Source organism: Agrobacterium vacciniicorymbosi (genome assembly GCF_040427045.1).
Lineage (GTDB): Bacteria > Pseudomonadota > Alphaproteobacteria > Rhizobiales > Rhizobiaceae > Agrobacterium.
The window spans coordinates 1-56,457 of sequence record NZ_JBETMF010000015.1 but is presented as its reverse complement, the minus strand read 5'-3'; the positions used below and the strand labels follow the sequence as shown (position 1 = coordinate 56,457).

General features: G+C 54.4%; 56 protein-coding genes and 1 pseudogene. 23 read left to right on the top strand and 34 right to left on the bottom strand.

Annotated features, from left to right (window positions below):
* Positions 1–20 precede the first annotated feature (20 nt).
* Positions 21–1,028 carry an inositol 2-dehydrogenase gene (iolG, locus tag ABUK73_RS20500; RefSeq protein WP_353578904.1) on the bottom strand — a complete coding sequence of 336 codons (1,008 nt, stop codon included), beginning with the start codon at positions 1,026–1,028 and terminating at the stop codon, positions 21–23.
* A 122-nt stretch (positions 1,029–1,150) separates the two neighbouring features.
* Between iolG and ABUK73_RS20495 the strand changes: the two genes are divergently transcribed.
* Positions 1,151–2,164, top strand: a complete 1,014-nt coding sequence (locus tag ABUK73_RS20495) for a LacI family DNA-binding transcriptional regulator (protein WP_312807500.1) — start codon at positions 1,151–1,153, stop codon at positions 2,162–2,164.
* Positions 2,165–2,181: 17 nt separating this feature from the next.
* On the opposite strand, the gene ABUK73_RS20490 is transcribed toward ABUK73_RS20495, so the two are convergent.
* Positions 2,182–2,936, bottom strand: a protein-coding gene (locus tag ABUK73_RS20490; protein ID WP_233137172.1) for an IS5 family transposase whose coding sequence is annotated in 2 segments (ribosomal slippage) — positions 2,182–2,603 and positions 2,603–2,936 — 756 coding nt in all. Because the reading frame shifts where the segments join, the coding sequence is not laid out codon by codon here.
* A gap of 508 nt (positions 2,937–3,444) precedes the next feature.
* On the opposite strand from ABUK73_RS20490, the gene ABUK73_RS20485 reads away from it, so the two are divergent.
* On the top strand, positions 3,445–4,377 hold the full coding sequence (locus ABUK73_RS20485; protein WP_353578903.1) for a substrate-binding domain-containing protein: 933 nt from the start codon (positions 3,445–3,447) through the stop codon (positions 4,375–4,377).
* 33 nt (positions 4,378–4,410) lie between these two features.
* Positions 4,411–6,540 (top strand): methyl-accepting chemotaxis protein, encoded by a 2,130-nt coding sequence (locus ABUK73_RS20480; RefSeq protein ID WP_353578902.1) that lies wholly within the window; start codon positions 4,411–4,413, stop codon positions 6,538–6,540.
* 588 nt (positions 6,541–7,128) lie between these two features.
* Here the strand turns inward: ABUK73_RS20480 and ABUK73_RS20475 are convergent.
* Both ABUK73_RS20475 and ABUK73_RS20470 read right to left on the bottom strand, forming a co-directional pair.
* A complete protein-coding gene (locus ABUK73_RS20475) occupies positions 7,129–7,917 on the bottom strand; it encodes an HpcH/HpaI aldolase family protein (RefSeq protein ID WP_353578901.1) in 789 nt (262 codons plus the stop codon).
* An 844-nt stretch (positions 7,918–8,761) separates the two neighbouring features.
* Positions 8,762–8,971: a cold-shock protein gene (locus tag ABUK73_RS20470; protein ID WP_067652490.1), complete on the bottom strand. Its 210-nt coding sequence runs from the start codon at positions 8,969–8,971 to the stop codon at positions 8,762–8,764.
* 255 nt (positions 8,972–9,226) lie between these two features.
* Between ABUK73_RS20470 and ABUK73_RS20465 the strand changes: the two genes are divergently transcribed.
* On the top strand, positions 9,227–9,730 hold the full coding sequence (locus ABUK73_RS20465) for a PAS domain-containing protein (protein ID WP_353578900.1): 504 nt from the start codon (positions 9,227–9,229) through the stop codon (positions 9,728–9,730).
* A 16-nt stretch (positions 9,731–9,746) separates the two neighbouring features.
* Here the strand turns inward: ABUK73_RS20465 and ABUK73_RS20460 are convergent, their stop codons facing one another.
* Together ABUK73_RS20460 and ABUK73_RS20455 are read right to left on the bottom strand one after the other, a co-directional pair.
* Positions 9,747–9,992, bottom strand: coding sequence for a hypothetical protein (locus tag ABUK73_RS20460; protein WP_353578899.1), 246 nt, complete (start codon positions 9,990–9,992; stop codon positions 9,747–9,749).
* 193 nt (positions 9,993–10,185) lie between these two features.
* Positions 10,186–10,620 (bottom strand): hypothetical protein, encoded by a 435-nt coding sequence (locus ABUK73_RS20455; protein WP_353578898.1) that lies wholly within the window; start codon positions 10,618–10,620, stop codon positions 10,186–10,188.
* A gap of 280 nt (positions 10,621–10,900) precedes the next feature.
* On the opposite strand from ABUK73_RS20455, the gene ABUK73_RS20450 reads away from it, so the two are divergent.
* Positions 10,901–11,245 (top strand): hypothetical protein, encoded by a 345-nt coding sequence (locus ABUK73_RS20450; protein WP_233125073.1) that lies wholly within the window; start codon positions 10,901–10,903, stop codon positions 11,243–11,245.
* A 446-nt stretch (positions 11,246–11,691) separates the two neighbouring features.
* Complete coding sequence (locus tag ABUK73_RS20445; RefSeq protein WP_353578897.1) at positions 11,692–12,837, top strand: hypothetical protein; 1,146 nt, start codon at positions 11,692–11,694, stop codon at positions 12,835–12,837.
* Positions 12,838–12,980: 143 nt separating this feature from the next.
* Here ABUK73_RS20445 and ABUK73_RS20440 read toward each other — a convergent pair whose 3' ends face one another.
* Entirely contained in the window at positions 12,981–13,220 is a 240-nt protein-coding gene (locus tag ABUK73_RS20440; protein ID WP_233125071.1) for a hypothetical protein, read from the bottom strand.
* A gap of 218 nt (positions 13,221–13,438) precedes the next feature.
* Here ABUK73_RS20440 and ABUK73_RS20435 point away from each other — a divergent pair, with 218 nt between their 5' ends.
* Together ABUK73_RS20435 and ABUK73_RS20430 are read left to right on the top strand one after the other, a co-directional pair.
* Positions 13,439–15,187, top strand: a complete 1,749-nt coding sequence (locus ABUK73_RS20435; RefSeq protein ID WP_353578896.1) for an AAA family ATPase — start codon at positions 13,439–13,441, stop codon at positions 15,185–15,187.
* Positions 15,188–15,189: 2 nt separating this feature from the next.
* Positions 15,190–15,996, top strand: coding sequence for an FtsH/Yme1/Tma family ATP-dependent metallopeptidase (locus tag ABUK73_RS20430; RefSeq protein WP_353578895.1), 807 nt, complete (start codon positions 15,190–15,192; stop codon positions 15,994–15,996).
* A 263-nt stretch (positions 15,997–16,259) separates the two neighbouring features.
* Here the strand turns inward: ABUK73_RS20430 and ABUK73_RS20425 are convergent, their stop codons facing one another.
* Entirely contained in the window at positions 16,260–17,369 is a 1,110-nt protein-coding gene (locus tag ABUK73_RS20425; RefSeq protein WP_353578894.1) for a hypothetical protein, read from the bottom strand.
* Positions 17,370–18,416: 1,047 nt separating this feature from the next.
* Between ABUK73_RS20425 and ABUK73_RS20420 the strand changes: the two genes are divergently transcribed.
* The gene (locus ABUK73_RS20420; protein ID WP_353578893.1) at positions 18,417–20,129 is read left to right on the top strand and encodes a flagellin N-terminal helical domain-containing protein; all 1,713 of its coding nucleotides are present in this window, start codon (positions 18,417–18,419) and stop codon (positions 20,127–20,129) included.
* Positions 20,130–20,387: 258 nt separating this feature from the next.
* On the opposite strand, the gene ABUK73_RS20415 is transcribed toward ABUK73_RS20420, so the two are convergent.
* A complete protein-coding gene (locus ABUK73_RS20415; RefSeq protein ID WP_353578892.1) occupies positions 20,388–21,092 on the bottom strand; it encodes a hypothetical protein in 705 nt (234 codons plus the stop codon).
* Positions 21,089–21,811 carry a hypothetical protein gene (locus ABUK73_RS20410; RefSeq protein ID WP_353578891.1) on the bottom strand — a complete coding sequence of 241 codons (723 nt, stop codon included), beginning with the start codon at positions 21,809–21,811 and terminating at the stop codon, positions 21,089–21,091. Before ABUK73_RS20410 ends, ABUK73_RS20415 begins: the two co-directional genes overlap by 4 nt.
* A 225-nt stretch (positions 21,812–22,036) precedes the next feature.
* On the opposite strand from ABUK73_RS20410, the gene ABUK73_RS20405 reads away from it, so the two are divergent.
* The gene (locus ABUK73_RS20405; RefSeq protein ID WP_353578890.1) at positions 22,037–22,480 is read left to right on the top strand and encodes an ATP-dependent metallopeptidase FtsH/Yme1/Tma family protein; all 444 of its coding nucleotides are present in this window, start codon (positions 22,037–22,039) and stop codon (positions 22,478–22,480) included.
* A 953-nt stretch (positions 22,481–23,433) separates the two neighbouring features.
* Positions 23,434–23,616, top strand: coding sequence for a hypothetical protein (locus tag ABUK73_RS20400; RefSeq protein ID WP_353578889.1), 183 nt, complete (start codon positions 23,434–23,436; stop codon positions 23,614–23,616).
* Positions 23,617–23,934: 318 nt separating this feature from the next.
* Here the strand turns inward: ABUK73_RS20400 and ABUK73_RS20395 are convergent, their stop codons facing one another.
* The 11 genes and pseudogenes from ABUK73_RS20395 to ABUK73_RS20345 all read right to left on the bottom strand — a co-directional run bounded on the left by ABUK73_RS20395 (position 23,935) and on the right by ABUK73_RS20345 (position 34,917).
* Positions 23,935–24,201 carry a WGR domain-containing protein gene (locus ABUK73_RS20395; RefSeq protein WP_353578888.1) on the bottom strand — a complete coding sequence of 89 codons (267 nt, stop codon included), beginning with the start codon at positions 24,199–24,201 and terminating at the stop codon, positions 23,935–23,937.
* A 179-nt stretch (positions 24,202–24,380) separates the two neighbouring features.
* Positions 24,381–25,064: a hypothetical protein gene (locus tag ABUK73_RS20390; protein ID WP_353578887.1), complete on the bottom strand. Its 684-nt coding sequence runs from the start codon at positions 25,062–25,064 to the stop codon at positions 24,381–24,383.
* Positions 25,065–25,783: 719 nt separating this feature from the next.
* The gene (locus ABUK73_RS20385; RefSeq protein WP_353578886.1) at positions 25,784–26,731 is read right to left on the bottom strand and encodes a YiiG family protein; all 948 of its coding nucleotides are present in this window, start codon (positions 26,729–26,731) and stop codon (positions 25,784–25,786) included.
* A 257-nt stretch (positions 26,732–26,988) separates the two neighbouring features.
* On the bottom strand, positions 26,989–27,294 hold the full coding sequence (locus ABUK73_RS20380; protein ID WP_353578885.1) for a helix-turn-helix domain-containing protein: 306 nt from the start codon (positions 27,292–27,294) through the stop codon (positions 26,989–26,991).
* Positions 27,295–27,686: 392 nt separating this feature from the next.
* Positions 27,687–28,901, bottom strand: coding sequence for a plasmid replication protein RepC (gene repC, locus ABUK73_RS20375; protein ID WP_353578884.1), 1,215 nt, complete (start codon positions 28,899–28,901; stop codon positions 27,687–27,689).
* A 153-nt stretch (positions 28,902–29,054) separates the two neighbouring features.
* Entirely contained in the window at positions 29,055–30,098 is a 1,044-nt protein-coding gene (repB, locus tag ABUK73_RS20370; RefSeq protein ID WP_233125064.1) for a plasmid partitioning protein RepB, read from the bottom strand.
* Positions 30,099–30,143: 45 nt separating this feature from the next.
* Positions 30,144–31,358, bottom strand: coding sequence for a plasmid partitioning protein RepA (gene repA / locus ABUK73_RS20365; RefSeq protein ID WP_233125063.1), 1,215 nt, complete (start codon positions 31,356–31,358; stop codon positions 30,144–30,146).
* Between the two features lie 805 nt (positions 31,359–32,163).
* Entirely contained in the window at positions 32,164–33,051 is an 888-nt protein-coding gene (locus tag ABUK73_RS20360; RefSeq protein WP_353578883.1) for a leucine-rich repeat domain-containing protein, read from the bottom strand.
* A gap of 53 nt (positions 33,052–33,104) precedes the next feature.
* Positions 33,105–33,630 (bottom strand): annotated as a pseudogene (locus ABUK73_RS20355) (integrase); the annotation flags it as partial.
* A gap of 128 nt (positions 33,631–33,758) precedes the next feature.
* A complete protein-coding gene (locus tag ABUK73_RS20350) occupies positions 33,759–34,331 on the bottom strand; it encodes a hypothetical protein (RefSeq protein WP_353578882.1) in 573 nt (190 codons plus the stop codon).
* Positions 34,332–34,344: 13 nt separating this feature from the next.
* Positions 34,345–34,917, bottom strand: coding sequence for a DNA/RNA non-specific endonuclease (locus ABUK73_RS20345; RefSeq protein ID WP_353578948.1), 573 nt, complete (start codon positions 34,915–34,917; stop codon positions 34,345–34,347).
* Between the two features lie 245 nt (positions 34,918–35,162).
* Here ABUK73_RS20345 and ABUK73_RS20340 point away from each other — a divergent pair, with 245 nt between their 5' ends.
* Both ABUK73_RS20340 and ABUK73_RS20335 read left to right on the top strand, forming a co-directional pair.
* Positions 35,163–36,071, top strand: coding sequence for a DUF6985 domain-containing protein (locus tag ABUK73_RS20340; RefSeq protein ID WP_233125059.1), 909 nt, complete (start codon positions 35,163–35,165; stop codon positions 36,069–36,071).
* 122 nt (positions 36,072–36,193) lie between these two features.
* Complete coding sequence (locus ABUK73_RS20335) at positions 36,194–36,415, top strand: tetratricopeptide repeat protein (RefSeq protein WP_233125058.1); 222 nt, start codon at positions 36,194–36,196, stop codon at positions 36,413–36,415.
* A gap of 447 nt (positions 36,416–36,862) precedes the next feature.
* Here ABUK73_RS20335 and ABUK73_RS20330 read toward each other — a convergent pair whose 3' ends face one another.
* The 3 genes from ABUK73_RS20330 to ABUK73_RS20320 all read right to left on the bottom strand — a co-directional run bounded on the left by ABUK73_RS20330 (position 36,863) and on the right by ABUK73_RS20320 (position 38,584).
* Complete coding sequence (locus ABUK73_RS20330) at positions 36,863–37,414, bottom strand: hypothetical protein (RefSeq protein ID WP_233125057.1); 552 nt, start codon at positions 37,412–37,414, stop codon at positions 36,863–36,865.
* 13 nt (positions 37,415–37,427) lie between these two features.
* Positions 37,428–38,048: an RHS repeat-associated core domain-containing protein gene (locus tag ABUK73_RS20325; protein ID WP_353578881.1), complete on the bottom strand. Its 621-nt coding sequence runs from the start codon at positions 38,046–38,048 to the stop codon at positions 37,428–37,430.
* 80 nt (positions 38,049–38,128) lie between these two features.
* Positions 38,129–38,584 (bottom strand): hypothetical protein, encoded by a 456-nt coding sequence (locus ABUK73_RS20320; RefSeq protein ID WP_353578880.1) that lies wholly within the window; start codon positions 38,582–38,584, stop codon positions 38,129–38,131.
* Here ABUK73_RS20320 and ABUK73_RS20315 point away from each other — a divergent pair.
* Positions 38,571–38,750 carry a hypothetical protein gene (locus ABUK73_RS20315; RefSeq protein WP_233125055.1) on the top strand — a complete coding sequence of 60 codons (180 nt, stop codon included), beginning with the start codon at positions 38,571–38,573 and terminating at the stop codon, positions 38,748–38,750. The two genes, ABUK73_RS20320 and ABUK73_RS20315, sit on opposite strands and share 14 nt — an antisense overlap.
* Before the next feature lie 132 nt (positions 38,751–38,882).
* Here ABUK73_RS20315 and ABUK73_RS20310 read toward each other — a convergent pair whose 3' ends face one another.
* From ABUK73_RS20310 to ABUK73_RS20295, 4 genes are read right to left on the bottom strand one after another with little or no spacing between them, the layout of a single operon-like run.
* Positions 38,883–39,329 carry a hypothetical protein gene (locus tag ABUK73_RS20310; RefSeq protein WP_233125054.1) on the bottom strand — a complete coding sequence of 149 codons (447 nt, stop codon included), beginning with the start codon at positions 39,327–39,329 and terminating at the stop codon, positions 38,883–38,885.
* Positions 39,330–39,352: 23 nt separating this feature from the next.
* Positions 39,353–40,495, bottom strand: coding sequence for a tyrosine-type recombinase/integrase (locus tag ABUK73_RS20305; protein ID WP_233125053.1), 1,143 nt, complete (start codon positions 40,493–40,495; stop codon positions 39,353–39,355).
* The gene (locus ABUK73_RS20300; protein ID WP_233125052.1) at positions 40,492–40,896 is read right to left on the bottom strand and encodes a type II toxin-antitoxin system VapC family toxin; all 405 of its coding nucleotides are present in this window, start codon (positions 40,894–40,896) and stop codon (positions 40,492–40,494) included. The genes ABUK73_RS20305 and ABUK73_RS20300 overlap by 4 nt, the downstream gene beginning before the upstream one ends.
* Entirely contained in the window at positions 40,893–41,150 is a 258-nt protein-coding gene (locus tag ABUK73_RS20295) for a type II toxin-antitoxin system VapB family antitoxin (RefSeq protein WP_233125051.1), read from the bottom strand. Before ABUK73_RS20295 ends, ABUK73_RS20300 begins: the two co-directional genes overlap by 4 nt.
* Positions 41,151–41,340: 190 nt before the next feature.
* Here ABUK73_RS20295 and ABUK73_RS20290 point away from each other — a divergent pair, with 190 nt between their 5' ends.
* Complete coding sequence (locus tag ABUK73_RS20290) at positions 41,341–42,462, top strand: RHE_PE00001 family protein (protein ID WP_353578879.1); 1,122 nt, start codon at positions 41,341–41,343, stop codon at positions 42,460–42,462.
* Positions 42,463–42,597: 135 nt separating this feature from the next.
* Here ABUK73_RS20290 and ABUK73_RS20285 read toward each other — a convergent pair whose 3' ends face one another.
* Positions 42,598–43,203 (bottom strand): DUF3732 domain-containing protein, encoded by a 606-nt coding sequence (locus ABUK73_RS20285; protein WP_353578878.1) that lies wholly within the window; start codon positions 43,201–43,203, stop codon positions 42,598–42,600.
* Between ABUK73_RS20285 and istB the strand changes: the two genes are divergently transcribed.
* The 6 genes from istB (at position 43,139) to ABUK73_RS20255 (ending at position 48,963) form a co-directional block, all read left to right on the top strand.
* Positions 43,139–43,924: an IS21-like element helper ATPase IstB gene (istB, locus tag ABUK73_RS20280; protein ID WP_353578877.1), complete on the top strand. Its 786-nt coding sequence runs from the start codon at positions 43,139–43,141 to the stop codon at positions 43,922–43,924. The two genes, ABUK73_RS20285 and istB, sit on opposite strands and share 65 nt — an antisense overlap.
* A gap of 779 nt (positions 43,925–44,703) precedes the next feature.
* Positions 44,704–45,108: a hypothetical protein gene (locus ABUK73_RS20275; protein WP_353578876.1), complete on the top strand. Its 405-nt coding sequence runs from the start codon at positions 44,704–44,706 to the stop codon at positions 45,106–45,108.
* A 198-nt stretch (positions 45,109–45,306) separates the two neighbouring features.
* Positions 45,307–46,230: a siderophore ABC transporter substrate-binding protein gene (locus ABUK73_RS20270; RefSeq protein WP_353578875.1), complete on the top strand. Its 924-nt coding sequence runs from the start codon at positions 45,307–45,309 to the stop codon at positions 46,228–46,230.
* A gap of 27 nt (positions 46,231–46,257) precedes the next feature.
* Positions 46,258–47,217 (top strand): ABC transporter permease, encoded by a 960-nt coding sequence (locus tag ABUK73_RS20265; RefSeq protein ID WP_353578874.1) that lies wholly within the window; start codon positions 46,258–46,260, stop codon positions 47,215–47,217.
* Positions 47,210–48,175: an iron chelate uptake ABC transporter family permease subunit gene (locus tag ABUK73_RS20260; protein ID WP_353578873.1), complete on the top strand. Its 966-nt coding sequence runs from the start codon at positions 47,210–47,212 to the stop codon at positions 48,173–48,175. The genes ABUK73_RS20265 and ABUK73_RS20260 overlap by 8 nt, the downstream gene beginning before the upstream one ends.
* Complete coding sequence (locus ABUK73_RS20255) at positions 48,172–48,963, top strand: iron ABC transporter ATP-binding protein (protein WP_353578872.1); 792 nt, start codon at positions 48,172–48,174, stop codon at positions 48,961–48,963. Before ABUK73_RS20260 ends, ABUK73_RS20255 begins: the two co-directional genes overlap by 4 nt.
* Before the next feature lie 16 nt (positions 48,964–48,979).
* Here ABUK73_RS20255 and ABUK73_RS20250 read toward each other — a convergent pair whose 3' ends face one another.
* From ABUK73_RS20250 to ABUK73_RS20235, 4 genes are all read right to left on the bottom strand, one after another.
* Positions 48,980–49,795, bottom strand: coding sequence for an AraC family transcriptional regulator (locus ABUK73_RS20250; protein ID WP_353578871.1), 816 nt, complete (start codon positions 49,793–49,795; stop codon positions 48,980–48,982).
* A 77-nt stretch (positions 49,796–49,872) separates the two neighbouring features.
* Complete coding sequence (locus tag ABUK73_RS20245; RefSeq protein ID WP_353578870.1) at positions 49,873–52,032, bottom strand: TonB-dependent receptor; 2,160 nt, start codon at positions 52,030–52,032, stop codon at positions 49,873–49,875.
* Between the two features lie 316 nt (positions 52,033–52,348).
* The gene (locus ABUK73_RS20240; RefSeq protein WP_353578869.1) at positions 52,349–52,876 is read right to left on the bottom strand and encodes a chromate transporter; all 528 of its coding nucleotides are present in this window, start codon (positions 52,874–52,876) and stop codon (positions 52,349–52,351) included.
* On the bottom strand, positions 52,876–53,442 hold the full coding sequence (locus ABUK73_RS20235; protein WP_353578868.1) for a chromate transporter: 567 nt from the start codon (positions 53,440–53,442) through the stop codon (positions 52,876–52,878). The genes ABUK73_RS20240 and ABUK73_RS20235 overlap by 1 nt, the downstream gene beginning before the upstream one ends.
* A 105-nt stretch (positions 53,443–53,547) precedes the next feature.
* Here ABUK73_RS20235 and ABUK73_RS20230 point away from each other — a divergent pair, with 105 nt between their 5' ends.
* On the top strand, positions 53,548–54,456 hold the full coding sequence (locus ABUK73_RS20230; protein ID WP_353578867.1) for a LysR family transcriptional regulator: 909 nt from the start codon (positions 53,548–53,550) through the stop codon (positions 54,454–54,456).
* 211 nt (positions 54,457–54,667) lie between these two features.
* On the opposite strand, the gene ABUK73_RS20225 is transcribed toward ABUK73_RS20230, so the two are convergent.
* Positions 54,668–55,555: a LysR family transcriptional regulator gene (locus ABUK73_RS20225; RefSeq protein WP_353578866.1), complete on the bottom strand. Its 888-nt coding sequence runs from the start codon at positions 55,553–55,555 to the stop codon at positions 54,668–54,670.
* Positions 55,556–55,678: 123 nt separating this feature from the next.
* Between ABUK73_RS20225 and ABUK73_RS20220 the strand changes: the two genes are divergently transcribed.
* Positions 55,679–56,457 (top strand): CapA family protein (locus ABUK73_RS20220; protein ID WP_353578865.1); only part of this gene is annotated, 779 nt, incomplete at its 3' end.

Genomic DNA, 56,457 nt, shown 5'->3' with positions numbered 1-56,457 from the left:
TCCTCCGCAAAACGCTGCAACTAAGGTCGCCAGTCTGGTCCGATGTGAATGGGCATGCCGGTCTGCATGGAAACAATCGCCGCCTCTGCAATCCTCTGCGCTTCAAGTCCGTCTCGAATGCCGGCAAGAGGTTCGCGCCCCGTCTCGATCATATCAACGAAGGCCACCATCTCGTCGCGGTAGGCAGCCGCAAAACGTTCGATGAAATAATTCATCGGTGGCGAGGCGCGAAAGCCGCTCACGTCTGCAATCGTGACGCCACGCTGCGGGCGGTTCTCCACATACAGCACCTCTTTCGAGCAAAGCACCTCTAGCCGCTGATCGTAGCCGAAGGGTGCGCGGCGGCAGTTTATCATCTGCACAAACCGGCCAGATGCAGATGTCAGCGTCACCATGGCCGTATCGATATCTCCGGCATCGCCGATCTCCTTGTCGATCAGGCAATTGCCGACCGCATAAACGGTGACGATCTCCTCGCCGAGAAGATAACGTGCCATGTCGAAATCGTGGATCGCCTGATCACGGAACATGCCGCCGGAATGGCTGATATACGCTACAGATGGTGGCGATGGATCGCGGGTATGCATGACGATATGTTCGAGAGTACCTGCGTCGCCACTCACGACGCGATCACGCACAAAGCGAAAGTCGGGGTCATAGCGGCGCTGGAAAGCAAGAAAGCAGGCCACGCCGGATACCTCTACAGCATTGGTGACCGCCTCCACTGTCGCAAAATTCAGGCTGACAGGCTTTTCGCAAAAGATGGCCTTGCCGGATTTAGCCGCTTTCAGTAGCAGTTCGGCATGTGTATCGGTCGAACTGGCGATGATGACACCGTCGATTGACGAGTCTGAGAACACCGTGTCTGCCGAAACGCTTTCTGCACCGAGCCGAGCCGCAAGAAGCGCCTGATGCTCACCAGCAATTGGGTCGACAAGATATTTGATCTGCACCGAGCCCAGGCCGCCCGCATTTATCGCGTGCACATGCCCAATACGACCCGCGCCGAAGACAGCGAGATTGATCATTGATAGCCTCCCATTCCTTCCCGGTGCTGTTATGGCTTCATCCGGGTTGTGGGAAGACTAGCCTGGTGTTACTGATGGAAAACGTCAATTTTTGAAGAGATATCTTCAAATGGAGATGAACGATGAGCAAACCTACTGCTCAGGATCTAGCATCTGCAGCAGGCGTGTCGCTGTCGACCGTCGACCGTGTTCTTAACAATCGTGGCGGCGTGAGCGAGGACAGAGAACGCCGTGTGCTCGAGCATGCGCGCAAGCTCAAGATCGACAGGGCGCTGAACCAGCGGGCAGCACGCACCCTTCGCATCGCGGTTCTGCTCCAGCCGAGATCAAACCCTTTTCATGCCTTGGTTCAAGATCATTTTGAGGCAGCAAACCGGAATTTCGCTTTCTATAATCTTCAGTTCCAAGTGCATCACATCAACCCCCTCCGTCCTGCTGTGACGGCACAGTTGATAAATTCCCTATCTTCACGCTGCGATGCACTTGCCATAATCAGTCCGCAAAATGCGGCAGTCGCGGCGGCGTTGAGGGCATTTGGTCAAGGTGGAAAGCCCGTCGTCACCATGGTAACCGATCTTCGCGATGCTGAAAGATATGCCTATGTCGGACCAGACAACAGGAAAGCGGGCCGTGTCGCGGGCGATTTAATGGGACGTTTGCTCGGCAGGGACGGCGGGGAAATTGTCGTCATCGCGGGTCTGATCAGCATGATAGGCCATGAGGAGCGCGAGATGGGGTTCCGGACCGTTCTGCGTGAGCGCTATCCCCAGTGCAAGGTGACCGAGGTGCTCGAAAGCATGGAGCGCGGAGATATGGCAGGTGACCTCGTCTTCAACGCGTTGAGAAAAAATCCAGCTATACGAGGCATCTATAATGCGTCTGCGGGCGCTCAAACGGTGGTCAACGCCATGACGAAGCTTGGTAAGAACAAAGACGTGATTTTTATCACCCATGAGCTCACGAAAGATCGCCGTCATTTGATGCGAGATGGAATGATTGACGCAATCATCGATCAGGATCCAGAGACTGAGGTGCGGACTGCGGTAGAAGCGCTCGCCGCCTATTTTGGGAGAACGGAAAAACGCCTTCTTTCCCTTATCACTCCAATTCAGATACATATGATTGAGAACTGCTAGGCTCAGGACTCGTTAAATCAGAGCCAGAAGATGACGGTTGCTGCGATGCATATGCTTGAGAAGAATGTGTGAGCGCAGCGATCGTATCGTGTGTGAATTCGCCGCCAGTCCTTGAGTCTGCCGAACATGTTTTCGATCTTGTGGCGCTTTTTGTAGAGCACCTGATCATGTGGAATAAAGACCTTGCGGTTTGCCCGAGATGGAATACAGGCGGTTATCTTGCGGGCAGCTAGCGCGTCTCGAAACCAGTCGGCATCATAGCCCTTGTCGGCTAGCAGCGTCTTTGCCTTGGGAAAGGCGTCGATCATTTTCGCTGCCCCTTTGTAGTCGCTCATCTGCCCCTCGCTCAAAAGCAGGATGAGAGGACGGCCGTGGCCATCGCAAACAGCGTGCAGCTTGGAGTTCAGGCCGCCCTTGGTTCGTCCGATACGTCGGGGAACATCCCCTTTTTTAGCAGACTGGCTGCGGTGCGATGGGCTTTCAAATGGGTAGCATCGATCATCAATTGCTCGGGCTTGCCGCGTTTGGCAATCAGTTCAGCCAAAATCCGGTTGAAGACGCCGAGCCTGCTCCAGCGGATGAAGCGGTTGTAGATCGTCTTGTGCGGGCCGTATTCCCTCGGCGCGTCGCGCCATCGCAGCCCATTGCGCAAGACGAAGATGATGCCACTCAGGATCAGCCGGTCATCAACGCGAGGAACACCGTGGGACAGCGGAAAGTAGGGCTCGATCCGGCGCATCTGCGCCTCGGATAACAGCAGCAAATCACTCATCGTTCCTCCCTCCGTTCAACACAGTGAATCAAACGAAGAACGCAATCGCAAGCTATTTAATAGGTCCTGAGCCTAGACGCATTCGTTTAGAGTAATAACCTTGACTTAGGTGCAGATCAACACCGCTAAGACCTCTCTTCTACCTCGCCAAAATGACGGTCTGCTCGGCCGATGTTTCTAAATGAGAGCAAACAGAAAATCGCTAAAGTGCCGTTTTCGTCGTTTATCAATGTGCGTCACAATTCTCCAAATCCCTATATATGTTGCTGGAGAGTAGACCGTGCTTGCCGTCCGAGCAGATTAGGACTTCATTACTTGTCACCAAAATATATTATTGGGCACTTCGGCGGAATAATAATTCTCCTAAATAAAATATCGGCATTATTATTCCGAAATATCATGATATATTCAATTTATTGTTCCTGGTAATGATTATCCTCGTGAAATTATAAGAGGAAATTAACCATGCATAGCCTAAATTACCCTTGAATAAAGGGGGCTTACATAAATGCGATTATCTGTAGTTGTTACATCAATCTTATTGTTGGGGACGAGCTATGTTGAGGCAAAGACACTCGGGGTGTCGATCGCCAACGCGAATGACGCTTTTCTTCACAGCCTGCTAGGTGGCATCAAGAATGCCGCCGATAAGATTCCAGACATGAAATTGCATGTCGAAGACGCTGGTGGCGATCCTTCGCGTCAAATGGAGCAGATCAATAAGCTGGCGGCCGACCGCGTCGATGCAATGATCGTAATCCTTTCGGACGGCGACCTTGGAGCAAAGATTTCGCAGATTGGCACCACCGCCAGCATACCCGTTGTCTATGTCAACAACGTTCCAGTCAATTCCGCCGAGCTTCCCGCTCATCAAACCGTGGTCGCCTCAGATGAAGTTGAAAGCGGAACGATGGAAACCCAGGAGGTTTGTCGCCTTCTAGGAGGCAAAGGCAAAGCTGTCGTTTTGATCGGAGAGTATTTCCATCCTGCGGCACGCACACGCACGAAGGACATCGATAGCGTTTTGTCCACCGATGCATGCAAGGGAATTTCCATACTAGAGAGGCAATCGGCGAACTGGTCACGTGACCAGGCTGACAATCTGATGCAAGAATGGCTGACCGCTGGCGTAAAGTTCGATGCCGTTATCGCAAATAACGATGAAATGGCTCTTGGTGCGATCCGGGCCATGAAGCGAAACAACATGCAAATGGATAAGGTTGTGGTGAGCGGCATCGATGCGACGTCGGATGCGCTTGACGCGATGGCTGCGGGCGACCTCGATGTCAGTGTCCTTCAAAATGCCCCTCAACAGGGTTCCAAGGGCGTCGAGGCGGCCATTAAGCTTATGGATGGCGGAACCGTACCTGCTTTTATTAAAGTGCCTTTCGAGCTGGTTACTCCGGTCAATCTGAAATCCTACCTGGTTAAAAGCCAGTGATCCGCGCAAACAAAGATATTGGAAGGGACTAAGATGACATTCTGGAAAAAATCAGGAATCAGGACGCAAATCACCCTCGGCTTTCTGCCGCTCATCTTGCTCATGAGCGCTCTCACCTTCGTGGGAAATGATGGACTGGGACGCTTGTCGAACGTGTTCTCCAGCTTCCGCTACACAGCAGCGCAGAGCCTGGCCATTTTTGACTATAACGTACAGCTGCAACGTATCCGTCTCGCGGCAGAAGCTTATCGCTCTAATCCGTCCGACTCAATCGCATCGCAGCTCCAGGACGCCGTGAAAGCGTTTGCGGTAGACGACCCGCGCATGGCGTCTGACGCTGACCTTCAGTCTGGTTTGAATGTAGTGCGTCGCGATGTTGCAGATTACAACACTGCCTTCGGAAAGCTGGTCGATCTCCAGAAGAAAAAAGAAGTTCTTCTTGGCAAGGTCACCGAATTCGGCCCGTGGACCATCATCGCGCTGAAAGATATCCAGCGTTCGGCGTGGCGCAAGAACGACACGAACGCGCTTTATAAAACCGGCGAGGTCATCAACCTTATGAACCAGAGCCTGTATTATTCCGAACGATTTGTTCACTCCGGTGATCTCTCGGCATATGGCTCGGCCCAGACTACCCTGAATGACGCGCTCAAGGGCGCGGATGCCGTGGTGGCGTCCAGCTCAGATAAGTCTCAGGCAGGGCGTGCTGATGCCGCACGACGTTTGATGCGCAACTACACCAATCGCCTTGATGAAGTTCGCGATGCCTGGCTTCAGAGCAACGAGATACGATCGAAACAGATAGACGTTCTGGGTCCGAAGATTGCATCGTCATTCGATGCCCTGCTTGCCAAGGTGACGGGCAATCAGAACAGTTTGGGTGAAACAGCGAAGGTGACCGCAAGTGATACTGCGTCCAAGACCTTCATAATATCGGCAATTCTCATCGTCATCGGCCTTGTACTAGCGTATGTTATCGGCCGTCTTATATCCGCCGCCGTAAGCCGGATGGCCGTCACCATGGAGCAACTCGCCCACGGGAATGACAATGTGTCGATCGAAGGAACCGAATACCGGCATGAACTTGGTGCCATGGCGCGTTCATTGCTCGTGTTCCAGGACACGGGCCGCGGCAAGGTCGCAGCCGAGCTGGCAGCTGAAAGAACGCGGCTTGCTGCTGAAAACGAGCGCTTGGCGCAGGAGCGTGACAAGGCAGAAGAGGCTGTGCGAATGGCACACGCGTTCGAACAGATATCGCTTGGTCTCGATGCCCTCTCGCGCGGCGATCTTACAGTACGTATTGGAACCGTTGACGAGCGGTACGAGCAAATACGCAACCACTTCAATACGTCGGTTGCCTCGTTGGAAGAAACCATCGGTACGGTAGCGACAGCCGTCAGCACGATCCGTTCCGGTCTTGAAGAAATCTCGTCTGCCTCCAACGATCTGGCTCGTCGTACAGAACAGCAGGCTGCATCTTTGGAAGAAACTGTCGCAGCTCTGGGTGACGTATCGCATCGCGTCCATGGAACAGCAGAGGGGGCTGGACTTGCGCAACAGACAGTTGCTGCTGCCCGTGACAACGCGACCAAGGGAGGCGATATCGTGGCACGTGCCGTGCAGGCGATGACCGCGATCCAAGACTCTTCCACGAAGATCGGCAACATCATCGGTGTCATCGATGAAATCGCCTTCCAGACCAACCTTCTGGCTTTGAACGCTGGTGTCGAGGCCGCGCGTGCAGGTGAGGCAGGCAAGGGCTTTGCTGTTGTCGCGCAAGAAGTGCGCGAACTGGCGCAGCGCTCCGCAAACGCAGCCAAGGAGATCAAAACATTGATCTCTACGTCAAGTGCGCAGGTACAGACAGGTGTTGATCTGGTTAGCGCCACTGGCTCTTCATTGAGCGACATTGTTGACCAAGTTGTGAAGATGAGTTCGACAATCACCGAAATCGCGGACTCAGCCCGCGAGCAGGCAATGAGCCTGAAAGAGGTCACCGGTGCCGCCGATCAAATGGACAAGGTAACCCAACAGAACGCCGCGATGGTGGAAGAGACGACAGCCGCGGCACAAAACTTGACTCAGGAAACGGAAAGTCTATCCGAAATGATGCGCCGTTTCCGGACTAGCAAAGGTAATCAACGGCATAAGTTCGCTGCGTGATGTTTTGCACAAACAGCCACTGATCGACAGTGGCTGTTTATCTTCTTAGAATAAACTCACTTCTACCGCAGCCACACCTCTCGAGATCTGTCTGTTTTGTTCTGATTGGATAGCTGGCCGTGGAAACCGGACCAATCCTTCACCGGCAGGCGTCCCATCGAGCCTGCTTCGACGCGCTGGAATGAGTGACGAACGCGACATAATCAACGCGGAATTTGACTTAGCGAAATGCCACAAACTGTTCAGGCAAACATAGGCAACTGCGCTTGCAGACCTTCGTTACCCTATCATAAGCCAACTAATTTCTGAAAAAACATGCTGCCGCCATCATCTCACTTGCTGTTTACGCAGTTTAATCTAGTGGCCTACAAATATAGAGATTGCCATTTGAAGCTGTCGCGTGAGGCATCGCGTTTCTTTGATGCTTTCATATCATTTTACTTAAGGAACACATTCCAAATCTGTTAGTATCGAGCAAGTCCCATCCAAATATTCGTCAGGTGCCGGACGGCCAAAAGACCAACAGTACTTCCTATATGCAGACTAGCAGTTTCGTGGCACTTTCTCCTCCACCGCGGATACCCTACGTCAAGGCTTAGGCTTTCGGGCCGGAAAACCCGACCGGCAGCTCTCCAACAAAGCACTCGTTTCGCGCGCCAGTATCCATGTGTCTGCGCCTACAGCGACAAAAGCCGCTCCTTGGCCAATGGCTATAGTCGCCGCCGCGTGGCCGTAGGCAAGCACGCCAGAACCTTTGCCTGCGTTGTTTATGCGCGTTATCGCTTCGCTGATCGCGCGCTGGACGGGCTCTGCATTGGTCTGGCCGAGATAGCCCATTGATGCAGCCAAATCGCCGGGTCCGATGAAGATCGCGTCAATTCCCTCAACCGCAGCAATCTCCTCAATGTTTTCCAAGGCCAGCAGCGTCTCAGCCTGCACTATCACGCATATTTCTGTAGATGTACGCCCAACATAGCCCGTGTCTCGACCATAATTTGAGGCTCGGACCACACTCGAGATGCCCCTTTTCCCTTCCGGAGGATATCGAGTCCAACTTACCGCTGCACGGGCCTGCGCTGCGGTATCTATCATAGGAAACATCAACGTTTTAACGCCTATATCTAACAAACGCTTTGTAATTACAGGTTCTGAGGTCGGTGGGCGAACTATGACAGAGGCGGCTTCACCAACTGCGCGTAACTGATCCGCAACAGTCGAGATCTCGTTCGGCGCGTGCTCCATATCAACTAGAAGCCAGTCTGCCCCGGACCCGGCCGCGATTTCCGCCGAGGCTGCGTTGCACAGGCTTACCCACAGGCCTAGTTGCGGATCACTCCTGCTAAGTCCTTCTTTAAAACGGTTACCAATTTTAATCATCCTAAAACACTCTCTTGCAGTCTATGACGCCCTTTATACGCCGACGCACGTAAGTCGTAAATCTGCTCATCCGCTGACTTCGATAGAGCAGACATCCTATAAGCAATCTCGGTAGCCTGTTTCTCAACACAACGGATTTCTGGGGACTAAAAAGTTGGGCAGATTTGCGCGGTAATCCACGCAGGTCGCACTTGGAATTAGAATGTACCCCCGTTACATACAAAGATCGCGTAATCTATCTTATGGAACTTTAACATTGATTCGAGTTTCGTTGATCGCTGCTTGTTACAGCCGACACACATGATTTGCCGTATTCAGCATCATGCGATCAGCGTTACGGGCGCCCAGCAAGGACAGCGAGAATTGCATGCCATGGCTTGAAGCTGGGAAAGGAAGTTGCGGATATCCACCTGCCATATCCACAGCGCCACCCCCGCCGCTTCGAGAGCCCCGCGAAGCTCGCCGGAGGAACAATCGGAATGGTCGAAGGCTGTGGTCTCTGGTCATGGGTCAGGCCTTTTTGCGGGTTTTGACCGCGGGCTTGGTGGCCGCTATCAAACGGTCTTCTTCCTCTTTTGCAAGCCGCGCTTCACGCAGGCGGGAGGTTTTTTCCTCACGCGATCTGGTCACGTGGTCGATCTCTTCGACTGCATTTCCGCGACCGAAAAACTGGGATTGCACATGGCTGAAGGCGAGTTCGGCGTCTTGGAGAGATTTGCTCTAGGACATCAAGCCCTCCATAGATTTATGCAAACTGAAAAAGGCCGGACAATCGTCCGGCCTTTCAAAAATGGTGCTCCTGCGATGCCAGGACATCCGTGGTCAAAGCGGAAGCAGTCAAAAATTATGCGGACTGAAGGTTCGTCGCCGACATCTTGCCCGACTTCTTGTCACGCTCGAGCTCGTAGCTCAGCTTCTGTCCTTCGACGATTTCGCGCATTCCTGCGCGTTCGACCGCCGAGATATGGACGAAGGCATCTTCGCCGCCGTTGTCCGGCTGAATAAAGCCGAAGCCCTTGGTGGCGTTAAACCATTTTACTGTGCCTGTGGCCATAATGAACCCTTTCAATGCATCGTTGTCAGTGCGCAAGGCCTGAGGCCTCGCGAGAAGCATAACGATAGTTTGAAAGAAAAGTTCGCCGAGATGCAGTAGAAGCGCGGTAACCGGAGTTCAACAAGCAAAAGATCGATCCGCAATCATTAGAGGAAACGAATAAATGCGTCAACTTTTAGCTTTGTGTCTTGTTTTTCGGATTTTCAGATTCTAGCTTTTGTCAGGGTGAAGGAAACGTGCGGGACGTGGGGCTGTATGCAGACAGAAGTTAAAGAAACAAAGCTGTTAAACCGCTTGATGCGAAAAGTAGCGTTTTACTCGTGGTCGATCCCTGAGAATATGATTACCGCCGACAAGACATTTGGGGAGTTTTACGAGATAAGTGACGATGACCTCGTCAAAGGGGTCGCGGTGGAACACATCCTCTCGCTTATCGTCGAAGATGATCGCGCGCGCCTGGCTGAGCGCATCCACAGTGTTCTGCTCGGCGGCCCACCCGCCGTTACGCCTTATCGTATTCGTAGCCCTAGCGGAAAGTATAAGTCCCTCGTCAGCATCGGTTCCTGTTCACGCGATGAGGACGGTTTGCCTGTCACTTACTCCGGGATTGTGATGCCTGCTGAGGACATGGAAATCCACGAGACAGAAGCAGGGATCGAAGGCCATATTTCCGCAGCCATCGCGCTCGCCCAGCAGAGTGGTAATGCACTTACGGAGCGTTACCTGAAATCTGCGCTGCAAACTGTCGTAAAGACCTGACCCTGAGAACGGAAGTCTAACGCTTCCGCTGCTGTGCGCTGACCGCGACATGGACGAGAACCGCCGTTGAAAGCAAGATCGACGAGACCATCGCGGCGATCGATATTAGCCCACCGTTCGTGATTTCAGTTTTCGCTCGAAAGCCGCTATCCCTCGTGATCATCAACGACACCTCAGCGCGGTGGACTCCGCGCAAAGGCGTTTTTTCAGCGCCTTGATGTCTCGTGTTTTGGGAAAGGCTGTCGGAACCGCTGTCTTTCATTTCTTCAGTTTATCCTCAACCTTGCTACGGCTGTTGCCAGCGGTCTTGATTGCGTCCGCGAGTAGTCTTTGCCATCTGAGCCTCCTGGGTTTAAAATCACCGATAACTCGCCCAGAACACAACTCGTCGGTTTCTCGTTGGGAACTTGGATAGTGCTTTTTATACCATGTTCATCCCACCTTATCCGTGATCATCAGTCTACGACGCCTGTCTCCTCGGGGAAGAATTTCATTGCGTACTCTGGATAGTCACCGTCGAACAAGACTTTCTTGCTGTACCGATCCGTGATCGTCAGATGCAATTCATCTGCGTCTGTGGCGACGTGCTGGAACAGATAGAGGTATTCGCTGTCGTCGGATATGCCGTCGGCGATACGAAATTCACGTTGAGCGTCTGCCAACATTAAGCCCATCAACGCCTGACAGAGCGATATTTGTGGATGATGACGATAGGAATTCATGTCACCGGCAATCTGCTGGCGAGCCGTTTTCCAATGATGTAGCACCGTGGACTGAAGCAAATAGGGTTCGGTGTCATCGTGCTTATAGAGATGGAACCTCACCATCGGTGGATTATCGCGGCCTGGGTAGGGCGAGATTTCGAATACGAACGTTGAACGGGTGGACAATCCTTATCTCCTTTTTGCAAATCGCGCAGAACCTATGGGCAAACGACTAACAAAACATGATGGAGTTCAATGCAGGATAAACGGAAGCTAACTCGACAGCATAGCAAGCCGAGTTCATTGGCAATTGAAACAAATCGGCCCGAACGTTAATCCAAGCGCCGGAGACTTGAGTCAAATTGCGCTCAAACGATTCGATACTTGAGGGGTTCGTTTCCCTTTCTGAGATTTTCGTTTCAAGCCTTCAGATTTCCGATTCACGATCGACAGGACGACCAAGGATATGCCGAGGGACACGCTGACAGAGCGCAATCGCAAACAGCGTGAACGCCAACGCGACCTTAGAGCGCGGCAACGAGCGGCCAAGCGGCCCGACCGTGACGACGTCGCGCGCGTCATGCTGCAATGGTTCATCGTGGGCGCAGTTGCCAAGGGACGACAGAAGGAACTCGAACAGAGTGAGGATGTCATCGTGAAGCGTCTGGTCGCCCAGGGTTTTGACGAGGCTGCTTGCTACGACGTCTTCGACCGTCTGGTCGAGAAGTATTCAGGCGAGCACTGGGACTTTCGCCGCAAACCGCATCTGCTGTTTCCCGACGGGGCACCGGATGACGACATGTCAGACTGAGGCTTGAGTCTGATCGTGAACGGATCGCGCTCGTTCCGCTTGGCTTCGGTTTTGTGCAAACGGTGTTTCCATTCTGGGATGTCTTCTCCCCGTGACTTCTTCAAACGCCGTTTGCAGATGAATCGATTCATTGGAGCTTTTGACGGTTGGCTGGCAGACTTGGCTCCGCTCCGCTCCGCTTGGCTTGGCTGACGGGCTGCTCACCAGTCTCCGGGCGTTCGCAATTCGTTAACCACGATGACGCACCTGCGCTGGCCCCTCCCCTTTGTGAGCGCCGCGTTAACCGCGTTCCGGTCCTGTTCTCTTTTTTGACGGGGGGACCTTGAGATCCGTTTCGGGTCCTGCCAGGAATGAGCGGCTCCCTGATCGGAGCAGACGGCCCAAGCCGGTGCTGATAACACCGACAAGGGCCTGACCCTCAAGCCTTCTGTGAAAGGAATCGGGCTATGACCAACCTACACACTTCCTCGCCTATGGCGAAAGCTCCGCGTGCCGCATCTGCGGCGTCATCCACCGCCAATGGCACAACAATGTTGCCCGTCCAGCAGCTTTTCGCGGACCGCGTGCCTCAACGGATCGAACCAGAGGGCATCGAGCCACCGGCGCTGCGCCGCCACGCCCATCTCGTCCGTTACCCTGACGTCGAAGCGGATTTCGACGTCCTCATCGACAAAGCGATCGCCGCGATTGCCGAGGGCGCGCCAGTCAAGGACGAGATCCTCGGCCACTATGTGAACATCGCCTCACTGGTGCGGGCCGTCAGTTTCCGCGAAGGCAAGTTGCTGGAGCAGGCTGTCGAGCGGCTGGCCAGGGTCAACCCGGATCTGGTCGTGCTCATGCAGTCGATCAAGCTGCCCTTGGTCAAAGCCGCCATCGAAGCGGTCGCGGGCAACGACTGGAAGCACCTCGATGGCGTGCGGCTGGATTGCGATGCACCAGCAAAAGGCAGCTACACACCAGACCTCATCGTCGTCAACCTCGCCAAGCGGGCCGCTTTTGTCCTCGACCTCAAGCGGTCCCTGGCGTCGTACGGTGACACCAGTCGGCTCGAAGAGTTGAAGCTGAAGATGCTGGCGTCGGCGATGGTGTTGCCGGACTGGCTTTACAAGACGCAGAAGAGGATGATGGTCGAAACGGTCGGTGTTGCCATCATCGACGGTGCCAGCCGTCCAAGCGATCATGCAGCGGGCGTCTGGGCCTTGTCCGAGATCGACGACCTGCTCGAGATTGAAGGAGCAGCCCTTTGCATGGCGCAATTGCGTCTGCGCTTTGGGGTGCGGGTCCAGCAACTGCTCGAAGCGGAGGCACGACGCGCGATCGAGATCGCACAGCCCCCCTTGGCAACACCCGCACCGGCGATTTTGACATCAGGGCGACGCTTTGGGATTTTGCGTTCCACCTCCCCTGCACTCGTCTGCCAGGATGTTGCCGATTGTGGTGACCACTCCACGGTCTGCAACTGCACCCGGTGCCATGACGACGTTGACGGTGACGATGGTCGCGATGATCCCGAGGCGCTTGCGCACGAACCTAACGCCTGGCCACCTCAACATATCCGCGTCGGGTTTGCGCGGCGTCTCCTCGACGCCTAAGGCAACCGCCCGTTTACAGTGAGGCAGTTGGCTGCGGCTCTGACGCACGCAGCCAGCCTTTTCCATGTCCCTGTTTTGAACACGCCGTCCACCCAAGCTGGACCGGCGAGGAGATCTTTGTGGCTACAGACATCGTTTCCGAGTTACCACCACCCCACACACGCCAGCGTTCCGAGGCGTCGTCGGCGCCGTGCCGCACGCGTTTGCCCGCCTCCCGCGATGATCCAGCGGTGCCCGATGATCCAGCCGTGATTGTCGGCCTTGCCCTCGCCGTCGCGCGACAAGCAAATGGCGGTATGACGTCGATGCCGTCCGTGCTGCTTGATCGGCTTGATCAGCATGCGCGCCAGGGAAACGCCGCCTGCAGAACCGTTCTCGATCATGTGACCAGGAATACCAATGGATATTGCCACTCCCTAGGCCGCGATGGCGTTCAATGTGCCTTGGGTCAGGAAACCTGCGTGGCAATTATTGCCGCGCCCAGTTTACCGACGTCGGAGGGCAATTGATGGATCGTTTGTCTTCCTTCTTGCTGCGGCGCCTCCGGCATGTTCAACGCAAAAAAATCCGTCGTCAGGCGGTGTGCACTGGGCTGTTGTCGATGGCCACCACTGTGATCAACGGGCATGTCGTTGGGTGCTACCGGCCTCTGTTCGACCCCCGCCATCTGGCGGGTGACGTCGAGCGCGACCGGCACTGGCTGCAGGACAACCTTGCTGCCTTCCTGGTGGAGCCACCAAGCGATACTGCATCGCGTACTGGTCAACCCGACGTCACGCCAGACTGGCCCGTGCAGATCAGGCGAGGTGGTCCGTCTGTCGCTTTTGATGCAAGCGCCGCCGCCTACGCCGTCCGCATGGTGGCCAAGGCTGGTGACGTGCCAAACCTCAAGCACATGGCAACCGTGTTATCGCTGGCCGCCGCACTGCAAGGGTCGCACGTTTCGGTGCGTGATCTGGTCATGCACCTTCGGCAACCGGCATCCGTCTTCTCGGTAGAGGTTCCAGTCGAGGGCTTTGAGCGCTCCTTCACGCGCCTCATCGAGGAAACAGACTTTATGCCGTTCGGACCCTATGTCGGTATGGCTGCCAATTTTGCCTTCGTCGATGACCTCTGGTGTTGGGTCGGCGGCGAGACCAAGCGCGTCTTTCTTCAGGTCGCTGCCGAACGTCCGAGCCGCTCATCGATGCGCGAGCAAATCCTGTGGGCGCTGGCGCACGCAGTTCCGGTTCTCGGGCTGACCGAGACTGCCTCAGGCATTCCGGAACAGATCAATTTGACCTGCGACGTCCGTATTACGGGATCGGAGCTGGATGGCAGATTGATCACCGATATCCTTGAAGCGATCTTTGGCCGTGAGGTGGTGACGCGCAACGATAGCGCTATTGCCGAGATCGATGCTGGCACCTTGACACTTGACGACCTCGCCATCGCGATCCGGCCGGGCCGACCGTTTCAAGCGTGTCTCGATGCGCTGGTCGGGCTCGCGACGTTAAACCGTGAACAGGAGAGCGATGAGGATGGCGACCGCAAAGGCGATGGCGCGCCGAAGCGACGTATCGCCAGCCAGAGCAGCAGCCAGTTGCGCGATAAGTTGGATGGCAAGGCAGGCGAAGACGCCTCGTCATCGCAAGGCAGGAGAAAGCAGGGAGCAGACAGGCGCCCGACCGAGGTTGAGGTCATTCACCCGGAGTGCGTCGGTGAGACAGCAAACGCTGCACAACCGTCGTTGCGGGTCGAGACCCTGACCGGTTATGGTCCAGCCCAGGATTGGGCGCTCGGTCTCAGACAAGATCTTGCGGACTACCACGCCAAAACACTGGCGTGGTCGCAGATGAGCACCAAGCTTCTTCTGTCCGGACCACCGGGAACCGGTAAGACCATCTTTGCAAGGGCACTGTGCAACACGCTGCAGGTTCCCCTGGTGGTAACCTCTGTCTCGACCTGGCTTCAGGGGGAATATCTCCATGATGTGCTGAACCGGATGGCGGATACCTTTGCGCAAGCCAGATCCCAGGCGCCGTGCATCCTCTTCATCGACGAGATCGACGGCATTGGATCACGCGTCTCGACGTCGCGCGAATACGGTGACTACTGGAATGCCTGCGTCAACAAGATGCTCGAACTGCTGGACGGTGCAGTCAAAAGCGAGGGCGTGATCGTTGTCGGCGCGACCAACCGACCTGACACCATCGATGAGGCGTTGCGCCGGTCAGGACGGCTGGAGACCCATGTCGCAATTCCAAAGCCGGACATTTCGGCGCTGGTGGGTATCCTCGCGCATCATCTTGGCGATGATCTCGACACCATCACACGTGATGTGCGCCGCAACGCAGATGAGGTCCAATGACAATGATGGAGACGACGGAACTGAAGACCCGCCTGAAGAGTGACACCGAGGCATCAGGAAGCCAAGACGTCGAAGGGGGAGATCCGCAGGGAACGACCGACGCGGTACTGGCGGCACTTAAACGCCTTGCGACGCGCGCCATGGGTCTGACCGGTGCTGACGTCGAACGCATCGTGCGCGAAGCAAGACTGAGAGCGCGGCGCGAGAAGCGACCCCTCACCTACGCCGATCTCGAGGACGGGGTTCGGGGTCATCGGCCGCCACTTCCCCATGATGTGCGGTGGCGACTTGCTATGCATGAGGCCGGCCACGCCGTCGTCCATCACGCGTTGCGTCTCGGATCGATCAAGGCTCTGACGATCGACAGCACGGACGGCGGTCGCAACGACCTTTCGTTTACCGGGAACGGCCCAGACACCTCGGCCTGGTATGAACGTCTACTGGCACTGCTCCTGGCGGGCAGAGCGGCAGAACTCATCAGTCTCAAGTCTGCCTCTGCTGGATCGGGCGGCGCCGAACAAAGCGACCTTGCCCGCGCCACTCGGATCGCCTTGGAAATGGAGCAGACGCTAGGGTTCGGAAGAAGGCACCCCCTCCTCTACCTTGAGCACAAAGATCCAACCGCGATCCTCAGCCTTGACGCCGATCTGGCAAACCGCGTCCATCAGCGCCTCGAATTCGCTCAGGCACGCGCGACCGAGGTGATCCTTGAAAACCGTGCCGCCTTCGAAACGCTGGCGCGCGCCTTGTTCGATGCCCAGGCGCTTGAGGGCCAGGCCGTGATGGACATCCTGATGAGCCCCAACTGAGATCCAGCCAACGGCTACTTCCGACGCTGGCTGGGCAAACACGTGTGGGGAGTGACGCGGGCGGCAAGCGCACCGGTTTGATCAAACCCGGTTTGCCGCACGTCGCCAGTTCGGGAAAGCGACCTCGAAAAAACAGCCGTGACGTCGGCGACGGTCAAGGCCGCCGAAGGGCTGCCAAAAACCAAACAACCAAAAGGGCCGACAAGCGGCCCTTTTGGTGGTCCGAGACGGCCGGACAATCCGGCCGCTCTTCCTGGTGACGCTTACACCAACATCGGCAAAGCGAGCGATGCATCATCGAGGTCGGCAAGTCCGACGTCCGGGACAAGTGCTGGCACGTTGCCAACAGCCTGCCGTTTCGATGCCGAACCGTCGGCCGCGATCTCGTTCACCACGGCTTGGTCATAGCCGACGTCTGACACCGCGACATTGCTCAGGACGGTGTACTCGACTGCCTCGATCATCGGCCTAGTCAATGGCCACTTGGGCTTCCGATCTTTTGAGACGCTCCATTCCAGAACCGGCACTACTTCGGTATCCAGCCACGCCTTGACCAGAGCAGCCTTTGGCCACTCCTCGATGCTTCCAAGAATGAAAAGCGTCTTTGTGACATGGGCCCACTCGCTACCAGCCGGGAAGGCCGCCAGTCGCGTATTGCGACCGAACTCGAGATCGGCCTCAATGAAGAGGGCCAGACTTTCCAGCTCCTGCCGTGCAACACGGGCGAGTTCCTGGACAGATCGCGACAGCGCTTCCTTGATGACCCGTTTTTTAGCAAGTGCCGCGCGGATGATCTCAAGGATGTCACGGACATGCGCAATGAACGCCTTCAAGCCGGTGCGTGTCTTCTGGGAGATGAGGGCCTTCAGACCGCTTGCGCCGCCAGTTGAGAACAGTTGGGCTTCAGGACCATCTTGCCCATCCTCGTCCCTTTTGCCACCCTCGATAATGGATTTGACATCCGCAACTTTCAAACCGCCGTTGTCGTCAGCGAACGCGATGGCTTCTTGAATCTGATCTGCGCTTGCAGCACTCAGATGGAAGAGAACGGTTGATCCGATCGAGAGATCAACGAGCTCATCGCGGTAGTCGGACAGATTGCGGAAAACCGACATGTAGTTGCGAGCACTACGGGCTTTGATGCCGCAACGTTTGTCGACCCATGTATCGAACGCGCCTTCCGGCACGAGCGCTGCAGCCTGCTGCAAGCGATCGCCGAGCTCGAAAGTCTGTTCTGTGGAGCGGCGCCCGATGTCGATGATGTGGACAGCGGCGTCCTCTAGTCGCGTGGCGACCTCAGCGCCGAGATTGAGAGTGGTGTAGAGAGCGGTAGACGTCTGAGAACCGCGGGCAGTCAAAGAAAGGTTGGCCAAGTGTGCCTCCTAAAGAGTTGAAACAACGTTCAGCACTGATCGTATTGAACAACCCTATAATCATGTATATATAGAAACGTGTCAAATTACAGTATATCCAACTATAAGTATAAATTGGATAATAAACTTCAAAATCGATAACTTTCTGATTTTTAATCATAGATAATGGGAAATAAAAACATGTATATAAAATATTTGACGCTTTTATGAACTTTTTTTGCTACCGCACAGCTCAGATATACATTTGAAGATAGATCAAACTTTTCGTCAACAATGCCCCCAATCCCAAAACAGAGCCTTCCTAAAATATCATTTGCTCGCAGAAATATCGATCAATGTAAAAAACGCTCGCTGGTGACCGCCGCGATTATGTTGCGGCCGAAGAGGGGTTTCGCATGGAAAAAAGATACGGGGTGGTCGTCCATTAGGGTAAGCCAGTCGGGGTGTTCTTTCATCTGTTTGCGGTACCGGAGGACACCAGAACTCGCAAACTCTGCTGCTCTCGTTAGATATCCTTCACGTCGATATCTCTCACTTGCTCGCGCGAACAACGAGGACAAAAATGCCATATCAGCGCTTACCAAAAGCTGTCAAAATCCGTCGCGATAAGACTGTCCGCGACTTTGTGAAACCACTGCCCCTGACTTAATGAAATCGCTGCCCGCTACTTGCTGAAATAACTGGTCGTGACTTTGCGAAACCCGCAGTAACGGCCATAAGTTGAAGAATTGCGTTGAGTTGAAGTGCGCCGCGTCTGTGACGGCATTGGCCACCGACGTCAAACATTCATTTACTGGTTGCATTTTAAAAGAAGTTGAGCATATATTTACTTCGTCTTAACCAAGGGCTTGGCAAGAAGATTACACGATTATTCCGATCCGTTCGGAAAGCCAAACCGAAATTGAAAATTTCTCGGTGGGCGCGGTCCAGGCATTATGACTGGCACCCTATCTGGGTTAACCGTTTGAATGTTTAGTTAAATTTTTCTGCTTTCTATCGGCTCCTCGCTTCGGGCTGGTCGCTAGCGTGTGCCTTCGGACGATTAACATGACCAGCATATTGACGAATACCGGCGCAATGACAGCACTTCAAACGCTTCGATCCGTGGGATCGAATCTATCAGGTGTACAGGAGCAAGTCAGTTCTGGGCTGCGCGTTAAAAGTGCTTCTGATAATGTAGCTTATTGGTCTATCAGTACGACGATGCGTTCCGATAACAAGGCACTTTCCGCTGCAAGCGACGCGCTTGGTGTCGGCGCTGCAAAGGTCGACACTGCTTATGCCGGAACGGAGGCAATAGTCGATATCCTAACAGAGTTCAAAGCTACCCTTGTCACGGCAAAGGAAACTAGCACGGACGAAGCTCAGATTCAAAATGCACTTGCTCAGCTAAACGCTCAGGCGGAAGCCATTGTCGTCTCGTCCAGCTTCAGTGGCGTGAACTGGCTGCAAACCTCGGCAAGCGAACATATCAACGATGTTAACGTGCTTTCCGATCATGTCGTGGAAGGCTTCATCCGAGACAGCAATGGCGGAACAAAAATCACGCAGATGGAAGCCGATCTCAGAAAAACCAGTATGCTAAACACGGGAGGTGGCGGCATCCTGCAAAAAGATGTGTTAGATTATTATATGCCCCTTTCCGGCATGTACACGAATAGCTTTTATCATGAAGGTCATGAAGACCATTATTTCAAAGGTCCGGTTACCTTCAGCAATACAGACAACGTCAACTTCAAGTTAACGATTGATCAAAGCCCCGAAAGTGCTGGGGAAACCTTCACGATCAACATTGACAAGTCGGTAGTAGATACTGCGTTAAGCACAACTGACGGCGTAATTAGAAACGTCGGCGACCTACGGCTCGTCATGCAGAAGGCGTTCAATGACGCCGGAGCGGGTGCCTATGCCGATGTGTACGGGCATACGGCCACCGCGCCAAATGATCCCAGCAGCTATGAGATCCGGTCCCTTGAGACAAGCCCTCATGTCGGGTCGAGCATATTTATTAGCGATGTTTTGACGTCATTTCCATCGACTGCGACTGAGGGAACCCTTGGTCTGAAGACGACGCCACGTGTTGATCACGACAACATGATCACAAGCTCAAGAATGAGCTATGTGCAGCCTTTCAAGGTCATGCTTGATGCGACGATATCTTTCGATCTAAGCATCGACAATAACCCGGTCAAAACTTATACCATTGACCGCGCCTCTGTCGATGCTGCGCTTGGTACGACTGACGGCATGATCAGTAGCGCCGCAGACCTGAAAACTATTGTAGACCACCTAACAGCCGGAGCTGGCATGTCCGTTACGGTCTCTGGCGGGCAATTGACCTTCCAGGCAGATCAGAATGTTTATCCGGGGTACGGTAACAAGGCTGTCGAGTTTAACATAAGCTCTTTTCGACCAAACCCGCCGTTTACTTTGCGGTTTGATCTGGCCGAAATTGACATAACAACCAGTAATTTCACAGTTGACGAATATGTTGAGGGTGTCGAATTCATGCTTAATCAAGCCATTGACAGTGCTGCCACTCTTGGCTCCTTACAACAACGTATCGATTTGCAGGAAGAATATTCCCACAAGCTCATGGACGGTATCGAAAGCGGCGTTAGCCGACTGGTTGACACCGATGTGGAGGAAGCATCGGCAAAGCTTGCTGCTTTGAAAACCCAACAACAATTAGCCATTCAAGGATTGCAAATTGCGAACGGCGCACCAGGTATCTTGTTACAACTATTTTCCAATCCTTAAGACGCTGGTCAGAACTGTGTCGAAGCATTTAACAATCTCATATGATATCGCGGCGTAATCGTCGGCATTGTAGGCCACGGTCATGAATTACACTGGCAACTGGTATCAGCGTATGAGTCGATGTATTTGACACACTTCGTTGTACACAGTTTGGTATCGACCTCTTTGGCGTCTCCATGATCAGCAATGATCCAGCGCTGGGCCGATTTGCTTCCGCCAACGAACAGACTGGACCGAGGCTTCGTCCACCTCAAAAGATCAGGCAACAAGCCTCGCGTTGCGGCGGGCTATTTCCTCTAATTGAGGGATGGTCAGGCCGAGCGCAGCGGATGCAATGCCGTAATACGCTTCTTTGGCATTATCCGTGTGAAAACAAATGCCATCGTCGCCCTTTGACAGATCGAAGCCAAGGAACCTCTTGTTGTCGTCGATCAACATATGCAGACCAAAAAACACCTGCGAGAAATCCTTTGACTTGATCTGGTAGATATCGCCCTTGCCAGACGTGTTGATCTCGGCGTTAAAATTGCCGATGAAAAACTGCTGGACGGAGCTAATGCCGGCTTTGCGTTCTCCCCACACTTCACCAATCTTGCAGGATCCAAGCCATGGAGCGACGTTTTTGGCAATGAGGGAGGCGTGAATGTGCTTTTTCAACTTGTGTCCGGCTGGTAGTCTCGTCGTGAACAAATCCCAGTTTTCATCGCCAAGGATGCTTAGGTTTGACACCGTCACACCGGCAATCTCCTCTGCGGCCATACGAGCGATATCGATAGGCCTGATCTTAGGTTTTGAAACACGCCCGCCGGATTGATTTTCCTCACCGAAAAACCAACTCGAGTATTTGGTGGCCCCAACAGGGACGTCTCGAGCTGCTGCTGCGTTTACGCGAGCCTGAGCGGCAATGTTGGATACATTTGCGCCGAAGCGCGCGTTATAGTCAAGATTGCTCACTGTGCTCATCTGCGAGGCCCTCGGGTTTCAGATCCTGTGAAATGTTTATGCTTGGGTTGTCCTAAATGGCGTCCTTTGACGCTGTTATTTTCGTTGCGATCAATCTCCATGAGTTGCTCGATGGACATCCCGGTGCTGATGGAGGCAATGGCGTAAATAGCCCTGGCCAGATCTTTAGTCTGAAAATAGACGCCGTCCTTGCCATGATTGAGATCAAACCGCTTCGCACGTCCGGTCTTGTCGATAACAACACCCACGCCGAAGAACATTCCGCTCGCGCCATCAATTGGCGTATAAAAATTGCGCAACGACGTGTCAAGTTTTGCGTCGAAGTTCGTCACGTAGAATTCTGCCGCCGTAAACTCGTCGTCCTGACGATCAAGGATGACCCGACCGACCCTGCATACACCATGCAACGGAGACGCAGTTGGTGTGCGAGCTTCTATCGATCTCCTAAGCCGACTTCCTTGCGGCATCCTGACTGATACCGAGCCGTAGGTTTTGGTTCCGATTTGCTCCATGACGGCACATGTGAGCTTCCGGGTCGCCTCGTGAAGGTCCAGTGGTGCACCAGGAAGGAACGTGCGCGGGAATTGCTGTACGGCATCTCCATCGAACCAGTTGAGATAGCGTGGCTGGTCGGGGTCTTCCGCACCCAGATGCGGGCGCCGATCCAGCATCTTTGCACGAACGGGATCTGTCTTTTTTGCTATCATGAGTTCACGCATACTGCCCCCCTCAAGGGTCACGCATTGGCTCCCTTTCGTCGAAGTGCAGATAAACCCGTTTCTATTTTCGACTCTGCTAATGAATGCACTAAAATTTTAGCGAAATGAGCGATTATTGCACAAAGTGACACCGAGGCATCGGGAAGCCAAGACGTCGAAGGGGGAAACCATCAGGGAAAGACCGACGCGGCACTGGCGGCACTTCAACGCCTTGCGACGCGCTCCATGGGTCTGACCGGTGCTGACGTCGAACGCATCTTGCGCGAAGCAAGACTGACAGCGCGGCGTGGCAAGCGACCTCTCACCTATGCCGATCTCGAGGAGGGTGTAAGAGGTCATCGGCCGCCCCTTCCCCATGATGTGCGGTGGCGACTTGCGATCCATGAGACCGGCCACGCCGTTGTCCATCACGCCCTGCGCCTCGGATCGATCAAGGCCCTGACGATCGACACCTCGGATGGCGGCCGCAACGATCTGTCCTTTGCCAGTAGCGGTCCAGACACTTGCGCCTGGTATGATCGAGTGCTGGCATTGCTCATGGCGGGCAGAGTCGCAGAACTTATCGTTCTCAAGACGGCCTCTGCAGGATCGGGCGGCGCCGAACAGAGCGACCTTGCCCGTGCCACACGCATTGCGCTCGACATGGAGCAGACGCTGGAATCAATGTAAAGAAAGCTCCCTGTCGACCGCCGCGATTATGTTGCGGCCGAACAGAGATATCGCAATTAAAAAAACGATGAGCGTCGGCCCTGCTTCAGGGAGTTGGCGTAACCCCCGCCTTCTTGCCCTCACTTGTCACTATCCTCGCCACTGGGCATCAAGGAGAACTTCGTCTTCCACTCACAGAGTAAAAGCTCTGACACCCAGCCGCTATGGGACTTTCCAACTGCGAACCAGCACCGTTAGGAAAACAAGATATTCATCGGACCCAGCAAGTTTCTAGCTACCAGAAATTTACCGGGTGTTCACTTTTGCCGTGCAATTTCGACGCCAAGCGCGAAATGTATTCAGTACGCGCGGCATCCTCAACTTTGCCCGCCGACTTGGCGGATTTTGTTTTCGTTCACGGCTGCCGATCTGGGATGATCCACCAAAATAGCTGGACGAGGTCTCGCCACCTTCTGACCATGTCTTCCCAGGCATGGACGGCCTGTCGGCAGCCGTAAATTGCCAAAAGCGTAACGGCAAGCAATACCAGCCACGGCCATATGCGGCGCTTTCGTTTTGGTCCGCTTTCGATCTCGTTCAATGTCGCGCCTGCTTTTCTCTTCTTGTTGGATTTCGTACTCGGCTTGCTGGAGTGCTACCTCAATCAGATATGTGAGAAAGTCTCGATTCATTGCCTGAGCTGATTCACGCGCAAGCTAGAGCGCTTCAAGCGCGTTTTTCAAATCTTCCATTATCCACTTCACTCGAACGTTAGATAAAATGAATTCAGGCGTTCCATGGCTATCGCTCATCGCCTAACCGCGACGTGAGCTTGACTCTCCACAAGCTCATGTTCACAGCAAGTGGGGATAATAATTCCCTGTTAAGTCGACAGATGAGCCGCGTCGAGGAGTGATCAGTACGCAAGGTTTAAGCAACCTTCCATCGGCAGTATGCCATGGCTGGGAGGATGCATGAGTACCACCGAAGTCAACTACCCCGAAGATTTAAAGCTGATGGCTTGGTCAATTACAGCTAAGCATCTTTGCCGGGGCGAAGAAGATGTCACGAAAATTGTCGCTGATGCCATATGGCAAGAGCGGCAGAAATGGGCTTCGAATATAGCACCCGATACTGAAAAGAACACTGCCAGTTAGCATTGAGCAGACCGCCATATCTGATTGATACAGAAGCCCACCGTCACCTGACAACGGTGGGAAAAACTCCGCAACGTGTGCAGCTCAGAGAGCAACAGATGCGATCGACGCTTTTCTGAAACAGAGAATCGCATTTCGAGAGTTTGGAATCCAATGAACGCAATTTGCATCAAGTCGCAGGCAACGTGATCAACGTTCAGGCGATATCTGCTGAATCCGAAGGAATTTAAGCTCTGCCCTCCGGCGTCATGATCTGCGGACGCCTGGACATCTCCCATCCCTCCAAGTCCGAAAATGGGCCGCCCGCTCTCCCCTCCCCTACTGAACCGGGCCATTTAGAGGTGCAGGTGCCAGATAGCCGCGGATCGTCTTTCGTCGCAGAATGTCAAGAAACACGATCAGCGCGTCCTCCCTTCGCGCGAAGTGCTGCGTCTTGCATTGGCCCCGGCAGCCAATCCTGCCCCAGGTCCGCGTGAGACACACGTCTCCAAACAGAGTAGATGTCATGTCGAGGACGTAGTACCGCGCCATGTTTCGGCGAGTGTCAATTCGTTCGATATAGACACGGTTCGGCTGTGTGCTCATCCCAACAGAATCGAAAAACTGGCGGCAGATGTCCAACGACAGTTTTGAATCGGTTCATCGATACCGATTCATAATTTTGATGCGAACTGTTTGAGCGCGATCTGTCACCCGACCTGGTAAAAAACACCGCTATGCGATCTTTTGAGCTCAAGGATAAAGAGCTGCCGAATAACACATGTTCATTTCGCGAAAGGTATCGCGTCGTCTCGTTCGCGCGTTCCGGGTGGAAGGCCTTTGCGGTCGTCGTCAACCATCATTCCTCGGGTAGAGTAAGTGAGGTTGACCCAGAGGCGGTCCCACATCGCAGAACGCACCCCTGAGCGATATCCTTCGTGTTCGCTCAAAGCCTTGTCGCGCCACCGGTCAGCGATCTCGGCAGGTACGAGCGCGAAGAACATTGTATCGCCTTCTGTCGCATCGATCGACAGGAGAACCTTACCGATCGCTTGGATGCTCTGCTCCAACTCCTTTGTGGCCTCGGCATATTGAGCCCAGACGAGGTCACGATAAGCGCTTATCGGTCCCGGCGGTTGTTCTCCAATGATCAGAGGACCGAAAACGGCATTGGCGAAAGGGCCGAGCGCGGTCTTGTCAATAATGCCGCCTTCTTGCCAGATCGAGAAAATATCGCTGGTGTACTTATCTTCCACCGAGTGGAGCTTGCCTGCGTTGTCCAACAGATTGACGGCGGCAAGAAACAACCGATGACGCGCAGAGTAATCCTCTACGCCGTAAAATCCGACGGTCTCCATATCCGTGGGCGGGTTGACCGCCATCTCCTGAGCTCGCTTGACGATGGTAGGATCACCTCCCGAGAAATCGGAGGCGAAGGCGATGATATCGGCAAAATCGTCAGATGGCATTTCGGCTCCTGCAAATTGGGCTGTAGAAAGGATGCAGAATAGGGCGGCGATCAGAGAACCGTACCGCGCTAATTTCCAAGTTGGCTGATCATTTCGCTAAAAATCCCTCTTGGAATATATTGTCTCGGAAGTGGCGCGCCGTTCGTGACGCAGCATAGACAACCTCTCACACCGATGACAGGATTATCGACGAATGAGAATGCCAGGTAGGAAATGATGATACTTGCGTTCTGGGTGACGGCCGTCCTGGCGTCTGCGGGGGTCCCACTGCCTCACGATGTCGAAGCATTGCTGGACCGTCGTGCTCAATGTCAGCATTGGGCCGGAGAAGAACCATACGATGGTCCGCGTGCCAGTGAAATCGAAGCAGCGATACAACAACGGCGTTGCGATAGCCTCGAGGCCGATGAATCTCGGATACGCCTTCGCTACAAACGAAACCAATTGGTGATTAAAGCCCTCGAACCAGAACAGCCATAGGCTTTAGAACATGCTAGAACAGAAAGTAGCCCGGCAAACGGTGGGTAAAAGCCTCTGATGTCGTGAGACAACGCCGGTTTCCCAATCCTACATGGATTCGGTGGCTAATCCCTAAGGTGGAGGAACCGGCCTATCGACCCCGCTCGACCAAGTTTGCGAATTGCACCGGCAGATTTCAGCCTCTCTATCGACGACTGCAGCAACTGGCACTCGAATGAAAAGGTCTGCTTTCTTATGACCTAATCCTTGGCAAAGGTTGTGGCCGTCTCGGCCGTGCTCACCATCGTATTATAGTCAGACACCAGCCAATGCATATCCTCGCCAGCCCCTTTGCGAGCGTCGCCTTTTGCCTTCTCCAGCTTCTCGTCGAAATCACGCAGCTTCGATAAAAGCGACGCCGGCTGCGATTCAAAAACGTGGAACGAATCGGGATGCTCCAGCGAGTAATCATCGAACTCCCGGACTGCGCCCGAATAGTCATTCAGTGCTTGCTTGAAGTCGGTCATATTTACGACTGGACGATCATTAGTCGGCATCAAATCCATTATCGCTTCTGCACGAAACATCACGTTGCGAACATGCCAGCGAGACTTCTTACCCTCGCTTTGTTCCAGCGCGGCCAGTGATGCCAGATCCGCTTTCACCTTCTCCGTGCGGAGCGCAGCATCTACCGTCTTGCGGCGTTCCTCAAATGCGGGAGCAAGCGCAGCTATCTCCTTATGGAAGCCCTTGCCAGCTTCCATCTTATCGCTCTTGTAGTCCTGTCTCTCGTAATATTTGTTGGCGCGCTCAATTACCGGTGCAAGCTGCTGGTAGGTCTCGACATAAGCAGCCATTGCAGTATCGAGCTCTGGCATCTTGGGGGCTGCCTGTGTAGCGGCAACCACGGCAGAAGCTTCGTCCCGGACGTCGTAGAGCGAGTACAGACCGTAGATGATCCTTTCTTTGCCAGTCGGTCCTTTCTTCATATCCACCCAACTGTCGTACCTCTCCAACGACTCGGAAGCTCTGAGCGTCCGGTTCAAGAATTCAACATAAGTGTTCAGCTTGGCTGTGACCTCTTCAGACACCGCCGCTTCCAAAGCAGTCTCTGAAAATGCCGGACGAGACGCGAACCCGACTGCGAGCGGATTTTGCAAAACGAGAACAAGCGCTGTGGCGGCGATGAACTTCTTGAAAAACGGCATCAAAATATCCTTGCAAGCGTAGTCTTTATTTTGTTTTCAAAGGCACCAGGTCGATGGCTGTTGCCCAACGTGGCGTATCTTCCCACATCGGAAGATGATCAGCTGGATTCTGAAACGTCCATCGCGGTTAAAAGTGATCGATCCGTGAACTAACGTAATAATTCATCGGACAACGATCCAGAGCGATAAGGGATCCCTTGTTCTGCCTCTGTGTGACGCGATCCGTTATTCTGACTACGAGCGCACCGGATGCACCGTCAACCGGACAGCGCTCGCAGCACTGCCTCGGGCTCCTTCTCCATCACACGTAGAAGCGTTCGAGCAGCGCCTGAGGGCTGTCGAGCCCCCTGCTCCCATTTTTTGTATCCTGATGGGCTTGTCCCGAGGAAAGCCGCCATTTCATCTTGTGTCAGATGCAGCTTTTGGCGGATCGCCTTCGCGTCAACTTTTTCCAGATCAACGGCAGTGACCCGCATTCCCGCGGGGTCCCTGCCCTGCGCATAACCCAGAGCTTCGGTCATAGCCTGAATCAAATCCTCGCCGAATTTTGTCATCTCGCTCATGGTTTGCTCCTGTACGTCGCCTTGATCGCCTTTGCGAACGCAGCAACGCCTTGGCCTCTTCCGGCTTCAAATCCGTCTTTTCGTTCTTTCCGTAAACGAGAAGCGCATAAATAGGCGCATCGTCGCTGTACCAGTAATAGATAACGCGGGCGCCACCCCGTTTGCCTTGACCTTTGGCCCCAAATCTCAGCTTTCGGACACCACCCGCACCCGGTATTTCATCACCAGCCTGTGGATGGGTCGCCAGAAAGTCGATCAGATCCTTGCGCTCGTCGTCCGTAAACAGAGCGGTTGCCTGTTTGACGAAGAGCGATGTTTCAGCAACTGTCTGCATAGTGATTATAACCCATTGGGGTAGTTATGGTGATCGAACTCGCTTTTGTCAATGATCATCACGCAGACCGCTTTTCAGCTTCCCCGTTCAACCGTAGCAGTGCCATTACCATCGGCCCCAGCGAAAACTCACCGCGCGCCGCCCGGTTAGTGAGATCACGCAGATATCCGCCGGCCGAATTGATGTGCCCTGCCCTCTCCAGGATACAGGCTATCGCAACCGCTGCATTTTCCGGCCCCATGGTTTCGCACGCCTCTTGATAGGCCGACGGGCTCACCCCCAGCATCGATCTCACCACGACCGCAGCCGACATGAGATCGCGCCAACCACCCACCGCGCCGGCCGGTCCATAGTCGATAATCTGCGGGCATGCCTTCAGCACAACCCCCAAAGGAAATGCCTTCAGCGTCTCAGTTTGAGGTTGGCGTCTCTTACTCGGCTTTTCGCCCTGCTCTTTTTCAGAGCTAGGTTCAAATTCACTAAAGGATTCGGGTTTTGAATTCTGTATGTGCTGCTCAATTTGAGCATCATTGGTGCTATTAAATTCTGAATTTGACTGCGTATCCAACAGATTAAGGATTTCCTCGCGAAGAAGCTCCAGTTCATCGAGGATACTGGTGACATCAGCGATGGTTGGGGAGCGTGGAATGCGTGAGACCAGGTCGATGTACATAGCCTCGATCGCCATCCAGTCGCCGTCAGCTCCCTCCTCTATCGCCGCAGTAATGAGCTTGCGGACATCCCGGCGGCAGATTGTCAGGTTCTCTTTCGCCTTGCGGAAGGCGGAACGAGCAGCGACGACTTTCTGCGCGATGACAGCAAGCTCTTCAGACCGGGCAAGGATTGGCGAGAGGTCGAAGCCAAACGCATTCTCGATCTCGCCCGCGCCATTCTTCCGCGCGTAGCGCTTGCCGTTGGCACTATCCTTGCGGATGATCAGGCCTGCATCGACCAGAAACGTCAGATGTCGGCGCAGCGTAGCACCTGCCATGCCGTGGGCTCTAAGGATCAGTTGAGCATTTGAGGGAAACACGACGAGCTGCGCGTCCTGGCGCAATTCGTTTTCCGGATAGAAGCTCAGAAGCGCGTCGAGCACAGCCAGGCTGTTCGACTGCAAGCCGAGTTTTTCTCTCGCTTCCGAGGCATCACGGAAGACTTTCCATTTCTCGACCGTTTTACCGGCCTTGATATCATTTGTAGCCACTTGCCGCTTCACCAAGGCGAGCGTCATTGGCCGCCGCCCGAAAGGCGTCGTCACACTTCCCGTCTGCATTTCTTTCACCCTCTAATAGGCAAAGGAAAATTGCTCACCAAAACGATGCCAAAGACTCTTGACTGTGATTCGGGGAAATGCGATTCTCTTACTTGCTAGAGATCGAGAAGGGCTTCCACGGTTTACCGTTTGGGGGCCTTTTTCTTTTGCGGTTCAGTCTCCACTTTGCTGTTGATCGTTTTCGAAAGCCTCGTAGAGCTTGTCGAGATTATTGGCGAGATAGGCGCCGAACGCGGCGGCCTGATCCGAATTTTTGGGAGACTTCAGAGCGATAGTCACGCGCTTCCCGTCGCCTTTGATAGATGCTCGAACCAAGCCTCTTTCGCTTTCCCACGTTTGGGCCGGCGATTTTTCTTCTGAGTTTACTGCGGTAAACTTTTCTCTCGGGACCAAACGCTCCAACATCTCGAAACGAGCATCGGGAACAGAAGCGACAAAATCAGGTTCGCGAAGAACAGACCGTACCTTGTCGGCCATGGCGTCTTCTGACACCGCCCCACCAAGAGAATACCAACGGTCGCGGCCTGGTGCCCTCGCCGCCTTCACAGTGTCGAGAATATCGGCAGGAAATCGCTCGATAGCAGACAGCATCTTCGAGATCGTTGTCTTGTCAGCTCCAAGCGCCAACATGATAGTGTCTCGTCCGAAACCGCCTGTTTCCAGATTGTGTGCAAACATCGCTTTCTCGATGAAAGACAGGTCGGATCGCTGCGAATTCTCTTGTCCTTGGGCAATGACGTGATCACGGTCTTCCAGCGCCTTGACGACGGCACGAACAGGAATTCCGATCTCGCGGGCGGCTCGAACGCGGCGGTGACCAAATACGGTCTGATAGTGTCCTGCCCTTGTGGGGTGCGGACGAACCAATATGGGGGTGTCCTGACCTCGGGCGCGTATAGCCTCGACAAGTTCTTGAAAGTCCGCTTCGTCCATCGCAACGCGATCCGTGACGAACGAGCTATCGATCAACCCCGTATCGAGCTTAATAACAGTCTCACCCTCGGCCAGACGTCTCTCGATCTCCTGTGCGGCATCTGCACGCGCTGCGAGTTCGTCAATGCTTCTGGTTACGGCACCAAGAGCACCCATTCCCCGCGTGGTCGTGCGGAAGCTCTCTTGAGGTTTTTCCTCGATACCGTCAGGGCTGGTCTGCTTGTCTTCGTTCATAATTCCAGACAAGATATTTTTACGAGCCATGGTGCGCTCCTTGCCGAAAGTTTACTGCGGTAAACTCAATACACATCAGTTGCGACCCCATGCTTTGTATATCAAATCCAGCACTTCGGCATTTACCGCGTCCATTGCTTCGATAGCCCGGTCATATGTTGAACGGGTGAATGCGGCACGCTCAACTTCGTAAAGCGTCTGGTTCGTCATCGCGGCGTCTGAGATCGCGACACTTCGCAACATGGGGTTCAGTAGAACATGGTTTTTGAACATGGAACGCATGAACGCCACCATCTGCGTCTGTGGCCCATCTTGCGGATCGTATCGAGTGACAAGATACCGGAGCCAGTCCAGATTCATGTTACCGCCCACATTCTTAAGCGTGCTGAGAATGTCGCCCAGCATCTGCAGGAACTGGCACATAGACATCACGTCCAGCATCTGCGGGTGAACTGTAATCAGGACCGCAGTCGCTGCACAGATCGCGCTCATCGTTAGAAAGCCAAGCTGGGGAGGGCAGTCGATAATCACCACGTCGTAATCGTCTGCCACGGACGATAGAGCCTCATCGAGACGAGCGAAGAAAATCCGTCCGTAGTCCTTGCCTTTGCCTTGGGCTAGAATACGTGGGGTATCGTGTTCAAACTCCATCAGTTCAAGATTTCCAGGCACAAGATCGAGGTTGGGGAAATTGGTCTTGCGAATGATCTCGCTTAGCGGGCGCTGCTGTTCGTCATAGCGGATCGCTCCATAAAGGGTCTCGTTCTCATGCACATCGAACTCAGGCTGCAAGCCATGGATTGCGGAGAGGGAGGCCTGCGGATCGAGATCGACGGCGAGCACGCGATGACCGGACAACGCGAGATACTGCGCCAAGTGTGCGGCACTTGTTGTCTTGCCGCTACCACCCTTAAAGTTGACGACCGCGATTACCTGTAGCTTCTCGCCGTTACGACGGTGAGGGACATAATGTGTTCCGGCTCTGCCGCTGTGCTCTAGGAAATGACGCATCGCTTCCATCTGCGTCGCCGTATAAGACCGGCGACCGGAAGCGGTAACCTGGGGCTGCGGCCCTTTGCCTTCGAGGGAAAGGTTCTTCAGGTAGCCACTTGTTACTCCGACAAAACGTGCAGCCTCTGCAAGCTGAAACTCGCGCAGGTCCTTCATCGCCCGTGGAGGATACATCTCCAAGCGATGCTGCTTCAATTTTTCCGACAGCTCTTGCGCCTGACCAATGATAAGTTGATCGACGTCAGAAATTGCCGTTTTATCGATATGAGCGATATTCATCGCGAAAAACCCTAAATGCGTTTTCAAGCTCACACGAGCAATGTAACCGCATTTAGACCCGATTCTACGAGTCTGGCAAGGAAAACAAAGTTAACAAGAAGTTAACTGGAAAACTACGGCGTATAACGAGTTTACCGCAGTAAACTTTTGGAGCCATTTACAAAGCGTATTGGCAAACATCGCACACAGGCGAGTCCCAATGAGCGTCGTACCAGGGTTGCATCGTCTGCCGCGCCAGCCGCCGGACTCGTTCACCATCAAAATCCTTAAGTAACGAAATCCCTGATCGCATCGTGAGCCTCCCGTGTGCGAAAGAGATTAAGATTAACCATGCGTTGGGAAGGCCAAAGAGTAGAAACCAGCGTGTCTTCGTATAAGGCGTTTTAGGGCCGGCGATAGATTGCCCATGATTTTCTCGCGCGCTTTTCGGCTGCTTTGTACAGTTAAGGAAAGCGGGAGAAAATGACCGGTTGCAAGCGTGTCTTATGGGATCAAATGCAGCACCCTCAGACTAGAAATGCAACGTGTAACGGGCATTCGGCCGTAATCAGCGTGAGACGCGCTCTGGCGGCCGTCTGCGGCGGAAATGCCTGAAAATAAGGGTACCGGAGGAGGGGAGAGACATGAGACGAAACAGGCATTCCTCGGCACAAGTAATGTTCCCGGTAGTTTCGCTATCTGCTCTCAGAAAACTTTTGTTATGCGGCAAGCTAACGCAGACGACCTCACGAAAAAAAATGCAATATTTTTCGTCTGAGACGTCCAAACCCATAACTCGCGACGGATGTCTCGGCACGGAGAAAACTCAGAGAGCAGCGAATTCGGCGCCCAACGCATCGTGATCTCCGCCTTCTTCATAGAACGAATCCCGAGCGCGATACGCATTGACAACATAGTTCTTAAGTTTCGGAAAATTTTGGCGCGGAAATTTGCAGGGATAATGTGATGCCTCGAAGTTCTCGACAGACTTGCTTTCCAACTTGTCCCAGCCTTCAAGCTGGTTCTTGCCCTCGAAACGCAATGATCGCAGTCTGGTAAGTTCCGACAGGCGTGACACGTTGCCAGTAATCTTGCTTGACACAATTTGCAAAACTTCGAGCTTTTTTAAGCTCAAAACATCGTCGATGCTTTTTATGGTCGAAGAGATTAGGAAAAGTTTTTTGATCGGCGAATTTTCGAAAAGTACAAGCGATCCGCTGAATCCGTGCAGTGAAAGATTCGTCAAATCGTGCCAGTCGTTGTCGAGGTTTCCAACCTTGTTGGTCTTCCAGTCAAGATTGAGCCAGCTTTCGAGCTTCGGAAAAAGCTCAGGGAGTCTGAACCGGAAAGAAATGCTTTGTGTTGTGATCTTCCTGATGTTCGGGAAATCTTTGAACACGTCGAGTTCGAGATCCTCGGGAAAGGCACCGGACCCGACTATACCGATCTCAACGATGTCGTTCTTTTTGCGGATGTCGCTGAAATCGGGAAAGAAATAGTCCTGCAGCTTATTCTCGGCTACATCCTCTACCTCGATCGAAAATCCGGTGCAACCATGTTCGTCGATGAGGTGCGAATAGGCCTTGAAGGCGGCCTTATTGAAATAGGCTATTTTTCGGAATGCCGGGGATCGCGTCTCCTCAATGAAGACGTATGGCCCTGTCATCAGGTTTTCCATCGTTCTTTCATCTATTTCCAAAATTATCTCAGACACTTAACCTCTCCATTTCCGCATTGGAAGCGCGAACGCCCCGCTGTTCTTGAGTAATCAGCCATGACTGCTTCCTTCTGGACCGGCGGCCGGGCATGGCTGTTGCGGATGCCGGCCATCACCGTCGCAATGTGCCTGTCTTTGCGATCAAGCGATTGACCGCGCTGGGCATAGTTCCAGCTGAGGGAGGAGAGACGTCGTTCAATGGTCGAGACAGAGTTGGCCTTGGTGCTTCCGGTCAACCGTGCCAGAAGCACAGGCTGTGATGGTAGCCCGACGGTTTGCGGATGCGGAGGGAGGGGAGCCAGCTTGGACCGCCGGCACCACGCGGAAAAATGCTTCCAGTCGGCGGCGTAGGCTTTGCGCGTATTGGCGAAACTTGCGGCTTCAACATAACCCTGGGGCGCGATCAGCAAGGCTTGCAAGATGGGCGGGCGTCTGGTCCTCAACGGCGAGAGAGGGGAGGGGGCTTTCGCCCGACACCGCCGGCCCGGAGACATCGCGCCCAGGCGCCGTGCTGAGAGACGGCGCTGAGATCTCCTCGGCGTGAATTTCTGTGTTCTGCTCGATGATTTGGGCCATTCTTTATATAAAGAACAAGACGTCCGATAATGCAACGTTATCGGACATGTTCAAGTGAAGACACCCGCGTGCGGTTATGGCGTTTGTTACTGACATGAATTGAGCATAATACCCAGACGACGTTGTACTCAAATCTCAGCAGTTGCCCCTTCGAACGTACGTGGTAGTGCCTCGTATCCAGAGCCGAGCAAGTTTTTGACGTCATCAGTCTGCGTTCTTCGAATGAATTCGATAAGGCTCGTTCCGGCAAAACGAATTGAAAAGCAGGCGCGGTCGATGACATGGAGCTTGAAAGAGTCATCCCGATCGCGCCGCCAGCACAAGTACTCGCCGTTGATGCTGCTGCCGAAGAAGCGAAGGTCGTCGAAGAAACTGGCGATGTCGCGGCTTTCGTCATCGTAGGGCTCAAGGCAATCGAGATCGCCGATCTCGATCCCGTCTTCCCGGTACTCTGCGACAAGCGAATGAACTTGGTCGCGGATTTCGACGCCTCGAACGAGGAGGCCATCATTGCCGAACATGCTGAAAGGCATTTCGATGACGAACAAGCCGTTGGTCGTGCCGTAGCCGAATGTCCGCGCGAAGATATTGTAGGATGGTGGTAGCGCACCGATCTCTGCTTCGACGGCTGAGATCTCTTCGACCGACGCCGCGCGGGTGACATTCGAACGGTCGAAAAGTTGGGTGACGTTGTCGGTCATTTAGGAGTTCCTTCTACTTTCTGTTCTGCCGCAGACCATTCGGTACGATGGTGGAGGCAAGCATCTCGCCGGCAGAGGTTCTGGCGGTGATTGCTACTCCGGTCGGCGTTAGGTTGCTACCATTATAAAGCGGGATCGCGACATAGGTGACACTGCAATTTGGATTTTTGCGCAAGAAGTCACGAACCTGTCGCTCAATCCGGCTCATCCCCGGATGGTTTGAACCGTCAGTCAGGGTCACGAGGTTACGGGGGTCGCTGCCCGATCTCCCCAGCGTATCGGCCAAAAGGTGGCTTCGCTGGTGGAAATTGGGGGCCGTACCCGATGCGAAGCCGGGCGGGTTCAGCGTTGGCGGCGAAGTGCCGGTTGGTCTAAGGTCACGGCTCGTAAGCGTGGCCCATACTCCGGTCGGCCTACCATAGCCATCCAGTGGTCCGTAGATCGGCGAAAGGCCGACCGGGTCGACCTCATTCATCGGATTGTCCACGTGGCCATGCGGCCGCGGCCCGCCGCGAATTCCCAGCGGATCAGGCGTTGCGTAACAGGCGGCGAGGTTATCGTAATAGCGATACCTGTTGTAAGTCAGGCCTGTGAATCGGCAGGGGGGTCCCTATGCCGATACGCACGATAACGCCTTGTTATTTTTCACGTTGACGGGGTCATTTCTGTACGCTTAATCACAATCATCGCATCGGAGACTGGAACGAGTTCGAAACCTTCATTGGTGGCGCTCTACTGGCGGTGTAAGCGTGGTCCGCGCTCAAAACCGGCATCTCGGGCGCAAGTCCCGATGCATCGGAGCAAAAACGAAAAGAACGAAAGGAGGCGCCGATGGAGCCGCAGCCAAAACTGAACGAAATCGTCTTTGACGAAGACAGGCTGGCTGATTTTCTGAAAAACACACCGCTCTCGGCCTGCGACGAAGACCAGAGGGTGCTTGCAGCCGTCTTACCCTGCGATCCGCACGCATTCTGCAAGCCGATCGCTGGCAAGGAGGCGGGCCATGTGCTCGTCGTCGGAATGGTCGGCTTCCAGACCTTTTTCCGGCTGCCTTCCAGCGTGACGTACAAGGGGCTCCGCGTGACCACCACTATCCCCGTGGCGGGTTTCGAGATCGACACGGCGACCGGCACGGTGACGACGAACATGCAGGAGTTGCGCAGCCTCTCGCGCTCGGAGACTGAGGCGGAGCGCGAGGCGGCGTTCGCGAAGCTCGCCGGCAGGTTCGAAGCGGCGAAGCCGAGACCAAAGCCGCGCGTCTTCTCATCGATCGTACTCGGCAGGGTCCGACCCGACGACTACGGCGACACATGGTTCGCCGCCCCCTTATCGATCCCCTATTTCGACGGCCGCGCGCTGCCTGTGCTGCTGCAGGATATCGGGCCGAGCGACGCCAAGCGGATCGACGCGGCGCTCGCGAACTTCCTCGCGCTAACGCGCGAGGACCGGCTGGCGGCCTCGCCGGCTGTGCTGGCGAACTGCAAGGAGTTTCTAGAAGCAATCGGCCCTGACGACGAAGCCGACAAGGCAATGTACGGGATTTCGGACCCGGCCGAGATCTGGCAGCACGTCTCCAACGAGGAGTTGCAGGTCGTGAAGGACGATTCCGATGGGGAGCCGGCGATCTACATCGCGCTAGCCTGCGCCTGCGACTGGGAACGCGAGCACGGCCTCCAACTCGTCTATCGAGACGGGAGGACCCTGACGCGCGTCAGCGCGCAGGACGGGCATGTGACATAAGCGGCATTCCCGGGACAGACGTAGACTGCCTCGTCCGCATCTTCGCGGAACCGTTCGTTGGCGAGGTAAAGCGCGTGCCCGAACGAGCAGTGATCTGGCATAGCCGCGGTGCCGTCCGAGTAATGACCGGCGATTTCGCTGCTGCGCTGCAGGATTTCGATCGTGCCGTTGCTCTGGATCCGAAGATGGCGCTGGCCTGGGGCTACCGGGGCCTCGCGCGTGCCCGCCTCGGCGAGATCGAGAAAGGCGTCGCTGATTTGAAGGAAGCAGCTCGACTCGATCCTCTAAATCCGATGATCGCGGCGGCATTGGAAGAGGCGGAGGTTACGCTTTCTGAACGATAGCTTCTCGCTTTACGAGCCTGGACCTTGGAGAGCGTACAGGAAGCTAAGATCGCGGTTATCGACCGGCAAGCTTCACCCGATTGCGGTTGTCACCAGAACCCGGTCGGCTGCGCGATCCATAGATTACGAACGGCGCAGGCGATCACGCTACATCACCTCCGTCTCTGCGATCGAGCGCGCCATCAATGGATCGGAACGTTCAGCCCAGACCCACAATCGCGTCGCGCGATCCTGTCCGATGACAATGCGCGTAAGTGCGTCGCGCGCCAGCCTGTCTAATGCATCAAGAGCCGCGTGTAAATAGGCAGGGGGGCCCGATGCCGATACGAATGATAACGCCTTGTTATTTCTCACGTTGACGGGATCATTTCTGTACGCTTAATCACAATGGTAATAGTATGACGCCAACCTAATTCGCAACATGCGGACCGTAGCTTCTCTCAAACCTCATGTCACGACGGGAAGCTCCTCGAAAGACGCTTGAATGCCGTGAGCATCAAGCGAACGCTTCATGTCTTCTGTAATAATGAATAGATGCGGCCTCTTTAAATCAACGAAGACGCCAATTTCAGTATCTGGGAGGCCGGTTATGACGTAATCCTGATGCTTGAACTTCTTGAGCTTCGGCCAGAATTGGGTAGGGCTTTTGCTCTCGTCAATTATATCAACGATCTTAGGACGCACGACGTAGAATCCTTTTATTTCGTCGCCGACCCATTCAAGCAGGTTTTCTTTGCCCCAGATGACGTTTGTTCGTCGGAAAGAAACGGCACCGTGAGTAATCGCTTCGCAGGCCAGTTTGAACTTATCGTTGAAGACCGGGACGCAGAACGACTCAATGACATCCGTAAAGTGGAAATCGTCTCTGTTGAAATCGTCTGCATTGAAATCGCCGTTGTAGACCTCACCCTTGTACATAGAACTGCGACAAGCATCGTGATCTGTGGCTTGGAGCTTGCACTCAGGGTGATTCTTTCCGCCGTAGATTGAATACAACATTTCTCTAGTTCCCTTATTTGCAATTCGCTATTTGCATCGCCCCCGTACCCAACATCGTACGATGCGCAAGCTGGAAACGGCGAACTTCCCTAACTTTGCACCGCTTGCTCATGTTATTCGTTCGACGCTCCAAATTCCTGAGTTGCCCGGACATATAGTTATTATACTGGTCATGTCCATTGAAGCCTCGGTGCTGTGCGGACCCTCTTTGTCCGCTCGTGCCGCCGCCTGCAACGCTGCATGCTCTCCGAGGAAGGTACATCATATTTTGTCTGCTGTTCACGTCGAACCCTATGCTCCGCAAAAATGGATCATTTTGCAAGTGCCAAGGAATAATGTGGTGCCGCTCAAACCCCGGCGTCGGCGGCATCCACGGGGGATAACGACCACTGAGACCGAGGGGATCATTCCAAAATAATGGATTATTAACATAAGCGTTTGAGCTTAAGCCTCCCTCTAAACCGATAGGGTCGGGGCTAAGATAGTGCGCTCCAAGCGGGTCATAGAATCTGAACCTGTTGTAGTAGAGCCCGGTCTCTAGGTCCTCCCACTGGTGTTCGTTTTCATAAGAGTTTGAACCATTTATCCGTTTCCTCGTGATCCACTTACGCCGTATAAAATTGTTGTCGGGCAATTCACTACACCGGATCTGGTGGGCTAACGCGAAATGGAAAAACGGATTAAATCTCGCTGAAACTCAACAGCTTTGCCATTTCAGCATCCTTCAGAATCGTAACTTGAACGTTCGATAACAGCGACCGCACGGCGTCCGGTATGGTATGAACTGGTTGATACAAGTGTACGGTCAGGTTCGCCCACTTGCCGAAACGCAGATGCGAAAGCTGGGCGCGGCCCGAGCGCCAGCGCCACCAGGAATAGACCGGTGGCCGCTCCCATGTCGCCGAACAGAAAGGCTGGCGTTTCCGGATTGGCAGCAAGGTCGGCCAAAGCCGATGAACTAGAGGCCACCGCGTAGCCGAACTCTTCGGCACGATAACGCTCACCATTAAGATCGACCATAAGTCGATTTGGAGTAAGTGTCCTGGTTGTGAACCGGAAGTCCTCGGCAAGTGCTTTACCGATTAGGCCCAAGGGATTACTCAGATTTTCCTCTTCCCGATTGCTCTTTATACCCGCCGTAAACCAGCTTGAGGCTTTGATCGAGGTCAAATCGAAGATCAAGGCGACGATTGCGGAGCTTTACGATGCGGATACGGCAAAGTGGTTTATGGAAGCGCAGGGCAACCATCTTCTGGATGACAACCGCTTCGATGCAGGGGAGGGCTTTAACGTGCTGGTATTTGTGGATCCGGCCAAAACATTACGATCAAATTGACCGAGCTGAAACTGAGCACCAGCTGTCGCTCGACAGCTGAGATCATCATGGTGATCCACCCCAAAGAAACGGGAGGATGAGCAGCCAATCCAACGAGTTTTTCAACGAAATCGGTGCAAAGCTGGCTCCGCATCAATGGGGTGTAATGGGTTTGTTCTCAAAGCGAATTCTAAAGTTGCGACGTTGGAAATCCTCTCTGAAACAGACAAAAACCAGTTCAAGATCTTGTAGAGCGTCTTTCCGTCCCAGAAGGCTCAACGAAGCTACGATGACACCGTTATATCCGCGGGTGATCCGAAACGCTGCATTGCGCATCGCGATGGCGTCAGGATCACCACGATCCTCTCGACGGTCGTAGACAACCCAAAACCGGGCTGCTTTCCATGTCACTTCCAGCATTTCTCTGACGTTCGCCAGAAATTCTTCGCCGCTCATGGAGGGTCCCCACGACAGAGGCGTCTCGCCACCATCGTCGGCAACACTGAAATAGCCGTCGTATTCTCGGCCGGTGTTCAGCGCTTCCTCAATCTTTGCAAATGCCTTGTCTTCAGTGATCGTCGTTTTGAACAGGATTGTCATGGACTACGTTCCGAGCCTTTCCATCACAACATTCGTGCGGCTCGACCGCTGCGTCGTGTGGCATTGTTGTAATAGCTGGATGCCTGCTGAACAGAACGATGGCGTGATTGCTCCATCGCTTCGGGAAGCGGAATGCCCCGGTTCGCGGCTTCCGTCAGATATCCGGATCGCAGCCCGTGGGCCGAAAACTCCCTCGGTTCCAGGCCGGCCATAACCACACGCTGTTTCAGGATCGCGTTGATGGCGCCCGGTTCCAGCGCATGTTTGGACAGATTTCCCCAGCGATCGATCTTGCGGAAAATGCTTCCGCTATCGATGCGCGCGGCCGTCATCCATGCATTCAATGCATCGACGGGCCGCCCCGTTAGATAAACAACGTCCTCGTTTTCACTTCCGGATGTTTTTGTGCGGCCAAGGTGAATGGAAAGCGAGAGTAGGGGAGGGGCGTTGTCGACCGCAATTGGCACCTCGACAGTCAACTGCTCTTTGCGCAGCCTAGCAATTTCGCTGCGCCGACGACCACCGGAGGCAAACGCCACCATCAAAATTGCCCGGTCACGGACGTCGCGCAGGCTATCGGTGCTGCAGGTCGCGAGCAATTTCGCCAGCACGTCGCCGGTCACAGCCTTGGCGCTTTTGCGTTTTCGCGGACGCGGCGTGGCGCGGACAGCCAGTCGGATCGCTTGTTTAAGGGCAGGGGAGGAAAATACGCCTTGGTGGCCGCGCCATTTCGTCAGCGTCGACCACGAGGCAAGCCGCCTCCGGACCGTGTCGGGCGCGTGGGGACCGATGGATTTCAGAAACCCCTGGTCCCGCAGAAGACGATCGACATTTTGCGGCATGCCGTGATCACGATCGCTGATGCGCTTTTCGGGATCCCATAGATGATGGGCGACGAATTTGAGCAGGAGGGCTTCGGGTGCAGGCCAGGGGAGGGAGGCTCCGGTTGCCGCTAGCGACCAAGCCTGTAGATAGGCAAGGTCTGACGTCAGTGCCCGCAGCGTGTTGGCACCCATGCCCTCATTGACCAGATGGCGAAGCGTCTCGATATCTTGATCGGTCAAAAGCTCAGCCAGCTCGTCGCGACGTTCGAGCGGCAAGACCGCTGCAATCGTGTCGAGCTGCAAGACCCTGCGTTCGACGATGGTTTGGCTTTTATCTGTCATGTCATGGATGACGCTGGATGCAGTTTCAGGTCCGTCTGGCCAAAATCATGGCCCTTAAACAGAAGTGGCGCTTTGGAAACTGCAGCGACAGCGTAGGAAAAACAATCGCCCATGTTCAGGCTCGCCGGGTGACGCCCCTTGCCATATTTGTCCAAAGCCAACTCGGCCGCTCGATAATGCTCTCCATCGAAAGACATGGGCATAATGTTTGGCGCGGCCGAGAAGCGGGTGACGATGTCACCCGGATTGGAAAAGCCCTTTGCTGTCAAAACCGTTCTTGTTTCAAACAGCGTCGGCCATCCGATAACAATCTTTCCCTGCTGTAAGATCGACTTGAAAACATCCGCCTCCGGCTCCTCAAGGAGAATGGCAACAATAACCGACGTATCGAGTGCAATCATATCGGCAGGCCGTTTTCATCATAGAGGTCGTCATGAGCGGAGGTAGTGCCTGCTTGAACGTTGCGGCGGCCTTCGGCGGCGAGCTCCCAAACCGCTTCCAGTGGATGCTTTTTATCCTGCTGTCTCAATTCGATATCGTAGCGTTCCAGCGCCAGCTCTACCAAACGATTGATGGGCTGACCGGTGCGACGCGCGAGAGCATGGGCGAGGTCGCGGGCCTTGCCGCTACGAATGGACAGTTGGGGTTCAGACATGATGTTTCCTCGAAATTTATCGTTTAAACATAGTGCGGATGCGATAAGATGGCAAGAACTTCGATATAGATGGCTAATATCTGATAATTGGTACTTATCGATGGTTAGAAGCTCAACCCAAAACCATACAATGTGAAGAACCCTATTATCTTGATAGCATTCGTGTAAGAAATCATTTACCACGATTTCAATGGCTTATGATCTCGCGAAAATCAGCATGAGGACCTTGATGCGGCCGGCTTTCGACGCCGGTATTGCTCTCACGCGGTTGGACGAGCGCATTGCCCGCTCGCCGGTCGGTGCGGGCTGGATCGAACGCGCCCACTTCACCGATGCCTGCGCCTCGCTGTGGATCGACGGAGAACTTGTCCACCTCGAAGACCTCGTCCTCCACGACGCCACAAAGGATATTCGCACACCGACCCATGAGCTGACAATCGCCCGCGACGTCCTGCGCACTCGTCGGCGGATCGCCGGCCAATCTCCGGATTGGGCGTTCTCTACCGACGGCATCCGCTCGCTGCGGAAGACCTCGGAGATCTGGGCGGGCGGCGGCGACGAGGCTACGACGACCGGAGTTATTCGACCGGCGATCGCGATCGACGCGGAAGGGGAGGGGGATGACACCGACGACGCTCAAGATCTTCCCGGCGTCGACTATGCTGCTATCGATGCGCTGCTCGCGCGCTCTGACGCTGCGATCGAACGAGCCAAAAAGCCCGGCCGGGCTCCGGCCGATCCGCTGGTCTATGATCTCGATTGGGACGAGGATGCCCGGCTCGACGAATGGCGCGGCGTGTTGCGGCAAGCCGAAAACTTGCCGGCGGTGCTGCAGGCGATCGTCGCCCTCGATGCCTGGAACGAGCTTGCCGTCCTGCAGCACGCGCCCTGGCTTGGCCGGCTGTTTTCCGCCTCGATCCTGCGTCAGGCCGGCGTCACGTCAGGCGCCCATCTCGCCGCCATCAATCTCGGCCTGAAAACCATTCCCGTCGATCGGCGCCGTCATCGCGATCGGGAGACCCGGCTGCTCGCCATTGCCCACGGATTTTTAGCGGCCGCCGAGATCGGCATGAAAGAGCATGACCGGCTGGCGCTGGCGCGCTCGATGTTCGAGCGAAAAATGGAAGGAAGGCGGACGTCCTCGAAATTGCCGGAACTCGTTGAGCTGGTGATGGCGAAGCCGTTGGTGTCGGCCGGGATGGTAGCGAAGACGTTGGAGGTGACGCCGCAGGCGGCGCGGCGGATCGTTTTGGAGCTGGGCTTGAGGGAGATGACGGGCAGGGGGAGGTTTCGAGCGTGGGGTGTCACTTAAGGAACGTTCGGCTGGCGGCGACGGGCTCAGTTCACGTGGAAACTAGCCTCGATCCACCCGCCGCAACTTTTGGCGGCGAGCTTCGATCATTCATGATGCTGCCGGTGACACCGCCCGCGAACGTGTCTTTACCGGTCAGCCGTTCGGCCAATCCATGGGAACCAACGTCTCTTCATTCCACCAATCATGCCTCAGGTGCCGCATGAATTCTTTGTCGTCTTCGAACCTTGCATGGTCAGTGACGATGATCTGGAAACCGCCTTCCATTTCGGCCGCCACTTTGAATAGCCAATGGTAGATGCGCTTCACCTCTTGCCAGTCCTCTTTGTCCCGCGCACCCGCGACCGACGGGAAGTACACCTGTGATGGCTGATCAAGAACGATAAACGAGGGTACGGGTCGATTGTTGCCGCGGAACCACGCGTGGAGTGCCATATGGCCCAGCAGATGGTACCAGACCCAATTTCGGCCGCTTCCGAAGCGAGAGAACGGAACAGTCTCGTCGGGAAGTTGGCTGACCAGCCGCGGGCCTCGGATGTCGAAAGTTAGAAACCCGGCCGAATACTCCAGTTTTTGTTCACGAGCCCACTCGGTGAGCGTGTTGCCGATGGCGCCAAGGAACATGGTGGTCTTGGCACGTACATCTCCTAGGTTTGTTTCGTCTTCGAGTACCTCGATGTCGGATATTAGGGCATCACGGGCGCTCTCCTGCGCCGCGTTGCGGTCGGTGTCAGCCGTCACAGACCTGATCGAGCAAGGTGCTCCAGCTTTTGATGCAGCCGTGCCGATCCTCTCCCAGTTGCTGAAAGCCGAGATGGCCGAGCGCGAGGTCCGCTCCATCGCCTATCATATGAAGGCTGCACGCTTCCCTGCCTACAAGGACATCTCTGGATACGACTTTGCCGCCAGCGAGATCAACGAAGCGACGGTGCGCCAGTTGCACAGATGCGAGTTCATTGACGGAGCGCAGAATATCGTGCTCGTCGGCGGACCGGGCACAGGCAAAACCCACGTGGCGACGGCCCTTGGAATCCAGGCTATCGAACATCACCGTCGAAAGGTCCGCTTCTTCTCAACCATCGAATTGGTCAACGCACTTGAGCAGGAGAAGGCCAAAGGCAAGGCAGGCCAGATCGCTGAGACCTTGGTCCGCCTTGATCTGCTGATCCTTGATGAGCTCGGATACCTTCCATTCAGCGCTTCAGGCGGAGCGCTGCTCTTCCACCTGTTGAGCAAGCTCTATGAGCGGACCAGCGTGGTGATAACCACCAACCTCAGCTTTAGCGAATGGGCAACCGTCTTCGGCGACGCCAAGATGACGACGGCATTGCTCGATCGTTTGACCCATCGCTGCCATATCCTGGAAACAGGTAATGACAGCTTCCGCTTCAGGGCCAGTTCGGCAGCCGCAGCAAACAAGAGAGGAGAAAAAGCCAATCCCTTGACCAAAACCCAATCATAAAACCATAGTCAGAGGTGGCTCACTTCTCGGTGGAAAAACCGGCTCAGTTCCACATGGAAACCAACAGTCTGACATTAGAAGGCAACCTGCGCCCCTAGACGATAAGTTTTCGCTTCCCTCATGATCGTCCTATGGATTCACGGCTGGAGAGTTTTTTCCAGCCGTTCCCATCAAAGCACCGTAGCTGTCTGGCCTCAATCCCTGCCGATATGAACCCCCGTAACGTAGCTTGTTTGCTCCGATGCTAGGAATACGGTCATCTAGGCAACTTCTTCCCGAGTCGCCATTGGCCCACCGGGATCCGACCTATTGCTGTATCCCGCGCCGCTGCTTCGGTAATGTTTTTTCGCTTCGCATCCGCCTTGAGACCCAAGGCTTCCCAACGCTTGGGGAACTACATCTTGGCTGACTGCGAAAGTAAATTGACCGAATTGCGCAATGACGCCAAGTCTGGATCCAGATAAAATGAAGTGTCAACTCAACATATGTCGTCGTTAGCTGTCGACCTTGTGATAGCTGCACAAATCATTGGTTACCCTAATCATCATTAAAGCAATTAATTGCCTTCCCCCGAGCGAGTCTCGCAACGATGCCGCGGAGGCTGACGATTTGGTGGCTTTAAGACGGCGGTAGCGCCTTTTTCTTGGCGAAACCATGCGGAAGGGCTGCTCTATGAGTTTTGGGCTCACCACCATTTGGGGAACGGTCTCGGGCATTCAAGCGGAATATCTACGATGCCTCACGGCAAGTCAGTTCTTACAACGTCCATGGAGAATGTCATGAATATCGATGCTTCCAAGTTTCCCTATGTCTGGGTGGACTTCTTTCACAATCACGAAGAGGCGGAGCATGACCACACGGAGGATTTCGAAAAACTTGCAGCGCTTCTTCTACGGAGGGAAGAGTTTGTCTTTCTAAGCCAAACACTTGAACAAGCTGAGCACGAGCATACGCAGGAGGAAAAAAAGCAAACCTCTCTTTGGATGAAAAAGCACAAGCAGGAGCTTCGAACGTATGTCAAGGGCATGGTCCACATCGAGCCCGGAGCTGCAAAACGGCTGGCGATGAAGGCTTTTGCCGTTACATTTGCAAAATTCTGGGGCTATCCGTTGCTTGTTGCGGGCTCCAAAGAGGAGGCCTTGGGTTTTGCCGAGCGTCTCTTGTCAGATGCGCCTGATAAGTAGCTGTCTGCAACACTTTCGATCCGACCGGGCTTGGAGGCGCACTCGATGGCAAGCGAATCTGGCCGGGTTGCGATATACTTTGTCCATATGCCGATATGCGCAAGACAGGTAAACGTGACATATCGGGTCATGTTATTTTCGAGCCGGATGATGGACGCTATCTAGCTACCGCTTTCGCCTGATGCTCTGGGACCAATCATGTTAAGAATTACACCTTACTTCGCTGCGACGTTCACGTTGTTTTCCTTTTTCGCGCCGTCAGGTATCGCTCATGCCAATGATGTTACAGTTCAACATGCGATGGGTGAAACGCAGATCAAGAAATATCCGGAAATCGTTGCAACGTTAGATATTTCGGCGCTCGACACCCTGTATGCGATCGGCATTGACGTGCAAGGCGTGCCAAATCGAATTTACGCGCCGTATCTGCATAAATTCGATGGTCAAGAATATAGGAAGGTCGGCTCTGTCTTTGAGCCGGACTACGAGGTCCTCGATGCGATGGCCCCCGATCTGATAATTGTTGGTGGTCGCTCAAGCCCTAAATACAAGGAGGTCTCCAGGATCGCCCCGACGATCGACCTTACTCCTGATCTGAAGGATCGGCTCGGAAGCACAATCAAATATGCGGAGGAGCTAGGAGAGATATTTGGCAAGCAGACAGAAGTTTCCGAACGGGTGACCAAACTACGGCAGTCGATCGAGGTGGTTAGAGAGAAGGCGCACGCCACTGGAAACGGCCTTTTGATCATGACCACAGGTGGCAAGATGTCGGCTATGGGGCCGGGGACGTGGTTTGGCATGATCTATGATACGTTTGGCATAACGCCAGCTGTTAAAAACTTCGACACCAGCTTTCACGGGCAGATTGTCTCACCTGAGTTCGTGCTTGAAACCGATCCTGATTGGCTTTTTGTCATTGATCGCGACGCCGCGATCGGAGAAGTCGGCGCTTCAGCAAAACAGATTGTCGACAATGAACTGATCAGACAAACGAAAGCCTGGAAGATGGGGCACGTCGTCTATCTCGATCCCGTCCATTGGTACGTTGTCAGCGATGGTTTGATCGCGATGCAGGCGATGGCCGACGAGCTTTCCAAAGCTCTGTCCAGCCCGCAGTGAAAAGCAGGTTTCGCTGGTGGCATCGCAGTGAAGTATTTCGTTATCGGCATATGTGGTCTCGCCGCACTGGTGCTCGCAAGCCTCCTGGTTGGCGCAGTGGCTTTATCGCCCTATGATCTGTTTTTTGGGCAGGGCGAAAAGGCGAGATTAATCCTCCTTTCGAGCCGTCTTCCGCGCACGATCGCTCTTGTCCTGGCGGGCGCTTCTATGGCGATCGCAGGTTCTATCATGCAAATGCTATCGCGGAATCGATTCGTGGAACCGGGCACATCCGGGACGATAGAATCGGCAATATTTGGTCTTCTCCTTGTGACGCTGATTGCACCCGGCCTATCTGTTCTCTTCAAAATGCTCGTGTCGGTCGCAGCCGCATTGCTTGGCACTGCTGTGTTTCTCGCTGTGCTCGAACGCACGCCTTTGCGGTCACCTCTCTTGGTTCCCTTGGTCGGCTTGATGCTTGGCGGTGTGATCAACGCAGCCGCCACGTTCATTGCTTACCGCTTCGATGTTCTTCAATCACTCGTCGGATGGTCGACGGGGGATTTTTCAATGGTGCTTCGTGGCCGATATGAGCTGCTATGGATTTCATTTATTGCGGCTGTTGCTGCCTATGCGATTGCGGATCGTTTCACCCTTGCCGGGCTTGGCCAGGACATATCGGCTAACCTCGGCATGAACTTTCGAAGAACATTGTTCGTTGGGCTTGGAGTTGTCGCCCTTGTGACGGCATCCGTTGTTGCGACGGTTGGCGCGGTTCCCTTTGTGGGACTGGTGGTACCGAACGTCGTGAGCATGATTATTGGCGACAATGTCAGGAGAGCGGTCCCGTGGACGGCATTACTGGGCGCTGCATTCGTGCTCGGCTGCGACATCGTGGGGCGGACGATTATAAGGCCGTACGAGATACCCTTGGGATCAATCGTCGGTGTGATCGGCAGCGCAATCTTCTTGCTCCTCCTCAAGCGTGCGGCATCACGATATGGCTGAACCGATCAACGGACGCAGCCCGGCGGTGGTGCTTATCTTGCTTGCCGCTCTCTCCATTATAGCAGCTATTGCCTTTCTCACTGTCAATCTTGGGCAGAACTGGTCCTATGCTCTTGGTCTTAGAACACAGAAGCTCGCAGGCCTGGTGCTGGTTGCCTATGCTGTGGCCACGTCAACGGTGCTGTTCCAAACGATAACCGAAAATCGAATTCTCACACCCTCAATCTTGGGATTCGACGCATTCTATATCCTCATACAAACGGTCATGGCTTATGGATTCGGGCACTTGTCGGTAAGCAACACAAACCTACAGATCGTCTTTCTTCTACAGACCGGGGTGATGGTCGGCGCATCGGTACTGATCTATCGATGGATGTTGAGCGGAAAAAAAAGAGATCTACAGTTCGTTGCGCTGGCAGGTCTGATGTTTGGAATCCTCCTGCGCAGCGTTTCCAGTTTCCTTCAGCGTGTGATTGATCCTGGTGAGTTCGCCGTGCTGCAGGATCGTCTGTTTGCGAGCTTTAATCTTATTCATGCTGATCTATTAGGAATTTCGGCGATTTTAATCGGTGGCGCGTCGGTGATCGGTTGGCGGATGCGAAGCGATCTCGACGTTCTCGCCCTTGGCCGAGACACTGCAATCAGTCTCGGGCTGGATTATTCTCGAGCCATAAGAGTGGCGCTTTTTCTCGTCTCGGTACTGGTGTCGGTGTCGACCGCACTGGTTGGGCCGGTCACGTTTTTCGGCTTGCTTGTCGCACATCTGGCCTATCGGATCGTCGGTACCCACCGACATGCGGTCATTTTACCGGCAGCGGTATGTATCGCTTCGACGGCGCTTATAGCGGGTCAGTTCATACTTGAACGCCTGTTTGCTTTCACAACAAGCCTGAGCATCGTCATTGAATTTTTCGGGGGCATTGTTTTTCTGTTCCTCATTACCCGGAGAGCAACTTGATCGAAACACGGGGCCTGACAAAGCGCTACGGCGAGACCGTGGTTGTCGATAACGTGTCCGTCAGGATTCCGCGTGGCGGAGTGACGTCGATTATCGGTCCCAACGGTGCGGGAAAATCAACGCTCCTGTCCCTCATCAGTCGACTCATACCTCCAACGAGTGGTACCGTAACGATAGATGGAACGAGCATAGCATCTATACCGTCCCGGCATCTCGCGACGCTTCTCTCTATTCTCAGGCAGGACAATCATTTTTCCGTGCGCCTGACCGTTTCGGATTTGGTGGCTTTTGGACGCTATCCATATTCGCGGGGCCGGCTGACGCCAGAAGATCGCCAACATGTTGACAACGCATTGAATTACCTCGGCATGACTGGCCTCAAAGAGCGATTCGTCGACGAGCTGTCAGGCGGTCAAAGGCAACGCGTTTTTCTCGCCATGGTGCTTTGCCAGGATACCGATTATCTGTTGCTCGATGAGCCATTGAACAGTCTGGATATCAAGCATGCTGCAATTACCATGCACCTGTTGAGGCGTGCCGCTGACGAACTCAACAAGACAATTATCACAGTGCTGCACGACATTAATTTTGCAGCGGCTCATTCTGATCGGGTTATCGGAATGAAGGATGGGCGCATCTTCTGCGATGGGGGGCCGGATCAGGTGTTCACTCCTGACAATCTGTCGAAGCTCTTTGAAATTGAAATGAGTGTTCAGGTACAGGACAAGCAGACGATCGTTAACTACTTCACAGCCGTGCCGCTGCGGACCACGGAGAGAAGTCGATGAGATTCGTGTCTCGATCTCAAGCCGAGCGTTCTTCAGCCAGACTGTAGGTTTGCTCCATCAGGTAACGGGCTGGCGGCTTGCCCAAAGTCTTTCGAAACATTGTCACGAAACTGCTCGCGCTCTCATATCCCAGATCTATTGCAACATTTTGAACGGTTTCACCGTCACCAAGTCGTTGAAGGGCGAGGACGACATGCATTTGACGTCGCCAGCGGCCAAAGCTCATCCCAGTTTCGCCGAGAAGAGACCGGCTCAAGGTGCGTTCGCTCAATCCTATTCTGCCTGCCCATTGGGCTAATATCGCCTTGTCACTGGGATGTTTAAGGAGCAGGTCTGCAAGCTGTCGAAGGGGAATTGACTTTGGCATAGGAAACGAAAGCTTCACGTCTTTTGCCGCCTCAAGTTCATCTAACAGGACTGCCATGATCCGAAAATCCGCGTCGAAGAATGGCGCGTCGACAGGCGATTGCGCGCACCGGAGAACCAATTCCCGAAAGAGGGGCGAAACGGAAAGTGTTGCGCATGACTTTGGCTGCATGGTGATCAATTCGGGTTCGATGAAGACAGAGTAACATTCTATATTACCCGACATGCGCCCTGAATGCGCTTTCCCTGCGGGCAGCCATAGCGCACAGTGGGGAGGGACGATCCAAACGCCATCATCGGCTTCGCACGTCATCATTCCTCTGAGGTTCAGTAAAAGCGATGACTTTCTGTGCGCGTGCTGACCTTTTTCCCAGTGGGCAATGGCCCTCTTCGCACCCACGACGATGAGAGGTTTTTCTACCATATCAGGATCAAATTCTGTCTCGAATTCTTCCAATATAGGCATAGAAAAAAACTCCCAATCATTTGCAGTCGGTATTGGCGCAGACGCACAATCTATCTAACGCTGCTGATCGTGGCCAATCAGAAAGACTTTGAAACCCCGACCCCTAGAACGCGGCCCTGGCTGACGGAAACAAGTTGGCTTCCGAAGGCCCCCGCAGCACCGAACGTTTCATAACGTTCGTCAAACAGGTTGCGTCCGAAACCGTAAAGTTCAAAATCTCCGCCATCGTTTTTCCAGCCAATTCGAGCATTGACGATGTGATATGCGTCAAGGTCGAATGTGGACTGCACATCAGCGGGGCGAGAGCTTCTGTACTGATAATCGATGGCCGCATTGAAGGAGCCTGGCAAGCCCACCATCTCAGCATCCGTTTCGTAAGCCAAGCCCGCCGAGATACTCCATTCCGGAATATTGGGAACCCGGTTTCCTTCAAAAAGCGAACTTGCTCCGTCAGATCCAAGCCGAGTATGTGTATATCCCAAGCCCGCGTTAAAGCTCAATTCGTCTGTAATTGCAGCGCGCGCCTGCAATTCGAACCCCGACGTCTCATAACTCTGGAACGTCGTGGCGAAGCCTCCAATACCGGGGTCAAAATAGCTCAGGACGCCGTTCTTCACATCGTTATAAAAGACACTCCCGTCCAATTCGAGACGGTCATCAAACATTGCAACCTTGGTGCCAAGTTCATACGTCCAGTTTTCGGCCGCCGGGTAGGCGTCGGCGACAATACCGTTGTTCGGATACGAAAACAGCGGGTAGATTCTCGTTCCATGTCCGCGCGCTATGGAGACGTAGGTCTGTGCGGTTTCGCTCCATTTGTAAGCGAGGGCGGTGCGTCCCGTGAGATAGGTTCCATCAGCATCGCTGTCACCCGTGAGGCTGGGAACCCCAAGATCATTGGTCTTTTTTACTTTGATGTCATCACGGCTCAGACGTCCACCAAATGACACTTCCCATTTCTCGCCAAGCGGAACGGAGGCGTCACCGAACAGGCCAAGATTCAATGCACGAAGATTGGTATTCATGGTGACGAGACCGGAATATGGGAAGGGTGCGCATTGAGGAGCCGCGCAACTGTGGTCGAGATCTGAGTAATTGAGGCTCGCTCCCACGACCCACCTGATATCGTCGCCTTCAAGGGAGTTCAGTCGGATCTCCTGACTGAAGGCTTTTTCCTCATCAACACCGAGCCATACATTGCTCCCCACCAACGGGAAAAACGATGGAATGAGGATATCGTTTGCTTCAGTCCGGGCCTTTATCTTGTTATTCTGGAAGCCCGTAACGGACGTGAGGGAGAAATTCTCGAACTCGTGCTTGATATTCACTCCGGCATCGGCATGTGTCGTAACATAGTCAGGTTCTGTCACGACACCGCTGATCGGGAACCCCGGCGCTCCACGCAAGAGAGAAAATGGGGCGTTTGAATCGTCACGAAGATAATTACCTGTCAGCGTGATCGTCGTGTCCTCTAGGCCATTGAATTGCAGGCCTCCACGGAAGGCACCTATTTTGCGTGCGCCGAGATCGTCGGTGAACAGGCTGTCGATATCCCCGTCATAGTGATTGAAACGAATTGCCATTCTCCCGTTCAGAGCGTCTGGAATCAGCACGCCGCCGAGTGTGGCTTCGCCCATGGCATAGCCATGTTCGCCATATTCCGTCGTAATTTTCGCCTCATGTTCTCCATCCGGCTGTTTGGTGGTCACATTGATTGCGCCGCCAAGTGCGTTCGTGCCCCAAAGCGTCCCCTGCGGTCCGCGAAGAACTTCCACATGATCGATGTCGAAGAGCATATTCTGAGAGCTCATCATACTCTGGGGTATGCCATCGACCGTGAAGCCAATCGTGCCATCGGAAAAATTGTTCGGTATGCCCAGGGAGCTGATGCCGCGGATTGCAAAGAACTGTCGTCCTACGGTTGAGTTCTGCCATACGACGTTTGGAGACGTTGCTGCTATTGCTCCACTTGAATCAAGTGCGTTACTCTCAATGGCTTGTGGCCGAACGACCGTTATGCTCTGAGGGACGTCAATTAACTGCTCTTTTGTTTTCCGTCCCGTTACGACTATCGGCTCAAGGACAGTTGCTTCCTGTTTGGTCGCTTCCTGGGCATTTGCAGGAGCGGTTGACGTGGCTACAATCGCGAGCATCGATACGCGAGCAAGGCATTTCACCCTATGATAATTTTGGATTTTGTTGTGCCTACATATTTTAATTTTGAGATTGCTGCCCATGCTCTATCGCCCCAATTAACTTGACTATTTAAGTCTTCTAATCGGCTTCGTGATCATGAGCATATCGACATAATGACAAAGTATGTTTCATTCCAGCCAAAATGTTTGGTGACCAGCCATTGTGGCATTTGGACCACTGCGAGGCAGGCTCTCCACGCGTGCTGCAATCTCATTTAGATCTGGTTGCTGGTTTTTACGGAAATGATTTTAGTCGCGGATGTCTTGCTGTATAGGTGCAAGCGCGAGGTTCATCGTCGAGGGATCGGCTCTTATCGCTTGATCCTCGCTTAAGATGTAGAGAACGTGCTCATCATCTTTATGCTTGGCCAAATCCGCTCAGGCCGATCAAAGCGCCGACTGCAAGCACGACCAGAGGGTGGACGCGCGTCTTCACCAACACGGTTGCGCAGCCCGTGACGATAATGGCAAGAACCCAGTTGAGAGCAGATGCTGCGGTTATAACCGCTGCGCTGGCGGCGACCAGTCCTGCGGTCATCGGAACGAGACCATTTTGAACGATTCGCCGCCATGGTCTGCCCTTGAATCGGTTCCAGAGATGGAAAGCGACGCCTGTGACGATCGATGACGGACCGAACTTCGCAACGGACGTGACAAGCACCCCTGCCCAGCCGGCGACATGCCAGCCGACGAGCGGGACCACCATCAGGTTGGGGCCAGGTGCCGCTTGGGCCAAGGCGAACAGCGCTCCGAATTGCTGGGCAGTCATCCAGTGACGCACATCGACGACTTGGCGATGCATCTCCGGCAGGATGGAATTCCCACCACCGAACGCCAGCAGCGAAAGCTGGGTGAAGATGATGGCGAGGGTTATCAGGGTGCTCATCATGCCTCCAGCCTCCACGTTGCCAGGATACTGATAGGGGAGAGCACCAGCATCGTGGGCAATAGAGGCAGGTTAAAAAAAGCGATGGCGAGAAAGCATACGGCGGCGATGGCAATGGCAACCGGACGTCTACGCAACGGTAGGACGATCTTGATGGCCATGGACACCAAAAGACCTGCGGCAGCCGCAGCAAGTCCTGCAAATGCGTGTTGGACGTGGACGTTGTCGTGGAACTGGTCGTAGACGACCCCGAGACAGATGACGATGGCGGTGGGGGCGGCGATCAAACCGAGAATGGCCGCCAAGGCACCTGCAACGCCCCGAAACTTCAGACCCACCGCGACCGACAGGTTGATGATGTTTCCGCCTGGAAGGAACTGGCAGAGACCGAGCAGTTCCGTGAACTCTTCCGCACTCAGCCATTGCCGGGTCTCGACCAGCATGCGGTGGGCAAGCGGCAGGACGCCCCCAAACCCCGTCAGGCCGAGCATGAAAAAGCCCGCGAAAAGCGACTGGATGTCCGGAACGGCAAGTTCCTTGTTGGATGGTTGACTATGGCTATCCATGAGTTGGACCTGTCGATTTGGTTTAGGATGGTGCCTTTTTTACGCTTCACGGCAGCGCTTGTCCAATATATGGATCAAGGTAAATGCATATGCAGGAGGTATGTCGTGATAGAGCTTCGCCATCTTCGATACGCCGTAGCGGTTGCTGACGAGGGGCATATCACGCGCGCAGCGCAGCGGCTTGGTATCCAACAGCCCCCACTCAGCCAGCAGATACGAAGCCTGGAGGCCATGGTCGGTGCGACATTGTTTAGGCGGATGCCTCGCGGCGTCGAGGTCACGGAGGCTGGCAAGACATTCGTGGAGAAGGCCAGGGCAATTCTTCAGGATGTCGAGCTTGCGGTGAAAGCGACCCGAAACAATGCGCGTGGCGACGAGGGGGGCCTGGTGGTCGGGTTCACCAGTTCGGCGGCCTTCCATCCTATGGTAACATCGGCGGTTCGAACGTTCAGCGAAAACTGGCCTGGGGTGTCGCTGAAGCTCGAAGAATCGAGCACGCAAGATCTGATCGACGCCATTCGAGCCAAGCATCTCGACGTCGCCTTCATCAGGTCGCCCGTGGAAGATTCATCTGGGCTGACCATATCTCACATCCTTGACGAAGAGATGCTCGTGGCGCTTCCGGATAGCCACCCACTTGCGTCGACAGACGTCGAGCGCGATCCTATCCACCTGTCCGAACTGGCGGGCGAAGACTTCATTCTTTATCGACGTCCGTCTGGTCCGGGCCTCTACGATAGCGTCATTGCCGCATGCTTGAGCGCAGGATTTAGTCCGCGGGTCAAGCATGAAGCGCCACGGCTGCTGTCAACGCTGAGCCTTGTGGCAGCCGGTCTCGGAATTTCCTTGGTCCCCCGTTCCATGGCTCGCTTGGAGACACACGGTATAGCATATCTCCAGATCGCGCGGGATACCCAACTCGTCGCGCCACTGAACCTCGCGACACGAAGCGCCGAAGTCAGCGGCGCTTTGAGGCGATTTGTGGAGATGGTTATTCAAAGGCATGACAGGTGATCGTCCGGCGTGGTGCAGACAGCATCGCCAGATATAGCGGGAGCACCTATAATTTGGCTCTTTGACCGCAAGCTCATCAGTTCTACAAAATAAGGTGTCGGCATTCCTCATCCATTCAATGCGTGGCACTGACGACCTTCCATTTCACGCATGAGCTTGGGTTTCACATAATTATAGAAGCAATATTAGTGATGTCATCTCCATAGCCAGCTCACTGTTTTTCACTGCGACAGGCGTCCATGAGCAATGAAGCGAAAACTCGCACAATCGGTGGCGCATTTTGTTCGTCAGCATAGACGAGCATTAACCTGACCTGATGCTTTATCCCGGTTGCCAGTTCCAGCGGTACCAGACGCCCCGCTTTCACATCGTCTTCGATCAAATGTATAGGCAGTCGCCCAAAACACAGCCCATGACGAACCGCTGCCAATGCGGCATCGAATGTGTTGACACGCCATTTGGGCTCTCTCGCGGCGGTTGGTCGGTCCTGTCCCTCTAAGTGACCGACGACTTGTAGTCTGGGATAGAGGGATAGGGCATCTCGTGCCAATGGTGCATTCAGTTCCAGAATCGGATGGCCTGGGCATGCCACCATCAAGGTGGTGATCACCGTCAAAGGATGGGCGAAATCGGTGACCGCGTTGGAAATCCTTATGGCGAGATCATAGTTTTCTGGCTCGATCGGCTCTGCACCTCTGACCAATTCGTAGTGGATGACCTCCACCTGCGGATAGGTTTTCTTGATTGTTTCAAATGCATCAATCAGCATCGACCTTGGGAATACGGGATCCACCAGCAGTCGCAATCTCACATGCCCGACCGCATCATTTGCTTTTCCACGTAGCTCAAGTCGCTCCAGGGCTGAGATCAGCGGAACGGCTTCGGCGAGAAGCGTGCGACCGATTTCCGTCAGATGCGCTTTTCGTCCTGTGACTGCCACGAGTTGTACGCCCAGCCGGTCCTGCAGTCTTGAAACGGCATAGCTGACCGAGGACTGGCTTCGGTTGAGTTTTGATGCGGCTTTGGCAAAACTTCCCGCGTCGATCACCGTGCGCAACACGGCCCATTGTTCGAGAGTGGTTTGGGGAATGGCTGACATATCGGATTATTCGATCAACTTTTCCTAAAAATCAAGTTTTTATCGATTGATCGCGTGCGTTAGAGGAAAGGGAGGAGGGGTTTGGGAGTGCTCAATCACCGCCATTATTTAGGGAGAGATCGAATGAAAAAACTGTCCATCTATTTGCTCGCCACATCTGCAGCCTTCAGCGCGGCGTGGACCACAGCAGACGCGCAATCGGCCCGCACGCGCACCGACCCTAAAAGTTTTGTTGTCCGCGACCTAACCAAGGAATTGCGCAACAAGATGACCGGGAACTACACATTGGCACTTGCCGGTGACGTGCTGATGCAGGAACCGATGGGCAAGCGTATGAGCCCGGAACTGAAATCGGTTCTGCGCAATGCAGACACAACGATCGGGAACGCGGAGGTTTTCATCGTTGACCGACGTTTCTGGGCTGGCCCCAATGGCTATGGCAACAATTGGGCGCCGAAGGAATTGGCAGCTGACTGGGCCGATCTCGGCTTTGACCTGATGGGCGCTGGCGAGGCGGCAGGCGGCGAGGCAGGAATGATCTCGACGCTCAAAATCATGGACGAGGCTGGCATCAAGGTTGGCGGATATGGTCCAAACCTCACCGTGGCGCGCCAGCCGGTGTTCCAGGAGCTGGAGCAGGGCCGTGTGGCCATGGTTTACGCGCTTCCCGTTGGACCCGTTGCATCGCCTTCGGAGACGGCGCGCGACAAGAAGGGCAACGAGGGTGCGGAGCAATGGGGCCTGAATACGCTGAAGTTGACCCAGAGTATGACGGTGACAGCGGAGCAGCTCTCACAGCTGAAATCGATCCGCGATTCTGTCGTCGCCCGCCGCACCGAACCGGACGTGGCACGACCGATCGACATGCCGAGGGACAAGCCGGACTCGATTGAACTTCAGGG

What these genes read in the sequence shown, in the direction of transcription:
- ABUK73_RS20470 (WP_067652490.1), bottom strand. Translation starts at nt 8,971, where the DNA reads ATGGCCACAGGCACAGTAAAATGGTTTAACGCCACCAAGGGCTTCGGC.
- ABUK73_RS20330 (WP_233125057.1), bottom strand. Translation starts at nt 37,414, where the DNA reads ATGTTGTATTCAATCTACGGCGGAAAGAATCACCCTGAGTGCAAGCTC.
- ABUK73_RS20225 (WP_353578866.1), bottom strand. Translation starts at nt 55,555, where the DNA reads ATGTCAGCCATTCCCCAAACCACTCTCGAACAATGGGCCGTGTTGCGC.
- repC (WP_353578884.1), bottom strand. Translation starts at nt 28,901, where the DNA reads ATGCAGACGGGAAGTGTGACGACGCCTTTCGGGCGGCGGCCAATGACG.
- ABUK73_RS20300 (WP_233125052.1), bottom strand. Translation starts at nt 40,896, where the DNA reads ATGATTGCACTCGATACGTCGGTTATTGTTGCCATTCTCCTTGAGGAG.
- ABUK73_RS20495 (WP_312807500.1), top strand. Translation starts at nt 1,151, where the DNA reads ATGAGCAAACCTACTGCTCAGGATCTAGCATCTGCAGCAGGCGTGTCG.
- ABUK73_RS20305 (WP_233125053.1), bottom strand. Translation starts at nt 40,495, where the DNA reads ATGACAGATAAAAGCCAAACCATCGTCGAACGCAGGGTCTTGCAGCTC.
- iolG (WP_353578904.1), bottom strand. Translation starts at nt 1,028, where the DNA reads ATGATCAATCTCGCTGTCTTCGGCGCGGGTCGTATTGGGCATGTGCAC.
- ABUK73_RS20390 (WP_353578887.1), bottom strand. Translation starts at nt 25,064, where the DNA reads ATGCCATCTGACGATTTTGCCGATATCATCGCCTTCGCCTCCGATTTC.
- ABUK73_RS20400 (WP_353578889.1), top strand. Translation starts at nt 23,434, where the DNA reads ATGAGTACCACCGAAGTCAACTACCCCGAAGATTTAAAGCTGATGGCT.
- ABUK73_RS20435 (WP_353578896.1), top strand. Translation starts at nt 13,439, where the DNA reads ATGGCCACCACTGTGATCAACGGGCATGTCGTTGGGTGCTACCGGCCT.
- ABUK73_RS20260 (WP_353578873.1), top strand. Translation starts at nt 47,210, where the DNA reads ATGGCTGAACCGATCAACGGACGCAGCCCGGCGGTGGTGCTTATCTTG.
- ABUK73_RS20385 (WP_353578886.1), bottom strand. Translation starts at nt 26,731, where the DNA reads ATGCCGTTTTTCAAGAAGTTCATCGCCGCCACAGCGCTTGTTCTCGTT.
- ABUK73_RS20240 (WP_353578869.1), bottom strand. Translation starts at nt 52,876, where the DNA reads ATGAGCACCCTGATAACCCTCGCCATCATCTTCACCCAGCTTTCGCTG.
- ABUK73_RS20440 (WP_233125071.1), bottom strand. Translation starts at nt 13,220, where the DNA reads ATGATCGAGAACGGTTCTGCAGGCGGCGTTTCCCTGGCGCGCATGCTG.
- ABUK73_RS20235 (WP_353578868.1), bottom strand. Translation starts at nt 53,442, where the DNA reads ATGGATAGCCATAGTCAACCATCCAACAAGGAACTTGCCGTTCCGGAC.
- ABUK73_RS20410 (WP_353578891.1), bottom strand. Translation starts at nt 21,811, where the DNA reads ATGCGTGAACTCATGATAGCAAAAAAGACAGATCCCGTTCGTGCAAAG.
- ABUK73_RS20415 (WP_353578892.1), bottom strand. Translation starts at nt 21,092, where the DNA reads ATGAGCACAGTGAGCAATCTTGACTATAACGCGCGCTTCGGCGCAAAT.
- repB (WP_233125064.1), bottom strand. Translation starts at nt 30,098, where the DNA reads ATGGCTCGTAAAAATATCTTGTCTGGAATTATGAACGAAGACAAGCAG.
- ABUK73_RS20450 (WP_233125073.1), top strand. Translation starts at nt 10,901, where the DNA reads ATGCCGAGGGACACGCTGACAGAGCGCAATCGCAAACAGCGTGAACGC.
- ABUK73_RS20480 (WP_353578902.1), top strand. Translation starts at nt 4,411, where the DNA reads ATGACATTCTGGAAAAAATCAGGAATCAGGACGCAAATCACCCTCGGC.
- ABUK73_RS20405 (WP_353578890.1), top strand. Translation starts at nt 22,037, where the DNA reads ATGGGTCTGACCGGTGCTGACGTCGAACGCATCTTGCGCGAAGCAAGA.
- ABUK73_RS20245 (WP_353578870.1), bottom strand. Translation starts at nt 52,032, where the DNA reads ATGGGCAGCAATCTCAAAATTAAAATATGTAGGCACAACAAAATCCAA.
- ABUK73_RS20420 (WP_353578893.1), top strand. Translation starts at nt 18,417, where the DNA reads ATGACCAGCATATTGACGAATACCGGCGCAATGACAGCACTTCAAACG.
- ABUK73_RS20475 (WP_353578901.1), bottom strand. Translation starts at nt 7,917, where the DNA reads ATGATTAAAATTGGTAACCGTTTTAAAGAAGGACTTAGCAGGAGTGAT.
- ABUK73_RS20295 (WP_233125051.1), bottom strand. Translation starts at nt 41,150, where the DNA reads ATGTCTGAACCCCAACTGTCCATTCGTAGCGGCAAGGCCCGCGACCTC.
- ABUK73_RS20275 (WP_353578876.1), top strand. Translation starts at nt 44,704, where the DNA reads ATGAATATCGATGCTTCCAAGTTTCCCTATGTCTGGGTGGACTTCTTT.
- ABUK73_RS20465 (WP_353578900.1), top strand. Translation starts at nt 9,227, where the DNA reads ATGCAGACAGAAGTTAAAGAAACAAAGCTGTTAAACCGCTTGATGCGA.
- ABUK73_RS20270 (WP_353578875.1), top strand. Translation starts at nt 45,307, where the DNA reads ATGTTAAGAATTACACCTTACTTCGCTGCGACGTTCACGTTGTTTTCC.
- ABUK73_RS20250 (WP_353578871.1), bottom strand. Translation starts at nt 49,795, where the DNA reads ATGCCTATATTGGAAGAATTCGAGACAGAATTTGATCCTGATATGGTA.
- ABUK73_RS20335 (WP_233125058.1), top strand. Translation starts at nt 36,194, where the DNA reads ATGACCGGCGATTTCGCTGCTGCGCTGCAGGATTTCGATCGTGCCGTT.
- ABUK73_RS20290 (WP_353578879.1), top strand. Translation starts at nt 41,341, where the DNA reads ATGGCTTATGATCTCGCGAAAATCAGCATGAGGACCTTGATGCGGCCG.
- repA (WP_233125063.1), bottom strand. Translation starts at nt 31,358, where the DNA reads ATGAATATCGCTCATATCGATAAAACGGCAATTTCTGACGTCGATCAA.
- ABUK73_RS20395 (WP_353578888.1), bottom strand. Translation starts at nt 24,201, where the DNA reads ATGAGCACACAGCCGAACCGTGTCTATATCGAACGAATTGACACTCGC.
- ABUK73_RS20485 (WP_353578903.1), top strand. Translation starts at nt 3,445, where the DNA reads ATGCGATTATCTGTAGTTGTTACATCAATCTTATTGTTGGGGACGAGC.
- ABUK73_RS20430 (WP_353578895.1), top strand. Translation starts at nt 15,190, where the DNA reads ATGATGGAGACGACGGAACTGAAGACCCGCCTGAAGAGTGACACCGAG.
- ABUK73_RS20350 (WP_353578882.1), bottom strand. Translation starts at nt 34,331, where the DNA reads ATGACCGACAACGTCACCCAACTTTTCGACCGTTCGAATGTCACCCGC.
- ABUK73_RS20380 (WP_353578885.1), bottom strand. Translation starts at nt 27,294, where the DNA reads ATGAGCGAGATGACAAAATTCGGCGAGGATTTGATTCAGGCTATGACC.
- ABUK73_RS20340 (WP_233125059.1), top strand. Translation starts at nt 35,163, where the DNA reads ATGGAGCCGCAGCCAAAACTGAACGAAATCGTCTTTGACGAAGACAGG.
- ABUK73_RS20445 (WP_353578897.1), top strand. Translation starts at nt 11,692, where the DNA reads ATGACCAACCTACACACTTCCTCGCCTATGGCGAAAGCTCCGCGTGCC.
- istB (WP_353578877.1), top strand. Translation starts at nt 43,139, where the DNA reads ATGTCGGATATTAGGGCATCACGGGCGCTCTCCTGCGCCGCGTTGCGG.
- ABUK73_RS20310 (WP_233125054.1), bottom strand. Translation starts at nt 39,329, where the DNA reads ATGACAATCCTGTTCAAAACGACGATCACTGAAGACAAGGCATTTGCA.
- ABUK73_RS20460 (WP_353578899.1), bottom strand. Translation starts at nt 9,992, where the DNA reads ATGAAAGACAGCGGTTCCGACAGCCTTTCCCAAAACACGAGACATCAA.